Origin of the sequence: Anoxybacteroides rupiense, assembly GCF_014196195.1 — a bacterium.
GTDB lineage: Bacteria > Bacillota > Bacilli > Bacillales > Anoxybacillaceae > Anoxybacteroides > Anoxybacteroides rupiense.
Genome location: NZ_JACIDF010000015.1, coordinates 1 through 53,231 on the forward strand (window position 1 = coordinate 1; position 53,231 = coordinate 53,231).

Sequence of the window (53,231 nt, forward strand, 5' to 3'; positions counted from 1 at the left end):
TAGGCACGCCGCCAGCGTTCGTCCTGAGCCAGGATCAAACTCTCCAAAAGAAAGTTGATTGGCTATTATTTAAATTTCGGTTGACCATACCGAAATTTTTCGATTAACGCTTCGTTTTGTTCAGTTTTCAAAGAACATTTATCTTATCGCTCACAGGCGACTTTATCAATATAACATTTGTCTTTTAGCTTGTCAACTACTTTTTTAACTATTCATTACTGTTTTTGATCGACTAAAAGCGACGTTTTTTAATATATCACTTGCACGAAAATAAATCAATAGTTTTTATTAAAAAAATAAATTAAAATCCCCCATGAATTCCTTTCACAGGGGATTTTTTAGTATAACTTTTATCTATTACGCATTTGCGGAAATAGTAATACATCACGAATCGATGGTGAATTAGTCAACAACATAACTAATCTGTCGATTCCTATTCCTAATCCACCTGTTGGTGGCATCCCATATTCTAGAGCCTCAATAAAATCTTCATCCATCTCGTGTGCTTCATCGTTGCCTTGCTCACGCTCTTTAAGCTGTGCCTCGAATCTCTCTCTTTGATCGATTGGATCGTTTAATTCTGTGAATGCATTAGCATGCTCACGCCCTACAATAAACAGCTCAAAACGATCAGTGAATCGAGGATCTTCCGGATTTTTCTTCGCTAGCGGAGAAATCTCCACTGGATGACCATAAATAAAAGTCGGCTGAATGAGTTTATCTTCTACCTTTTGCTCGAAAAACTCATTGACAATATGACCAAATGTCATATGTGGCGCTACCTCCACGCCATGTTGTTTTGCCAATTCGCGAGCTTGCTCATCCGTCATTTGCCGCCAAAAATCTACTCCCACATATTCTTTAATAGCATCCACCATGTGAAGCCGTTTCCATTGTGGGGTTAAGTCTACTTCGTGCTCTCCGTATTGAATTTTTGTTGTACCTAGTACTTCTTGAGCGATATGGGCAATCATATTTTCCGTCAGGTTCATAATATCTTGATAATCCGCATACGCTTCATATAACTCAAGCATCGTGAATTCTGGATTATGTCGTGTAGAAACTCCTTCATTGCGGAATACACGGCCAATTTCATATACTTTTTCTAATCCACCTACAATAAGCCGTTTCAAATGCAATTCAATGGCAATCCGCATATATAGCGGAATATCTAGAGCATTATGATGCGTAATAAACGGACGCGCCGCTGCTCCTCCAGCGATGGAATGCATCATCGGTGTCTCTACTTCCAAATATCCATGAGTATCTAAATAACGACGCATCGATTGAATAATTAAACTACGAGTAATAAATGTATTTTTGCTTTCTGGATTTACAATTAAATCCAGATAACGCTGACGATAACGCTGTTCAATATCCTTCAAGCCATGATATTTTTCTGGAAGAGGCCGCAAAGACTTTGTTAGCAACTCATAAGCGGATACTTTAATCGACAATTCGCCTACTTTAGTTTTAAAAACGGTTCCTTGAACACCAACGATATCTCCTAGATCGGAAGTATCAAATATTTCATATTGTTCTTCACCAACATCATCTTTTCGCACATAAATTTGAATTTGACCTGTCAAATCTTGAATATGGGCAAATCCAGCTTTTCCTTTTCCCCTTTTTGTCATAATGCGGCCTGCAATGGCTACCTGGATATTCTTTTCTTCCAATTCTTCTTTTGATAAACCTCCATATAATTCAAAAAGCTCTTCGGCTTTATGCGTGCGTTCAAATCGTTTTCCAAATGGGTCAATACCCTTCTGTCTTAGTTTGCTTAGTTTTTCTCGACGTACTCGTAATTGGTCATTCAATTCTTCGTGACTCATATTCCATTCACTCCATTTTTTAATTTATTAAAAATACTGTCAGCAAAGGCTGACAGTAAATAGTCATGACATATATTCCTTCACTTACACAGCCTGCGCATCACTCTGTTGTTTTGCTTCTACTTCTTCAACGAACTGTCTTAAAAGATTGACCAGCTCTTCCCGAGTATTGCATTCGTTAATGGCATTTCTTACCCTTGCATTTCCACGTACGCCTTTTAAATACCAAGCGGCGTGTTTGCGCATTTCTTTGACCGCAATATGCTCATTTTTTAAAGCAATGAGACGATCTAAATGCAAAATGCACACATCTATTTTTTCTCGGACAGATGGCTCTGGTATCAATTCTCCAGTTTCTAAATAGCGAACTGTTCGATAAATCATCCATGGATTTCCCAAAGCAGCACGACCGATCATAACGCCGTCAACGCCTATTTCATCAAGCATTGTTTTGGCATCTTGAGGAGTTTGTACGTCTCCATTTCCAATCACCGGAATATTAACAGCTTCTTTTACCTGTTTAATGATATTCCAATCTGCTTTTCCTTCGTACATTTGCACTCTTGTTCTCCCGTGAACAGCAACAGCCTTGCCGCCTGCGCGCTCTACTGCTTGGGCATTTTCCACTGCATAAATATGATCTTCGTCCCAGCCGATACGCATTTTTACTGTTACAGGTTTTTCAACCGCATCGACGACAGCACTTACGACATCATAAATTTTATTCGGATCTAGCAACCATTTAGCTCCAGCGTCGCATTTTGTGATTTTTGGAACAGGACATCCCATATTAATATCAATAATATCAGCATTTGTATTTTTATCGACAAATTTCGCTGCCTCGACAAGCGTTTCCTTCTCTCCGCCAAAAATTTGCAAACTTAGCGGCTTTTCACGTTCATCAATATAAAGCATATTTAATGTTTTTTCATTATTGAACAAAATTCCTTTATCACTGACCATTTCTGCACAGACCAACCCCGCACCAAATTCCTTCACCGTCAGGCGGAACGCAGAATTACACACTCCTGCCATTGGCGCTAGAACAACACGGTTATTGATCTGAACATCACCAATTTTAAACATTTCTTGCCCTCCTTTCTTCTCCCGCTATGATCTCTGGTGGCGAGAGCTCCTCAACCGTAATGTTTAAGCATTGAGCTACCATTTGTAAAAACTGTTCTGTCGGCAGGCGATTGCCTCGTTCAATTTCCCCTAAAACCGATACAGAAATGCCCAACTGTTTGGCAAATCTCTCTTGTGTGTAGCCTTTTAGCTTTCGAAAAGCGCGAATACGTCTCCCCCACTTTTCTGCTTCCATAAATATACCCCTTCTTTATTTAATAATTGATCTATACATAACGATAAATCACCATTCAAATTTGGAATGTATATTTTCTCATTAAGCTCAAACAACGGAACTAATACAAACGCTCTTTCTGCCATTCGCGGATGCGGAATGGTAAGTTGTTCTGTTTCAATATTTTCACGATTATATAATAAAATGTCAAGGTCTATCGTACGCGGTCCCCAACGAATCTCTCGTTTTCGCCCAAGCTCCTGCTCAATTTTTTGCGTTTCTTCCAATAGTTCAAAAGGAGATAGCGATGTTTGAATTTGCACAACCATATTTAAAAACTTGTTCTGTTGGATGTAGCCAACCGGATCCGTTTCATAAATAGAGGAAGTTTGAATAACAGAGATTTGCGGATGTTCCGCTAGTTTTTGAACAGCTTTGTATAAATAAAGAATACGTTGTCCAATATTAGATCCCAAGGCAATATATGCGCAGTTTTCCATTTAACGTCTCCTTACTATTTCTACCGCTACAGATTGGTAATGGCCTTTAATAGGCGGATTCGGCTTCACAACTTTGACCGTGCATTGCAGAATCGAAGAAAACGCAGATAAAACATGGCAAGCAATTTGTTCCGCCACCGCCTCAATCAGTTTAAAGCGCTGCTCCTCCACGATTTCACGGCATATTTCATATAGAGCGGCATAATTAATCGTATCATCTAAACAATCGCTTTCTCCTGCTTTTTTCAAGTCAGTCTCAATCACTAAATCAACTATAAATCGCTGCCCCAATCTATTTTCTTCTGGGATGGCCCCGTGATATCCATAAAACTCCATTGCGTTTAGATAAATTTTATCGATGGCCATCGCCCCCTTTCCCTATCATGGCATCCATCATTTTTGCCATTCTAGCGATCGGCTGAACATCGTGAATACGAACGATGTGAACCCCTTTCGCAATCCCTAAACAAATCGTGGCTCCCGTCCCTTCCATACGCTCATGGACTGGCAAATCAAGAACATGGCCGATAAATGATTTTCGCGATGTTCCTAATAACAATGGATAGCCTAATTGTACAAACTTGTCCAAATGTCTCATGACTTGCAGATTATGCTCAGCTGTTTTTGCAAATCCGATGCCCGGGTCTAAAATAATATTTTCGTCCTTCACCCCAGCTTTTTTGGCTAACTCCACACTTTCCAACAGATCAGAAATCATATCGTTAATTAAGTCTCTATAATCTACTTGATGGCGATTATGCATTAAAATAATCGGCACTTGATAATGAGCAGCTACTTCTGCCATTTTCGTATCGGCTTTAGCCCCCCATATATCGTTAATTATATGCGCTCCCGCCTCAATAGCTTGCTTCGCTACTTCTGCCTTGTAAGTGTCTACAGAAATAGGAACCTTTATTTCATTGGCCAACGCTTTTATTACAGGTATCACTCGTTTTAATTCTTCTTCTAGTGCTACTTTCTCAGCTCCGGGGCGCGTCGATTCCCCCCCAATATCAATAATATCTGCTCCAGCATCTACCAATTGCTTGGCATGTTCAACAGCGCGATCGATTGCATTAAATTTTCCTCCATCCGAAAATGAATCAGGTGTTACATTTAAAATTCCCATGATGATTGTTTTTTGCTTTATATCAAGTGTATACGGTCCACACTGAATCACATTCATTGTTCCATACTGATCCTTTCTGTTAATTGATATCTTGTCCATAAAGAATGTGTGAAGCAAGCATAATGGGCCTTCAAAGATTGAACAAAGACGCCGCGTTCACCCGGATAAACGAAATGATCGATTCGCGAAACGGGAACAATTTCTTGAATTGAGTTCGTTAAAAATACCTCTTCTGCTTGTTCTAAATCCTTTAAGGTGTAAAGTCCTTCTTCACAGCGAATTCCTGATGCGCCGAGCATAGCCATGATAAACTGTCGTGTAACTCCATTTAAAATTCCTGTTTCCAGCGCTGGAGTATATACAATTCCGTCTTTCACCCAAAACAGATTGGAGACAATTCCTTCAGCAAGAAAGCCATAATCATTCAGAAAAATCCCTTCCATGTGAGGATGGTTTCTCATCTCGCGCTTACCAAGCACATTATTAAAATAATGATGCGATTTAAGACGCGTTTCTCCCTCGGGACTATTTCTCCTTGTTTTTAAAATGGTACACATTTTTTCTTTTACAGCTATTTCCGGCAATGATTTCATATATACAATAACAGTCGGCTCAGTATATGCATCAGTTTGCAAACCAATATCGCCAATTCCCGCTGAGATATTTAAGCGAATATAAGCATCTTCTAAGCGATTAGCTGCTAATAGCTGCTGAATGATTGCGATTGTCTCTTCCCGGCTAACTGAAAAACGGATTTGCATATCCACTAAACTTTTATGAAGGCGTGCAAGATGGTCATCCAGCAAAAACGGATGACCATTATAAGTACGAAAGGTTTCAAAGACCCCCAATCCATACATAAAACCGTGATCAAATGGCGAAATACGGGCCTGTTCATTCGGAATAACTTCACCATTTATATATACATACATGGATTACCGATTCCTTTTATATGTTTGAATAAAATTGTTCAAAAGCTCCATCCCATATACAGTCATGATCGACTCAGGATGAAACTGAACCCCCTCTATAGGCAGCGTTTTATGACGAATTGCCATAATCTCGTCGTCTTCTGTCCACGCTGAAATGTCGAAGCATTCAGGCAATGTTTCCTTTTTTACAATTAATGAATGATAGCGGGTAGCTGTAAATGGATTTGGAACCCCCGAAAAAATCGTTTTTCCATCATGTAAGATTTGTGATGTTTTTCCATGCATCAGCTTTTCCGCACGAACCACTTCCCCGCCAAACACTTGTGCAATGGATTGATGGCCGAGACACACTCCGAAAATAGGAATTTTGCCAGCGAAGTGCTCAATGGCTGCCAAGCTGACCCCCGCTTCATTCGGACTGCATGGCCCAGGCGAGATCATTAGAAAATCAGGATTCAATTGTTGTATGCCCTGCACATCGATCTCATCATTTCGTTTGACAATTAACTCCTCACCTAATTCTCCTAAATATTGAACTAAATTGTACGTAAATGAATCATAGTTATCGATCATTAAAATCATCTTTTCTCACCTCGTCATAAATAATCGCTCTGCTTCGCTCATCTCTTTTGCTTGCCACAGGGCTCTTGCTTTTTTCAAACATTCTTTGTATTCATGCGGTGGCCGAGAATCAATGACAATCCCGGCGCCAGCTTGTACGTGCGCCATCCCGTCTTTGGCGATCATGGTTCGAATCGCAATATTAAACTCCATATCTCCATTAAAGCCGATCCAGCCAATTGATCCGGTATAGATTCCACGTCGCACTGGCTCTAATTCCTCAATGATTTCCATCGTGCGCACTTTTGGAGCGCCGGTAATCGTCCCGCCTGGAAACACGGCCTCTATCACATCAAAAACGTCTTTTTCCTTTTTCATTTCTCCTGATACATGCGATACAATATGCATGACATGAGAATATGTCTCAATGGTCATCCATTCATCTACTTTTACTGTACCATATTTGCATACTCTACCTAAATCATTGCGCTCTAAATCAACAAGCATGAGATGTTCTGCTCGCTCTTTCTCGTTTTCTAACAACTTATTAGCGATTTGTTGATCCTTCTCCGCTGTACTGCCTCGCGAACGTGTCCCCGCAATCGGTCTTGTACTCAAACGAGATTTTCGCTTTTTTATAAGCAATTCTGGTGAGCCGCTCACCACCTGAAATTCCGGAAAATGAAGATACCCCATATATGGAGAAGGATTTAACAGACGCAGCTTTTCATAAATGTGAAATGGATGTGTGAACAAAGGCTTGGATTGCCGCACTGACAGGTTGACTTGAAACACATCTCCTTGCCCGATATATTGCCGAACTTTTTCAACCGCCTCCATAAACTCCGTTTCTGTCATGGAAACAGATTCGCTTTGCGCCTTTGGAGTAAAAAACCACCCATTCGGCTGCTTGCTCTCCTGTAACCATAAGAATTCATAAAGCGAAAGACGCTTTTGTGCATCTTCGTGTTCTTCCTCTACATAATGAACAATGAGATGCAGAGCTTGTTCCTCATGATCATAAACAACAATATCGTCAAAAATTAAAAAATAAAGATCTGGAACTTTAAGATCATCCTCTGCTTGGGAAGGAAGGCGTTCGATATAGCGGACACAATCATAGCTAAAATAGCCCATCAATCCCCCTTGAAAATCGGGACCATCATCATCAAAATCCGTCTTCCATTGCGAAAACCATCGCTTTAGCAAATGTAACGGATTTCCTTGTAGCTTCAGTTCTTCTCCTCGATAGCGAAGCAAAAGCTCCTGTCCGCTTCCTTGTACCATTCCGGCTGGGCGCAAGCCGATAATGCTGTAACGCCCTGAACGTCCACTTTCTAGCAAAATATGATAAGGCTCATCTTGTGCGAGCCATTGATATTGTTTGAACCACTCCTTATGCTGATAAGCAATCTTTTTTTTGAGTATTCGCCTCAGTCTCATAAAAGGTCCATACCTCCCTTCCTTTGTTGCACCATACTTATTGTACTATAAAAAAATTTCGACAGGGAGTATTCCCTGCCGAGATATGCGACTTTTCATTATTCTTCGAATTGATATAGCGCTGTACTTAAGTAACGCTCTCCATTACTTGGAACAATTGCCAATACTTTTTTTCCTTTTCCGAGCTGCTTGGCTACCTTTAGAGCTGCATGGATAGCTGCCCCTGATGAAATGCCTCCTAAAATCCCTTCTTCGCGGGCAGCGCGGCGAGCAGTCTCAAATGCTTCCTCTGTCTTTACAGCAATGACTTCGTCGTAAATATCTGTATTTAAAATATCTGGGACAAATCCAGCGCCAATGCCTTGGATTTTATGCGGTCCCGGTTTTCCTCCTGATAACACAGGAGAATCTGCAGGCTCTACTGCATAAATTTTAATATTTGGGTAGGCTTCACGCAGTACCTCGCCAGCTCCTGTAATCGTTCCACCAGTACCGATTCCAGCAATAAACGCATCCAGCTGATCGCCCATTTGTTCTACAATTTCTTTTCCTGTCGTAATTCGATGGATTTCCGGGTTCGCTTCGTTTTTAAATTGCTGTGGCATAAAATAGCCGTGTTCTTTAGCCAACTCTTCCGCTTTGTTGATCGCTCCTCGCATTCCTTCACTGCCTGGTGTCAATATAAGCTCCGCACCATATGCCCGCAATAGATTACGCCGTTCCAAGCTCATTGTATCAGGCATGACCAGAATGGCTTTATATCCTTTCGCAGCCGCTACCATCGCTAAGCCAATTCCAGTATTGCCGCTTGTCGGCTCAATAAGTGTATCTCCTGGCTTTAGCTTTCCTTCTTTTTCAGCGGCTTCAATCATTGCTAAAGCAATACGGTCTTTCACGCTGCTGCCTGGATTCATAAATTCCAGCTTTACGTATACATCTGCGCTGTCTTCGTCCACGATGCGATTTAATTTTACTGCTGGTGTGTCTCCGATTAATTCTGTAATAGAGTTTACTGCACGTGCCATTTTTTATCCACCCCTAATCCCGAGTAATTTTATAGAATTTGTTTAAAATTTATCAACTATTTTCTCAATTGTCAATTATTTAATTTTTTACTCGGTCGACGATTCAGCCATTTTCTTTAATTCATATAGCTCCCGTGTTGTAAAATGATACGCCTCATTGCAAAAATGGCACATTGCCTCAGCCTGCCCTTCTTCATCAATAATCGCTTGAATCTCTTCGGGGCCTAAGCTGATAAGGGCATTTGCAATTCTTTCTCGTGAACAGCTGCATACAAAAGCAACAGGAAGAGTTTCAAGAATTTTTACATTTCCTTTGCCTAACAATTCTTCTAAAATCTCTTCAGGAGTCGCTCCTTTTTCAATCATTTTTGAAACCGGAGGAATGGCTTGAAGCCTTCGTTCAATTTCATGAATCGTTTGTTCTTCTGTATTAGGCATCAGCTGAATAATAAATCCGCCGGCTGCTAGGATTGTATGATCAGGGTTTACAAGCACCCCAACTCCAACAGAGGAAGGCACCTGCTCAGACGAAACAAAATAGTATGTGAAATCCTCTCCAAGCTCTCCAGACACAAGAGGAACTTGACCTGTGAAAAAATCACGCAGCCCTAAATCTTTCACAATCGTCAACGTTCCGTTTGTCCCTACTGCTCTGGCTACATCTAATTTGCCGTACTGATTTAAGTCAAAATGGACTTGCGGATTGGTCACATACCCTCTGACTTCTCCCTGGGCATTGCTGTCAACCATAATGGCGCCAAGTGGGCCCCCTCCCTCGATTTTAATGGTGAGCTTGCTATTTCCTTTTAGCATCGCTCCCATCATAACACCGGCTGTCATAGCGCGGCCAAGAGCGGCAGAAGCCGTTGGCCATGTCTGATGACGTCGCTGTGCCTCTCCAACGGTCGTTGTGGTTCGTACTGCATACGCCCTTACTTGTCCATCATAAGCCAAAGCTTTTACTAAGTAGTCTGACATTTCATTCACCTTTTCTTATTTTTTATCTGCATTTTTTATATAAAGGAGTTGCAGTCCTTTTAATGTTAAAAATGGATCAACGATATCAATTACGTTCGATTCGTTGGCAATCAAAGAAGCCAACCCTCCAGTTGCAATCACCTTCGGAGGAATGGCACTTTTTTCTTTCATCCGTGATACAATGCCTTCGACCTGTCCAACATAACCATATAGTATACCAGCCTGCATCGCACTGACGGTATTTTTCCCAATAATATCATCTGGACGCGCAATTTCAATCCTTGGCAATTTAGCAGCACGAGAATACAAAGCTTCTGTTGAAATCGTGATTCCCGGAGCAATCGCTCCTCCCATATATTGTTTATGTTCATTGATATAGCAATATGTTGTGGCAGTTCCAAAGTCAACGATAATTAACGGGCTCCCATAAAGGTGGATACCCGCAACAGCATTGACAATGCGGTCTGCCCCTACTTCTTTCGGATTATCATATTTAATATTGAGTCCTGTCTTAATTCCTGGTCCAACAATGAGTGGTTTAATATGAAAATATTTGTGACACATTCGTTCAAGCGCAAACATGATCGGCGGCACAACAGAAGAAATAATAATTCCATCAATATCAGAAAAATGAAGATCGACATGATTAAGGAGTGCTTTAATCGTCATTCCATATTCATCTTCTGTTTTTCCCCTGCTTGTTTCAATACGCCAATGATGCTTTAGCTCATCTCCATCATATACCCCTAATACAGTATTAGTATTTCCGACATCTAACACAAAAATCATCGCTTCATCCCCACTTTTCACACATTCTTGCCTTTCCATCATACCATAAGAATAGAAAAATTGCCTGCAAGGTAAGAAGCACGCAAAGTGTCCATCGATGGCGCTTGAAGCTAGACAGCGCCTTACTTCTAAAAAAAGAACGAGCGGTAATTTCTGATATGATGAAAAAAGATGCCTCTGTAAAAAGAGACATCTTATTCTTCTTCTTTCTTTGTATGAATATTTACTTTTACGTCTTCTTGTTGCTCTCCATTTCCCGTACGATTCGGAAGCGTTCCATGCTCAAAAAGATGTTTAATTTGCTCTGCATCTAACGTTTCCACTTGGAGTAATGTTTGGGCAATAAGCTCTAGTTTATCCCGTTGCTCTGTTAGGATATTTTTGGCTTTATCATAGCATTCCTTAATAATTCGCTGGATTTCTAAGTCAATTTCATATGCGATTTGATCGCTATAGTTTTGCTCACTATGCAAATCGCGGCCTAAAAACACTTGGCTATGAGACTGGCCGAACTGCATTGGGCCAAGCTTATCGCTCATTCCGAACTCTGTTACCATCCGACGAGCAATGTTTGTCGCACGCTGAAAATCGTTATGGGCTCCTGTGCTCACTTCATCAAAGACGATTTCTTCAGCGACACGGCCGCCCAGCAAGCCAGTAATTTTATCTAACAACTCTGGCTTGGTCATAAAGTAACGATCTTCTTTTGGCAACATTACCGCATAGCCACCTGCTTGCCCGCGTGGCACAATGGTTACTTTATGAACCATTTCCGCATCAGCTAATACCATGCCGATAACCGTATGTCCCGCTTCATGGTAAGCAACAATGCGACGCTCTTTCTCAGAAATCACGCGGCTCTTTTTCGCCGGCCCGGCGATGACGCGATCGGTAGCTTCGTCAATATCGCTCATATCAATTTTCTTTTTGTTTTGCCGCGCAGCTACGAGAGCTGCTTCATTGAGCAAATTCTCTAAATCAGCGCCAGAAAATCCTGGAGTGCGCATAGCAATGGCTTTTAAATCAACAGATTCATCCAATGGTTTGTTGCGGGCATGGACTCGCAACACCGCTTCACGCCCTTTCACATCCGGGCGATCTACCGTGATTTGACGGTCAAAGCGGCCCGGGCGCAGCAATGCTGGATCAAGAATGTCTGGACGGTTCGTTGCCGCAATAATAATAATGCCTTCATTGCCGCTAAATCCATCCATTTCCACAAGCAATTGGTTCAGCGTTTGCTCGCGTTCATCATGTCCACCGCCAAGCCCCGCACCACGCTGACGACCGACCGCATCGATTTCATCAATAAAAATAATACAAGGCGCATTCTTTTTCGCAGTTTCAAACAAATCACGCACGCGTGATGCACCGACACCTACAAACATTTCTACAAAGTCCGAACCGCTGATGGAGAAAAACGGAACTCCTGCTTCTCCAGCTACCGCACGAGCTAACAACGTCTTCCCTGTACCAGGAGGTCCAACAAGCAGCACTCCCTTTGGAATGCGAGCACCCAACTCGGCAAATTTTCTCGGGTCTTTTAAAAATTCCACAATCTCTACAAGTTCCTGCTTCTCTTCATCTGCGCCAGCCACATCGCGGAAGCGCACTTTTTTCTTTTCTTCGTTATAAAGTCTTGCGCGGCTTTTTCCGAAATTCATTACTCGGCTGCCGCCGCCTTGCGCTTGATTCAGCAAGAAGAAAAATAAAATGAAAATGATAACAAACGGAATAATCGACGTAAAGAACGTCACCCAACCGCTTGTTTCATCCGCCGGCATCACTTCTACTCTCGTCCGTTTAGCCGCCGCGTCAATACGGTTTAAAACAGGATCACTGTTCATTACATACGTAGAAAAATACTGGCCTTCACGATAGTCTTTTAGCTGACCTCTAATCTCGTATACGCCACGTTCCGGCTTCATGGAAAACGTTTTGACATCACCGTTTTCTAGATGGGTAATAAAAGCATCGTATGTCATCGGTTCAGTCCGCTGGTTGCTCCCATTAAAGAAGCTGACAACGCCAATGACCACGAGAAAAATTAGTAAATAAAATATCGTATTACGGAAGATCCGATTCATTTCTTGCCTCCTCCCATATGAAACACGCTATATTCAATAGTACCATAGAAAATCATTCCAACACAACCAATTCACCGTATGGACTGCCGCTTTATTTGCTGTATACTTCAGGCTTTAACACACCGATATAAGGAAGGTTGCGATATTTTTCACAATAGTCTAGCCCATACCCCACCACAAACTCATCCGGAACGACAAAGCCAACATAATCTGCTTCAATATCTGCTTTTCGTCCAGCTGGTTTATCTAAAAGCGTCACAATCTTGATCGATTTTGCTTTGCGGTAGCGGAACAGCTCTACCAAGTAACTCAGGGTCAGACCGCTGTCAATAATGTCCTCGATAATTAAGATGTCACGTCCTTCAACAGACGTATTCAAATCTTTTAAGATTTTGACTTCTCCAGATGACACCGTCGCATTTCCATAGCTAGACACATCCATAAAATCCATTTCTAAGTATGTATCAATATGCTTTAGCAAATCCGACATGAAAGGCATTGCCCCCTTTAACACGCCCACAGCCAGCGGAAACCGTCCGTCATATTCCTCTGTAAGCAGTTTACCTAGCTCCTTTACCTTTTCCTGTATTTGTTCCTGTGTCACTAAAACTTTTTGAATATCTTGATTCATCCCCATTTTCTTTTTTCCTCCTAGATGTTCATTGCTCTTTATAGTGTAATACAAGATATCGCATTTTTGTAACATCAGTTGCTTCAAAAGCGGATTTTTTTAGCTTTGGAAGCCACAAAATTCTCCCTTGTCCATCTTCAAGTACAGGCCAGCTATCTCGTTCATGCAAAGGGATTTTTTTTTCAATAAAAATATCCTTGATTTTTTTTGTTCCCTTCATCCCTTTTAATGTCATGCGATCACCCTTGCGCCTTGTTCGCACACGCAGAGGAAGTTCAAGCGTTTCTGGATCTAGAACCAGTATGGCATTTCCTTTTCGCTCCCTCGGATAGTGTTCCCAAAATTCGCTTATGATTGCACATCCATTTGGCAAATACAACGTTGTTGGTATGGCTGCATCAAATTCGACCATATAAGCCCCTGTTTTCTTTTCTTGGAACGTGAAGGTACAGCTATCATAAGAACGAATGATTTTTAGACCATTTGGAAAATCCAGCCTGCCTGAAGGATGGTTATTGTTTAAAATGGCTAACACATTTTTTATATGTAACGAGGACAAAGAGGAAGGCTTTCCATCATAAAGACAGTTCAATATTAGTTGAATCCCTCTTCTTTGTAAAGGCTTAGGCATCGCTTGAAACGGCTGAATCCGCAAAGTAATTTCGTCAGATTGCTTTTCCATTACCTTATTCATCGCTTGCTCCGTTAATTCCTCTAAAAAGGCTTCATCCTCCATCATCGTTTCACTATAATATTGAAACCGTTCATGGACACGCGGATTTTCTTTTTTCAAAAAAGGAAGGAGCACGTGGCGAAATCGGTTTCTTGTATAGCTATCTTTCGTATTGCTTTCATCGTAGCGAGGCTGAAGGCCATGATCATAACAGTATGCTTCAATATCATCCCGACTGATGCATAAAAATGGACGGATGATATAACCATCGTGAAATGGCCGCTTAACCGGAATCCCGGCATATCCCTTCTGGCTACTTCCACGAACAAGCCTCATTAAAATTGTTTCAATTTGGTCGTCACCATGATGCGCCAACGCTACATAAGAAGCAGAATGCTTCTCCATGATTTCCTGAAAAAAACGGTAACGGCATATGCGAGCTGCCTCCTGTACACCTATCTTGGTCTGACGTTGGAAAGAAGGAACGTCAATTTGTGTTGCCTCACATATAATACCGAACTGAGCGCAAAAATGTTTCACAAAATTCATATCTTCTTCTGATTGTAGACCGCGAAACATATGATCTACATGAGCAGCAACAAGCTTGATTTTCCATTCATGTCGAATAGTATAAAAAAAATGTAGCAAAGCAAGAGAATCAGGTCCACCTGATACACCAACTACAACAGTCGAATTCGGCTCAAGCAGCTGATGCGTCTGAATAAAGGAACGGACGGTCGAAAGCATATAGCAAAAACCCTCTTCTATCAATTTTCTTCATTATTTATCGTATCATTAATGAAATATTTTCTCAAAAAAGAAGGTTTGTCAATTTAAAGAACTTGTCCATATAAGTATAGTACGTATACGAATAATAAAATGGCAGCAATAAATGCCGTTTCAATCACTCCTCCTCGCCGCTTTTTTGCTTTCCGCCGTTTTTTCCTGCTTCTTGATGAAGGAATTGTTTGGGGAGGAACATGCTTTTCTTTTGGCGGGAGATCAGAATGATGAATAGCTGCTACCAGATCTCGTTTCATTTCAATCGCTTGCTTATAGGTTCCATCAATCGCTTTCATAAGGGCTTTGCGATATTTTCGCAATGTCGCATCCGCTTCAATCATAGATAGTAACTGCTGACGCGCATTTTCCTTTTTGGTAAATTGTGTAGGATAGCAAACATGAATCATCATCATTGCGACTGCGAATAGATCATAAGCAGGGTCTGCTTTTCGTGAACCAAGTCCCCAATATCCCCGATCATAAAATTCAGTAAATTCTTTAATTGCTCTTCCTTGCAAAGTCGTACCGCCAACATCAAGTAGCCGAATAGTTGGTGGCATTCCTGCCACTAGCAAATTCTCTGGTTTTAAATCTCCAAATACCCAGCCTTCTTTATGCAGCTTATCTAATGCAGATAGCAATTGCAAAATTAAAATGATCATCCATTCTTTTCCTCTTTTTTTAATAAAGGAAAAGAACTCCTCTCCTTTAATATATTCCATTACATAAAAAGGAGTCAGGCGATTGGTAGAGGGATCAAGCCAGTCATCCACGTCTAGCAAAGAAGGCCCAAGGGCGGCTCCTTGGACCTTGGAAAAACGTTTTAATACATTTACTTCAGATAAAATGGTGGTGTTATTATCACTTAATTTAATCGCCACAAGCCCCTTTTGGCTTTCCGCCAAATAAACAACCCCATTTGCTCCGTTGCCGAGCAGCTTAATCATTTTGTATGCTTTGCGATGCCATTTTCCCGTAATAATCGTTCCAGTCGGCAGCTTACATAGATGATTCTTCAAAGTATGATTCATCACCAGAGATCAAACTCCTTAAGGAACGTTTTTTATTGAAGTAGTAGGAAACCGCTTCACGTAATGCAGGACCTGTCGGTGTAAGTCCTCCAGACGTTAATTTCGGAAATACGGACGATAGTGCCTCCAGATTAGGTGTCCAGTCCATCACTTTTTCTACATTTCCTTGTTTCCCAGGAAATACGAAAACAGAGAATTGGTTATCTCCGGTACGGGCATTTAAGCTCAACGATAAATCAAATAATGCTTCTTTGACTGTTGGCAGCTTGGTTTTCATGCTTCCGCTTGTGTCTATTAATATTAAAACTTCCAATTCAATCGTTTCGCCGAGTTCATCGACAACTTCCATGACTTCTCCGCGCTTTTCTGGAGGCAGATCCTCTAACGATGTATCGGAACCTAAAATCTGCTTTAGCTCTTTATTAACCACTCCTTGCAATGTTTGTGTCATCGCTTTTCGTGTGACCATTTGCACGGTTTGTGATAGCTGTTTAGCATAAACAACCTGACTAACTCCACCTCCCGCCATTGCAATTCCTTCTATTTCACGCAAGCCGTTTTCATCAATCGTATCTTGATCAAGCACACCAATGACATTGACTGTAATTCCCTGCTCCTTAGCTAGAGAAGCCATTGCGATCGGATCTTCTCCGTGGTTGGAGCAACCATCCGTAATTAATAAAATTTGCCGTAATGTTCCTTTTCGCACCTTTCATTCCCCTCCTCAAATGATGTATTACCATCATCGACGGAATGAAAGAATTTTATACTTATTGAGCTTTTTTCGCATACATATAAGCCGGAATCGTTGCCCATTTTGGCGTATTATGCTTAATCTTAGCTACGATTACGGTCATATCATCCTCGATTTTTCCAGAACGAGTTCGAATCACCTCTTCCATGATTAAATCCGCTACTTCTTGTGGATCATTGGTTTGCAATTCGGTAATTTTTCGTTTCATCCATAGCTCATGATTCTCGACATGGGAAGGCCCTTCAAATACTCCATCGCTCATCATAATTAATAGATCGCCCGCTTTTAATTGCTCGCTAACCATTTCAAATTCGAATTCTTTAATAATTCCTATTGGTAAATTGCTTGATTCAATTTTTATCACTTTATTTCCTCTTTTAACAAAACTAGGAATAGAGCCGATTTTCAAAAATTTCGTGGCCGCATTTTGCAGATCAATAATCGCTAAATCAAGTGTTGAAAAAATTTCATCCGTCGTTCTCAGTGAAAGAATCGAATTAATCGACTTAATGGCTACTGTTTCATCAATACCTGTTTGTAAAATTTTTTGCAATAACCGAAGCGTTTCATTGCTTTCATTATGCGCTCTTTCTCCATTCCCCATCCCATCGCTGATTGCAATCGCATATTTTCCTGCGCCAAGCTCAATCATGGAATAACTATCACCAGAAACAAATCCCCCTCCTTTTGCTGCAAACGCTACCCCTGTTTCGACAACAAAAGCTTTCGTTGATCCGAATGCAACACGGCAATATCCATTTGGATAGGCGGCACACTCCTCTCTTTTGACAACAATGGTTTCATCTAAAATATCAGAAAGCATCGGCGCGATTAATTTTTCACATTCCCCTCGCCCCTCGCAATATGGAATGCTCATCTCAATATCAATATTTCCTTTTTCCAAACTATAAATATCAACATGCCCCACCTCGATGCCAAACTCCTGCAACGCGTGGAAAATTTGTTCCTCCTGTAAATAATGATTTTCGCGCTCCCGTTGAATCTCTTTAGCGAAATCTTCCATAACTTGCGAAACTCCCATAAGTTGTTCAGCCACAAGCTTGCGGCTCTCTTGAATTTGCTTTCGCAGTTTTTGATTAGCTTGATAAATCGCAACATCCTTTTCCATCACTTCAACCATTTTTTTGGCCTTCATGCAGTAGCGATCCCATTCACGCAAAAGTTTATGGTTTTGCATGAGATTTCCTGTCTCAGCCTCTGTCATAATCTGTTTCATATAATCATATGTTGTATCAAACTGCTGAGACCAGCATTGTTCTTTCCTAAAGCATGTTTGGCATGTTTTCTCAGCAATATTGCTAAGGAAATAGTCAACCTCTCTTTCGCTATATTCATGATCTGAAAGAAGCCGATCGCTAGAAAAGCTGTTAGCCAATGCCTGAAACACACGGGAAAATTGCGAAACTCTCTGAGCAGTCACATCGCGCACTTTCCGTACATATTGCTGTTGTTCATTCATATACTCGACAGTGCCAGGTACATACTTGGCTACCTTTTCTATTAACGAGCTAGGAGTAAGCAGAAACAACAATGTCGCAACGCAAGATTCCAATATGGTTGGAACGACATCCATTTTTCCGTTTCCATACAATCCGATCAATAAAGTAGCAACAAGCATTCCAAAAGCCGCACCAATTTTCTTGCCTTCTTTCAATAAGCCGCCTAAAAGCCCAGCAAATGCAAGCAATCCCATTTCATATAAATTGTCCACATTCGCTAAGCTTAAAATCAGTCCTGTTACTACTCCTACTGTCGAACCAACTGTTGTACCTGCCACAAAAGCAAATAGTAATACGAGATAACGGGATAAAATATACTCAGCAGATAAATCAGATAGCTGCCAGCCAATCGTACCTGTTAGCATCGAAGCAAGTAAAATAACGAGAGAAATAATTTCCTCAGACCTTAATGATTGCTTATATTTTTGCATTGTTAACAGAGGAATGCTTTGCAGAAAAATCAGAGTAAGGACAAACCCAAGACCAGCTTCAATCAAAGCCATGATATTTTCGTACATTGTCGGTGTACCCGATAAAAGGTAAATAACCGCCAATTTTGTAGAAAAAGAGAGACAAAATACAACAACAGGGAGCGTTTTCAGTGATTCATCAAAAAATTTCTTAATGAATGGATAGAGCAGCAAAAAGCTAACCATCCCTCCCAAAACAAACAGCGCCGTTTCAAACGATACCGTTAGTGATCCTGCTACTAAAGCAATAAATGCTAACCCTGCTTTTTCACGGCGCATCATATAAACAGACACAAAAAATGGCAAAGCAAATGGAATCAGCTTTGATAAAATGAGCGCGCGCCCAAGCAAAAAACCAATGACTAATAATAGAAATCCTTTATGAATAAACAAATGCCCTAACCTTAATTTCAAATGCTTCGTCCAACGTGAGAAAATAGCTGGTGTGTTGTTAAGCGGCACCTCTGAAATTTGGTTGATTAAACGACTTTCAATTCTTTCCACTTCCGAACCACTCCTTTGTTTTTTCTATTAGCCCTATTATATCTCCTGAATTATCAAAAATTTGTCAAAAAAGGAACGCTGTATAAAAAACTGTTCGACGAATTTCATGCTCACTTGCCATAATGATACAGGCTCTGCCTTGTTTGAAAAAAATAAAAAAGGATGCTTCCTATTGCTAGGAAGCATCCTCCTGTAGTGACCCGTACGGGATTCGAACCCGTGTTACCGCCGTGAAAGGGCGGTGTCTTAACCACTTGACCAACGGGCCTTATTTTTATGATAGCGGCGGAGGGAATCGAACCCCCGACCTCACGGGTATGAACCGTACGCTCTAGCCAGCTGAGCTACGCCGCCATATAACGACAATTATAATTTTAATTTTCTATTTTTCTTTTGTCAACATTTTTTTATCTATTTTTGAATGTAAAAAGGAATATGGCCACCGTTCTGCCTTGCCTGTACTTACATAACAAGCATCGCTGTCTATCGCATGACGATCCCTGTATTCTTTGACAAAACGAGCGACATTTACACACGTCAGCCACTTGAGTTTGTATGACCATCATCAGATGCGACATAGAAAAAGCATCCATCAGCTGGATGCTTCTATACGTTCACCATTTACTTATCTGCCCGATTATTATGGTAATTCAGCAGCAAGTCAACCGCGTCTCGCGCCACGACCTCCTCGTTTTGATTCAGTATGACGTTTTAGAGAGGCTAAACGATCTTCGCTTTCTTTTAAAAAGCGGCTGATTTTTTGTTCGAAACTCTCTTTTGTGGCACGATCATTCACTTTCGTACGCGGGCGCTGTGAAGACTGCGATTCTTTTGCCTTTTTAATCGACAAGCCGATTTTTCCGTCTTTTTCAACATTAATGACTCTGACATCTACCACATCGCCGACTTTAAGATGGTCATTAATATCTTTTACATAATTATCGGCTACTTCGCTAATATGCACCAAGCCTGTTACGCCGTCTGGCAGCTCCACAAACGCTCCGAATTTTGTAATTCCCGTTACTTTGCCTTGTAACTTGCTGCCTACTTCAATTGACATAAAAAAAGTGCTCCTCCTTAATCATTAAAAAAGTAAAAATTATTTTCTTTATTATAACGAATGCGAAAAACAGGTGTCAATAAGCTCAATGCCCATGTCTTGAGGGATTCGCTGATTATTTTTTCGGAACAGCAAATATGATTTCCCCTTCTTTTGATAAATAATACTTTTTTCTGGCCAGTTCCGCAATATAGTCATCGTCATGAAGCTTTTTAATTTCGTCCTCCAATTGCTTTTGCTGCTTCTCCAACGCTTTTAATTGTTTCTCGAGCTTCTGCTGCTCTTTTACCTTCGCCTCAATATCGGCGGACTGAGAGTGGAGAGAATATAAAAATACAGTGGACAGCGCCATGAGCACCGCACATAAAAAAGCAAAACGAATAACAACCATACGCCGTCTTTTTGCCGTTTTCCTTTCTTTTTCTTCGTGTGCTAGAGCATATGAAGAATGAAGCTTTGTCACATTGTTTTTATGTAAAGCACTCACATTTTATACCTCCACTCCTATTTTCGGAATTTAGAGCTCCTTTTTATGATGATATTCTTGACTCTTTGCACAACTCCTGCCGCCCAATCAAAAAATTTAGCTATTGTCTCTCTTTGCTTAAGCGGAACCATCATCCAAAGCCATTTTATCAGCCAAAAAACAGGCATTAGCAAAAAAATAACACAACGATAGAGCAGTTTACATGTCGAAAGAATCAATTTCCATATCACAAGCAAAAGCAGCAGTAATAGATGCAGAAGCCCTTGTATAGGGCGAACCACTATATAATAGCATGTCCTGACAAAAAAGCGGAACAATGCTGTAAAAAAGCGAATTAACATTTCTAATAGCCGCAAATATAGGCTGCGCAACAAGCTTTGATAAGCGGCATAACCACATAAAATAGCTAAAAAAATATAAACTCGCAGTTCCCCTTCATTAACAAGCAGCAATACATAAAAAATAATGAGACCTTGGAGGAGCCAGAATAAAACATCATTAATAAAAACGATGAAACGAGCCCGCTTCCGGCGTTGTAAAAAGCGGCTATATGTGTCGATCGACAGGCCGAGCCAGCCGCCCATTCCAATCATAGCAAGCATCGTTTCGAGTTGAGTGGTTACACTCATTTGAACAACTTGCTAAAGAATCCTTTAGCTTTCTCCTGATGATGTTCATCTAAATAAATCAAATCGAAAATTTTCCCCTTGATGGAAACAATTCCTTTATCAACATCTAAGTTTTTCATTTGCAAGTTTTGTCCCCGAATAGACAAAAATCCCATCACTGTTTCCAACAAAAACTCTTCGCTGTCAAAGCTTTCTACCTGCTTGACACCCGTAATATCTAAAAGCCGGCGCCCCCGCATCACCACATCATGCTCTTGCACAGCTCCTTTATTGTTCATTCCTTCGTAATGTTGGCTCATATTCATCCCCCGCAATCATCTCACATTTGTACCATATGTATGAATGCGAGGGACATTTTAGAACAAGCTATCATCATTCATTTTGTGGGAGTTCCTCTTCGATACGCTCTTCCTTTATAATTTCATAAAGCTGCGACGCTTCTTCTTTTTTTGTCGTTTCTTTTAAATCAGTAATTTTAACAGTCAATTTTTTCTGTCCAAATTGAATCGTCACTTCATCCCCTATTTTCACTGTTGAGCTAGCCTTTGCAATGGTATCGTTGATCGCGATACGCCCTTGCTCTGCCACTTCTTTCGCTAATGTCCGCCTTTTAATAAGGCGTGATACCTTCAAAAACTTATCAAGCCGCATTAGCCGTCCTCCTTTTATAGACCTTTCTCCTTTGCTTCCTCCCACCATTGATCAAGCTCTTGTAGAGATAGTGCCTCCATGCGCAAGCCGCGCGTCTTCACCTGCTCTTCAATATAAGAAAAACGACGGTAAAATTTCATATTTGTTGCCTGTAACGCCTCTTCCGGATTGATCTTATAATAACGAGCGATGTTGACAAGAGCAAACAATAGATCTCCGAACTCATTCATTTGCTTTTTCACATCTTGGTGTCCTTGCAAAAGCTCCTGTTTAAATTCTTGCATTTCTTCTTCTACTTTCTCCCACATCGGTTTTACGTCATCCCAATCAAAGCCGACTTTTGCTGCTTTTACTTGAAATTCATAAGCCTTTAGAAGACTTGATAAACTTTTCGGCACTTGGTCAAGCAACGATACAGAACGGTCTTGTTTTTCTTTTTCCTTAATCAGCTGCCAATTTTGCAAAACTTCCTCTGCATTTTGTACCTCTATGTCTCCAAATACATGGGGATGGCGGCGAATCATTTTCTCCGTAATTCCTTTGATGACATCAAATATGGAAAAAAGACCCTCATCCTCACCAATTTGCGCATGCAGCATCACTTGCAATAAAACATCTCCCAATTCTTCAATGATGCCGGCATCGTCCTGCATATCAATAGCATCAAACAGTTCATATGCTTCTTCTAGCAAATATTTTTTTAATGATTCGTGCGTCTGCTTACGATCCCATGGACAGCCATTTGGTCCGCGGAGTGTAGCAATGACATGACGCAATTTCTCAAAACGATGATACAGCCACTTTTCTTCCTTCACAGGCGGAACGTAGACGCTCGTTAAATTGTTCAGCTCCGTAACACGATCCAGCTCATATAAAGGAACTTGAATCACTTTTTCTGCTACCGTCCCTGCCGCTGTCACCACATAAACAGGATAATCATCTGGCAGTTGTTCCATTAATGTGAGTTTCACTTCAGAAGCAATGAATGAATCATATACTTGACAAAAAACAACGTGATTCGTTAACTGCCACTCCTCTTGCTGAAACGATGTTGCATCCAGAAGCTGAAAGCCTTCAATTGGATCGATTTTCACAGCGGCAAACAGCGGATCCAAAAAGCTTTGGCCCCCTGAAACCACCACCCGGCATTGCTGCTTTTGTTCAGCCTCTAATAAAAGCTGTACCGTTTTTTCTGCTACGAGAGGGTGTCCAGGTACCGCATAATATACATCGCTCGTTTGCGCTTTGTCCAACAGTACACGAACAATCGCTTCATATACTTCTTCAAACGTTTCATATGTTTGATATAACTCATCAAAAGAGGTGGCCGGGACCCCTTCATCAATAAGTGCTTGTACAACCGGATGCTCTTTTGTGCGCAAAAAAAGTGGAGAAGCCGTTTTTAATTGACGGTAAATGCCAAGCGGCAATTGATCTATATCTCCCGCACCCAAGCCAAAAATAAAAATCGTATTCACTTTTCATCACCTATTTTGCCAAGAAATATGCATAATTTTTCTCCAAAAGGAAATAAAGCAATCTCTTTTGGAGAGAAAAGCTTTCCTCTTAAAATCATTATAATATAAACGCTTCCTCCAAGCAGCACGCCAAGCAATGCTTGACCTGTCGCTCCCAGCCGGCTTCCTCCCCACAGCTGCGTTCCCCACATATATAGTTTTAATGATACCACCATTATAAGCGCCGCTTTCATTACAGCATATACATCTTTCTTCCTAATAAACCAAACACCTATCTTCTTTCGTAATACTTGATACAGAAACAAAAACATCACGATGTATGAAAGCCAGGTAGCCCATGACGCTCCGGCAATTCCAAACATAGGGACAAACCAAAGATTGCCCAACCACTTACTAATAAACGCAATGAGTACGCCAATGACGGCAAATTGCTCATATCCAATCCCTTGTAAAAGGGCGGAAGCTGTAAGAGACATCGTGGTAAAAAAAATAGATAGCGATAAAATAGCTAATGGCCAAGAGCCGGCATCATTTTTGAACAGCATGATGTTGACCGGACGGATTAACGCAGCCAAGCCAAAAGCCGCACCGATACCGACAACAAGAGCAACCCGCAAGGTGACGTCTATTTTTTCTAAAATAAATGTCTCGTCCCCGCGTTTTTTCGCTCCTGCAATGAGCGGCACAAGCGTTAATGAGAACGACGTCGCAACAACGGTTCCTAGCTGCACAAGCGGCTGACCGCGATCATATACTCCTTTAAATGCTTTCGCAGCCTGCTCCTCTATTCCTTTTTCCATTAACAATGATAATAACGACATCGCATCAGCAAGTTGAGTAAGCGTTAGTGCCATATTGGCTATACAGATCGTCAATCCTTGTACAAATAAATACCGAATAACACTTTGAGCAGACAGCCTCGAAGCTTCGTAGAAATACAGTGAACGTGCGCTGCGCAGCCAATACGCACTTAAAAGCAAAAGCGCTGCAAACCCTCCCGTCAACGATCCAAAAATAGCACCTGTTCCAGCTTCATACATGGTATGTCCCGTTTTCACTAAAAGATATGAACAGATGATAATCGTGGCTACTCGCACGGATTGCTCTGCTACTTGTGACAGAGCCGTTGGCATCATCTCATTTTTTCCTTGGAAATAACCGCGTAATACGGAAAGAAAGGGCAGAAGTAAAAATGAGAAAGAAATGGTACGAATCAGCGGTGTCAGCTTTTCATCTCCCATCCATCGCGCAATCCACCCTCCCCCTACGTACAACACACCGAAGCAAAGCAGGCCCATAACAGCTAAAAACCAGAATGAGACTTGCAAAACATAGCGAATTCCCGCTTCATTTTTTTCTTCTGCTTGCTCCGCTACAAGTTTAGAGATGACAACGGGATAGCCGTATGTAGCTAAAGCTATAACCATTGCATAAATCGGATAAACCTGCTGATAAATGTAGAAACCGATATCGCCTACAATATTTTGATAAGGGATACGGTAAAAAGCGCTCAATATTTTCGTTACAACGGCTGCAATAGCCAAAACAGTAGCTCCGCGCCATATGCTTGCATTTCGCGATTCACCATTTATAGCCATTTCGCTTCACCTTCCAACACTCTAAAAGCTAGCCCTTGCCATTATAACGCAAAAAGAAAAAGACAGCATAGCAGCTGCCTTTCTGAAGGAATAGAATGCTGTTTATTCAAAACAGCCCGCTCGCCTCAAAGCTCGTTGCATAAAGTACAAACATTCCTTAAGGGGATAACATTTTATTAGGCGTCCATTCTGTTTTAAAATCTCAGGCGCTCTTTTTAGCATACCCCGTAAACGATAACCCAATAGCAAGCAGGTCGACATTGATAGCCGTTATAACATTTGCCTGCTTTAGACATGCGAGCGGAGGCCATTCACGTGTTACCGCTCAAAATATAGCGATATCGTTTGTTAAGTAATCCACTTTATTTCATTATTGCTCCATTTGCCGCGCTAAAAAGCTTGCAGCAGTTTCCGCTGATTTGTGCTCTACTTCGCCAATCGTTTTGTCTTTTGATAAAATGACAACAGCTCCAATTGGATCCCCGTTCGCCACAATCGGTCCGATTGTATATGATTTCAATCGTTCCTCATGGCCATCGACAAGCTCCACTTCACTCTCTTCTGTATGGATCACAGACTGGCGCTCCTCCATTGCTTTCTCAATAAGAGAGCTTACACCTTTATTGAGAAATTCTTTTTTCGACACACCAGCTACGGCGATAAAGGTATCTCGGTCACAAATTAAAACCGGATGACCTAAGCTGTCAAACAATGCCTCTGCATATTCTTTCGCAAAATCACCAAGCTCGCTAATAGGCGAATATTTTTTTAATATAACCTCACCATCACGATCAACGAATATTTCGAGCGGATCTCCTTCTCGAATACGCAACGTTCTGCGAATTTCTTTTGGAATGACAACGCGTCCTAAATCATCAATTCGACGAACAATACCAGTTGCTTTCATCTATTGCTGCCTCACTTTCATCTAAATTTAAAAATTACATCGATGAATCCTTCGTTGAAGAATTCACCATTGTTGTGATTAGTATCCTTCACAACCCAACTTCTATACACGATGAAAGTGATTTTTTCAATTTTAGATAAAATTCCCCAACCTCCATGATCGACAACATTCCTAAAAAATAAACATGAGATCCCCATGATGCTAGGTAAGCATTATGCTCAACTACTATTATAGATACATCTTGATACATCAACATTTGTCCCATGCGAACAAGGGATGATCCGATTGGAATGATCGGACAACCCAATAAAACCGCTTCCAGATAAATTCATTTATCTGGAAGCGGCTTGTTGGTTGGTTTTGGCGTCCCCGAGGCAGGTCGGTGACTTTTCTTCCGGCTTCGGATTTTTGTAGATAACGTTCGTTGATATTTATACAGCACAAGGACAACAAATAAACCAATTGTATCTGACACCACGGGTAAACATGGGATGCTTAAGCTGTCACCGATTTTCCGTCTTTCTCATATACTAACTCTTTTAAGGTTTCATATAAGATGACAAGCCATTCCTGAGGCTTTAGCCCCTTTACATACAGCACAATTTTTAGCTTTGGACCTTCCATGCCAAATCCAAATATTCGTCCATATCTGTTTCCTATTTTCGATAAACGTTGGATTTGTACATCCTTAGAAGCCTGATCATTAAATAGTAAATCAATTTGTTGCTTATGCTGTTTAATGGACTCGACTCCATTTTGTTTTGCATATACCTTCATTTCAGCAATTTGGAATAAATAATCTACCTCATCTGGATATTCTCCAAAACGATCCAACATTTCTTCGCGAAGCTCCTCCAACTCTTCTAGGGTGCTGATCGCTTTAAAGCGTTTATACATATCAATTTTTTGCAAGCCATCAGAAATATACGTATCAGGAATATAAGCATCAATTTCGATATCGATTTCCACATCAGCTGGCTTTTCTTCTTGCTGCACTCCTCTTCGTTTTTCAATCGCTTCTTTCAGCATTTGTGAATACAAGTCAAAACCAACCGAGTCAATAAATCCATGCTGCTCAGCTCCCAGTATATTTCCGGCTCCACGAATGGATAAATCACGCATGGCAATTTTAAATCCCGATCCGAGCTCTGTAAATTCTTTAATTGCCTGCAGCCGTTTCTCAGCAACCTCATTTAATACTTTATCCTTTCGATACGTAAAATAGGCATACGCTACCCGATTTGAACGGCCAACGCGCCCTCTTAACTGATAAAGCTGGGATAGCCCCATTTTATCTGCCTCATATACAATCAATGTATTAACGCTTGGTATATCAACGCCTGTTTCAATAATTGTCGTCGTCACTAGCACATCGTATTGTCCCTCTAAAAATGCAAGAAGCACAGATTCCAGTTCGTTCTCGCTCATTCTCCCGTGCGCATATGTGACACGAGCGTCGGGTACAAGCATCGAGATCTCTTCCGCTCTTATATCAATATCTTCAATGCGGTTGTACAAGACAAATACTTGCCCATCTCTGGCAAGCTCTCGCTCAATGGCCTCGCGAATTAGCTCTGGCGTATGTTCCATCACATACGTCTGTACAGGAAAACGATTTTCCGGCGGAGTCTCAATAATGGATAAATCACGCACGCCAATCATGGACATATGCAATGTTCTAGGAATCGGCGTTGCAGTCAATGTTAGCACATCAATATTCGCTTTTAGCTGTTTAATTTTCTCTTTATGGCTTACACCAAACCGCTGCTCTTCATCAATAATGAGCAGCCCTAAGTCTTTAAAGGCTACATCCCTCGATAATAATCGATGGGTGCCAATCACAATGTCAACTGTGCCATTTTTCAATCCTTGGATCGTCTCTGATTGCTGCTTCCTTGTCCGAAAACGATTAAGCAGGCCAATTTCAATCGGATATCCTTGAAACCGCTCTCGAATCGTTTCATAATGCTGCTGGGCCAAAATAGTGGTTGGAACTAAAAAAGCTACTTGCTTTCCATCCATAATCGCTTTAAAGGCTGCGCGAAGGGCCACTTCTGTTTTTCCGTAGCCGACATCGCCGCATAATAAACGATCCATCGGCTTTTCGCTTTCCATATCCCGTTTAATTTCCTCAATAGAACGCAGCTGATCATCTGTTTCTTGATAAGGAAAGGCTGCTTCAAATTCGCGCTGCATTTCCGTATCTGGAGAAAACGCATATCCCTTGCTTGCTTCCCGCTCTGCATAAAGTTTAATTAAGTCTTCCGCAATATCTTGAACAGACGACTCAACCTTTTTCTTTACCTTTTTCCATTCCGAACCGCCCAATTTATAAATTTTCGGTTCTTTTCCCTCTGAGCCTACATATTTTTGCACCTGATCGATTTGATCGACAGGAACATAGAGCGTATCGCTACCTTGATATTGAATATGAATATAGTCTTTATGAATCCCATTGATTTCTAACGTCTCGATGCCTAAGTATTTACCAATCCCATGATTGACATGGACTACATAATCTCCTACTTGCAGCTCTGAATAGCTTTTAATTCGCTCTGCATTTGATAATTTCTGTCGGCGAGCTGGTTTTTTTACCCGCTTTTTAAATAGTTCTTCTTCAGTAATGACCGCCAGTTTTTGCATCGGCAACTCAAAACCAGTGCCCAAGTCTCCTTGAATAATCTGGATCTTGCCATGCATCGGCAACGCTCCTCCAGGCAAAGGAGAAGCATCCATCTCATAATCTTCCAAAACAGATTGTAATTTTCGCATTCGTTCTGCATTCGCAGCTAAAAAAACGATGGCGTATTTCGCCTTTTTCCATCTTTCTAGCTCCGCCTTTAGCAACGGCATTTGTCCATGAAAATTTTGCATTTGCTTGCAGGAAATATTGACGATATTTTGCGGATGGGTGTGCGGAACATGCCGTAAAAAGAGCGATAAATATAAAATCGGCCTTTTGTTTTTCTGCAATAGATCAGAAAATGAGTGAGAAACAAAAGCAGTATGAATCGTTTTACCCTCTGCAAGTAAACTTGTCTGCCACTCTGCTTCCTCTTCATCTAAATTTTCTGACGTTTCTTGCAGCCGGCTCACCTCATCAAGCAACAACAAACCGTTTTCTGGCAGATAATCTAGCAAACTAGCAGGTTGCTCATAAAAAAGTGCCGAATATTTATATGGCTGCTCAATTTCTTGCCCTTGCTTCAAGCGCTCGAGCTCATATGAAATATGCTGCAATAGCAGCTGCTTCGTTTTTTCATCTTTGACCTTTTGAATACTTTCTTTTAATCCCATCTCAATGCGCTTGATTCCTTGCTGCAGTGCATCCCCATATACAAGTGTCTCATTTACAGGTCCGATTAAAACTTGCTGCACTTCCTCATGAGAGCGTTGATCGTCAACCGTAAATGTTCGAATCGATTCTACCTCTGTATCAAATAATTCCATTCGGTATGGCAATTCAGCTGTTAACGGATAAATATCAATAATACCACCGCGGATGCTAAATTCTCCCGGGGTTGATACAACGGATACACGCTTATATCCCATTTGAACAAAACGATGTTTATAAGCTTCAATATCGAATTCTTGCTCCACAGTAATTTTCAGTAAATTTTCTTTCCATAACGACTTTGGCGGCAATAAACGCCGCACCCCAGCAACAGGAGCAATCACAATTCCTCTTTTTTGCTCTGACCAATAATTCATGACCTCTAAACGCTGAGCCTTTAGTTCCGGGCTAGCAATGGCCATTTCTGCGGCAATCATTTCATTAACTGGATACAGAAACACTTCCTCTGATCCTAAAATTTGAACAAGATCATCATATATTTTTTGCGCTTGAAATAGGTTATGAGCAACAATAAGAAGCGGTCTTGCTGTTTCTTTATAAAGAGCAGATAAAAATACGGATCGAGCAGAGCCAGATAATCCTGTTATAAGCTGCTCTTTTAACCCCGCCTCAATTCCTTTCATGATCGATTGAATATCTTGGTTTTCGATAAAATAATGATGCAACGAACGCACCTTGCTCTCCCTCCTCTCGCAAAGCAATAAATGCAAAAATGCTTTGGTCACCCAAAGCGATCTACTGAATAAATTTTTCGCATTGATGCAGTTCCGGATTTCTCTCAAGCGCCTCATAGCAATCTTCACAAATCGTTTTTACATGAATTTCCCCGTTTGGAAGATAGGAGATCATATCTAATCGCTCTTCTTCTGTTAAATGGTGAAAGCCCAGTTGTTCACTATATATCGGCACTTGACTGATCGTTCCTATTTTTACTCCACAATGCCGACAATAATAGTGTAATGCCATATGGATAACCTCCTAACGGTCTCTTGCTCACATTCATTTTTTACCATTTAGGAGGATTTTATTCATGCATTAAATTCATTCATCACTTGCAAAAAAGGTTCGGTCATAAATTTTTCGCAAGCGTCAGCCGCACGCATGATAGCATGCTGAATATCCGGTTGTTCCTCGCTTATAAACCGTCCTAATACGTAATCGGTTACTTTTTGACCGTTTTGTGGACGGCCAATACCAATGCGGATCCGTTTAAATTGATCTGTGCCTAAATGATGGATTAACGATTTAATCCCGTTATGACCTCCGGCGCTTCCTTTTACCCGTAAACGAATTTTTCCTACTGGCAGATCTAAATCATCATAGATAACCAATAAATCATCTATATCCATTTTAAAATAATCCATCAACGGGCGAACACACTCACCTGATAAATTCATATATGTTAGCGGCTTACATAATATGACTTTTTCTGTTCCTACCATGTGTGATGAAAACAGCCCATTAAATTTAGTTTGATTGTATGAAAGATTCCATCTTTTCGCAAGCTCATCGATGACCATAAATCCGACATTATGTCTTGTCTGTTCATATTCTCTCCCCGGATTTCCTAGACCGACCAGTAACTTCAATGCCTTTATCTCCTCTCTATATGACACGTTCTTTCGATCTTTTCATTTTCTTGGTGTAATCCCTTGTCACGATATCGTTCTCATGGAATGTGTCAACGCTACCCCAGCATCTGGACACACGAACACAAAGCCCGTGACGGCTGTCATCGGGATGGCGAACGTAAAATTTTCACTTTTTGCTGCGGATATCATAACAGGAAAACCAACAGCCAAAAGTGCAGATCAACATTCGGCCGCAAAACAGACACACAACCCTACGTCAAATATTATCACAAAAGACGTAACCGAAATACGGTTACGTCTGTCATCATGATTCAGGCGTAGTTTCTCTTCCCTCTTCAGCTTCCGGGTGACCTGGTTCCTGTTGTTCGCCGCTATGAATTTCCTCTTCCTGCTTAGGCGGTAAAATCGAGGCAATCACTTCTTCCGACTCATGATTGATTTCGTACATCCCACCTGTTTGCACATCGCCCACTGTAATGGTTTCACCAACCTGTAATGAGGAAATGTCAATATCAATTGAGGAAGGGATGTTGGCTGGCAACGCCCGAATCGACAGCTGATGTAAAGACTGCTGTAATACACCGCCATCTTTCACGCCAGCTGCATTACCAACTAAATGTACATTAACAGCCACATCAACCTCTGTTGACATATCAACGACTTGAAAATCGACGTGAATAATCTCATTGCGAATCGGATCTTTTTGAATATCACGTAACAACGCAGAATGACTTTCACCATTTACCTTTAACGTGATTAAGCCATTTCGTCCTGCTTCGCGAACGGTTTTCAAAAAATCTGCCGCATTCATATAAACGACACGATTTTTCACATTTTTTCCGTAAAGTACTCCAGGAATATTTCCTTGTAATCGGATTTTGCGCAATCCAAAGCCTTGCCCTTCTGTACGCTCTTTCGCTTCGAGCACAGCCATGCGTCATCCTCCTCCTGTTTAAAGACTCTACGAATTACTTTGTCCTAAAACAGGAAGATTTAAACATCTATTTTTCTCAATCAAACAAGGCACTAATCGATTGCATTTCATAAATACGAATAATCGCTTCGGCAATCAACGGGGCTACTGATAGTTCTACAATTTTATCAATTTTCTTTTCTTCTGGAAGAGCAATCGAATTTGTCACAACAAGCTCTTTAATTTTTGAATTTTGAATTCTCTCAATCGCTGGACCTGAAAGTACCGGATGCGTACAACACGCATATACTTCACTAGCTCCATTTTCTACAAGTGCATTGGCCGCTAATGTTATCGTTCCAGCGGTATCAATAATATCGTCAATGAGAATGGCCGTTTTGCCTTCCACTTGTCCGACGATATTCATAACTTCAGCAACGTTTGGTTTAGGGCGGCGTTTATCAATAATCGCAATCGGAGCTTTTAACCGATCAGCTAACCGACGGGCCCGTGTTACTCCTCCATGGTCTGGGGATACGATCACGATGTCTTGAAGATTTTTGTTTTTAAAATAGTCCGCTAAAATTGGCACACCCATTAAATGGTCGATTGGAACATCGAAAAATCCTTGAATTTGTGGAGCATGGAGATCAAGCGTAATCACGCGAGAAGCCCCCGCCGTTTCTAGCAGATTCGCAACCAGCTTAGCTGTAATCGGCTCGCGAGAACGCGCTTTACGATCTTGTCTAGCATATCCATAGTAAGGCATAACGATATTAATCGTTTTGGCTGACGCCCGCTTCAGTGCATCAATCATAATTAACAGCTCCATTAAATGTTCATTGACAGGGGCGCTGGTCGATTGGATAACAAATACATCTCCGCCGCGAATGCTCTCCTCAATGTTGATTTGAATTTCTCCATCACTGAATCGGGATACAGAGCATTTTCCCAATTGTACCCCAATCACTTGAGCAATTTCCTCTGCCAGCTTCATATTCGAATTTAACGAAAATAATTTTAGACTGGAATCAAGATATTGAGACATGATAAACCTCCATCAGGAATTTTTCTTAAAGTTAAGGCGATCCACATAATTTTCTTTATTAACCTGGCGGGCGCGAGCAATCGATAAAGCATTTCCCGGGACATCGTCTGTAATGGTAGAGCCAGCAGCTACATAAGCGCCTTTTCCAATGGTCACTGGAGCAATCAAGTTAGCATTACAGCCGATAAATGCGCCATCTTCAATTTTGGTTAAATATTTATGCTTTCCATCATAGTTCACTGTGATAGAACCGCAGCCTAAATTGACATCTTCCCCGACCTCAGCGTCGCCAATGTAGCTTAAATGCGAAGCTTTGCTGCCTTTGCCAAAGGTGGATTTTTTAATTTCAACAAAATTGCCAATCCGAACATCATCGCCGATTTGAGACGATGGACGAATATGAGCAAAGGGACCAATCGTTACTTGATGTCCAATTTCACTGTCATGGGCAACAGAGTGACGAACCGTCGTGCCGTCACCAATCGAACAATCTTTAATTTCAGAATGAGGGCCAATGATACACTCTTTTCCAATCGTTGTTTTTCCTTCAATGATCGTACCAGGATAAATGATGGTGTCACGTCCAATTTCCGCTTCTGGTGATATATAGGTATGCTCTGGATCAATAATTGTCACGCCATTGGTCATATGCGCATAGTTAATCCGTTTGCGCATAATCGCCTCAGCTTGAGAAAGGGCAATGCGGTCGTTGATCCCTATTGTTTCCTCAAACGAAGGGGACTGATAAGCAGAAATGATTTCGCCTTTTTTTCTTAAAATTTCAATCACATCAGTTAAATAATACTCGCCTTGAACATTCTGATTCGATACATTTGTAAGCGCTTCAAACAATGCTTTGTTATCGAAACAATACGTTCCTGTATTAATCTCTTGAATAGACCGTTCCTCTTCTGTAGCATCTTTATGCTCTACAATTTTTTCTACGCTTCCTTCATCATTTCGGACAATTCGGCCATATCCGCTAGGATTTTCTGCAATTGCCGTTAAAATCGTCGCTTTAGCCTTGGTTGAAAGATGATGCTCTAATAGCGCTTTCATCGTTTCAGCCGTGATGAGTGGGGTATCACCGCACACAACAAGTGTTACACCTTCCAGTCCTTTCAAGTAAGGAGAAGCTTGCATAACAGCATGAGCAGTCCCTAGCTGCTTTTCTTGGAGAGCAAATTCGCTTTTATCACTGATTTGTTTTTTTACTTGTTCCGCACCAAATCCAACTACGGTAATTAACTTCTCAAGATCAAGCCGCGATACTTGATCGACTACATGCTGAACCATTGGCTTGCCGCAGACAGGATGTAAGACTTTATATAGGTTTGATTTCATTCTTGTTCCCTGTCCCGCCGCCAATATTATCGCGTATCGTTTTACCATAAACAGGGCCTCCAATTACCTTTTTATCCATAATTGAATATATCCTAATTAGCTATGTATTTCAAGGAAACATTCCATTTTACCAGAAAATAAAAAAAGCCTGTTGCACAGAACAGGCTTTTTTTATTTAAGAAGCACCGGCTTCTTCTAACTCTTCTTCAAGTTCCCCTAAACGGTGATACTCAGCTAATACTGCTTCTTGAATTTTCCCACGAGTTGTGGAATTAATTGGATGTGCGATGTCGCGAAACTCCCCGTCAGGAGTACGCTTGCTTGGCATAGCCACAAACAAGCCGTTATTGCCATCAATTACGCGAATATCATGCACCACAAATTCGTTATCCAGCGTAATAGAAGCAATCGCTCTCATACGTCCTTCGGTATTCACGCGGCGTAATCTAACGTCGGTTACTTCCATTCTGCTCACCACCTTTTCCCTATATAAGAACTTGGTTAATTTATTCCACATTCATCTCGCATTTCCTTCTTTTAATTTAAAAAATTTCATAAAAAATAGATAAAATGACCTGTTTTTGTCAAAATAAGTGTTTATTCTAGCCGATGCTGTCGAATGAAGATATGCGGGAAAATCTAATAAGGGAAAAGGGGAGTAGAAAAGCTATCATTCACTCGTGGGGCCTAATAAAATGGATTTGCTTGTTATTCTTGCGCCTCATAAATGATGAACGGACCGTATCTATATCTGTAAAAAGCCTCGAACGGAAGGCAAGTGGGTGCACGGTCACGCCAAAGCGTGACCGTGCACCCGCCAACAAGTATCTTATAGTTGGGATATCGCTAAACTTATTTCACTAAAGCAATCACTTCAATTTCAACAAGTGCGTCTTTTGGCAGCTGAGCCACTGCTACGCAAGAACGCGCTGGTTTATGCTCATTAAAATACTGGCCATATACTTCATTCACAGCTGCAAAATCGTCCATGCTTTTTAAGAAAACGGTTGTTTTTACAACTGTTTCAAGTGATGCTCCTGCTGCTTCCAGAACGGCCTTCAAATTTTTGAACACTTGATGAGTTTGCTCTTTGACATCTCCCTGCACCATTTCTCCTTCTGGTGTCAAGGCAATTTGACCTGAGCTGTAGAACATATTATTAACAATGATTCCTTGGGAGTATGGGCCAATCGCCTGAGGCGCTTTCGATGTTTGTACTTTTTCCATCTTTGTATGACTCCTTTCTTTTATTCGAGAAAATTTAAATAGTTTCCTTCTTTTACAGCAATGTGCTTCTCTTTTATATCAACAGAAGAAAGCTTCACTAAGGAAACGTATTCATCCACAAGCCGTTCACTTATATCTTCTGACTCGACAAGCACTCCGATTCCAGCCAAACGAGCGTTAAACTCATTTAATAAACTGGTCATACCATGTATCGTGCCGCCCGCTTTCATAAAATCATCGATAATTAATACGTTCGTTCCCTCTGCTAAACTGCGTTTTGCCAATACCATTGTTTGAATGCGTTTAGACGAGCCAGATACGTAATTAATGCTAACCATCGATCCTTCTGTCACTTTATTATCATGACGCACGATCACCACAGGCACATTCAAAAAATGGGCTACAGCATAAGCTAACGGAATCCCCTTTGTCGCAATGGTCATAACGACATCAATAGTCCGTTCGGCAAAAAGAGACGCATATAATTGGCCGATTTTATTGACAATTCGCGGATCTCCAAGAATATCCGTCATATAAAGATACCCACCGGGCAGCAATCGATCCGGATTTGCCAGCTGCTCACATAAGTAATGAACCGTCTCTTTGGCTTCATCAACAGAGATTTTAGGAATATATTGAACTCCGCCTGCCGCGCCTGAAAGTGTTTTCAATGTTCCGATCCCTTGCTGTTCAAATGTTTGCTTAATAATCGCTAAATCCTCACTAATGGAAGATTTGGCCGACTGATAGCGTTCAGCAAAAAAAGTGAGCGGGACCAGCTGATGGGGATGTTCTAGGAGATAGTGCGTCATATCGACTAAGCGGCTACTGCGCCTTAATTTCATAAACGAACCCCCTAAAAACCGAATGTTATATGGTAAATATAACATTAATGTACGTATTTAATCAAGCGTATTCCGCTCTCCTAATAACCTCACTGTAAAGACTTGGTCACAAAAACCTCTTAAACCGTTATAAATGCGCTGCAATCGTGAATCATACTGGACGAGTCCAAAAACCGTCGGGCCGCTTCCGCTCATTAATACCGCATCAGCCCCGAAACGCTTCATTTGCTCTTTAATATGGGCTACCTCTGGATATTTTTTTAACGTCACATCTTCCAATACATTTCCAACAAGAGAACAAATTCCTTCGTAATCTTGGTGTTTAATGGCTTGTACCATTCCATCGACATCAGGGTGCTCAATCGTGTTGACATTTAAACTTCGATACACTTCGGCTGTTGAAACCCCGATGGCTGGTTTTGCTAGAATGACCCAGCACGGTGGAGGAGCAGGAATATGTTCAATTTTTTCTCCTCGTCCGGTGGCAATGGCTGTTCCGCCATAGACGCAAAACGATACGTCAGAACCTATTTTTGCACCAAGCTCGGCTAATTCATCGAGAGTAAGTCCCAGTCTCCAAAGTTTATTTAGTCCTCGCAGTGTAGCTGCTGCATCACTGCTTCCTCCAGCCAAACCAGCAGCGACCGGAATCGCTTTCGCAATTGAAATAGCGACCCCCTTGCGAATTCCAAACGTTTCTTTCAGCAATTTTGCTGCTTGGTAAGCTAAATTCCGATGATCGTCAGGAACAAATCGATTATGTGAGACAATTTTAATTGTATCGCTGGCTAATGGGACTAGTTCGATTCGGTCAGCAAGATCAATCGTCGTCATCACCATTTTGACTTCGTGATATCCGTCTGGCCGTTTATGTAGCACATCTAACGATAAATTGATTTTAGCCGGAGCTTTTACCAATAGTCTCAAACTTTCCACCTACTTTATCCACTTCAAACTTATACGAACATTTTACCACAAACCAACGAACTCCATTATGCAATCTTTCAAGAGCCTTGTCAAAGAAAAACCGAAGCCATTAAGCTTCGGCTGCCGCGGTTATAATTTTTAGTGATTTTGATTACTTTGTCCTCTCAGCCAAATGACGTTCCGCCATTTGTATCGCTAATTTCACCATATTTCCCGCATCTTTCGCGCGAATAGCTCCCCAGCCTTCTTTTTGAACGACATCGTAAAATCCCAACTCTTTGGCCAGCTCTTCCTTAAACTGCTGTGACATCATTCCTCGACGTCTGCTCAATTGCAAGCAGCTCCTTTCAAAAACCGCGACAATTTTATTATTTAAAAACAGACGCATCTTTATGTTTCCTTTATAAAGAAAAGTACAATATAAAGAAAAGTACAAAACAAAAAGCAGCAAACAAATGTCTACTGCCCGCCCATTACCATATGATCGTCATCTAAAAAGGTTAATTTTACTGTTTCTGTTAACACGTCAGCATAGCTATAAGATACACGCTCGAATGCGTTTTCCGCTTGATCAAGCTCAATGACAAAGACAGATGGATACGTTTCTGCAAGAATCCCGCAGCGTTCAATGGTTTTTCTTCGCCCACCGTTCGCTTTTAATGTTAGGCGTTTACCGATGTTAGAGTCTAACGCCTTCTTAATATCGGATAAAGTTTTTGCCATCATTCGCCCTCCACCTCACTGATTTAATTATAACAAATTATTACTCAAAAATCAAAAATAAAAATTATACCAACCATTTTTTATTTATGTCAATGTGTATTTTTCTACATTTTTCTCATTTCTGTGCATATTATATACTGTTTATGAAAAATTATGTATCAAACATAGAAAAGATCGCCCGACTATCTCCCGTCGTAGCGACCTTCCTGATTTTCTTTTTCAATTAGACGAAATGGCATTCCTGTGCGCAGGACTCCTTTCGTTTCTATGCCTCCGAGCCCTTTTTCACCAGTCAATGTATTTCGTAATACATCCCAAACATGAACCGTTTCAATAAAAGGAGTAAAGCTAATCCTAGAAACAATATAGACAGGGTCAAGGGCATGAATATTGACCCGAGCTGGAGAACTAGCGAAGTTGGCGCCTGCGCGAATAAGCGATTCAAAATACGATTGACAAGCTCCTGCGAAAATGACGAGCTGGTCGAGATGAGGTATTCTTTTGCGCGCTTCTTTCACAGTCTGCACAAAATATCGCGAGTGACGATATGCCTTTAAATCCGTCGCTTTTCCTTTCGATTTCGAATAAGAGTCATGTCCTGTGATCACTAAAATATCAGGACGAATTCGGTCGATAAGCTCCCCAACCCTTTCTGGCATTTCCTTTTCTTCGCAATATATTCCATGTACCGGGACGCCAATTCGCTCATACATGCTTAAGCATTTTCGTAAATACACAGGGTCACCGTCCATGTGCAGAACGCGCCCCGGGATTTGAAAAAAATCTTCCTCTGTTTGATAGCCTCCTGTTGCTCGGTACTCTGATTTTTGCTTTAATAAGTGATAATCTTGCCTTAACAATTTATACGACTGCTCGATTAATTCACTTTCTTTTTTCTGTCTCATTTGCTGCTCTTGCTCATCAATAATGATTAAATCATCGAATGGAGCATCAGCTATTAATCGCACATCTTCTCCATGCAAAATGACTTCTTTTTCTCCGTCATTCCTCACCTTAATGTCAATGACTCGGAATAGCAAATCGCATTCATATGACTTCCTAGCGACAATATCGCCGATTTTGATATCCATTGCCTCTTCACTCCAAAAATATACGATTTATTAAGTACAATATGCATAGATTTTCAAGAGGTGAAGCGAAAAGAAAAAAAGGTCTAGAGCTAGACCTTTTTTTCAAAAATATCCACTAAGCGATTACTAAGAGCAGCAAATTCTTGAATGGTCAGCGTCTCACCTCTTCTTTTTGAATCAATGCCACTATCCGCTAACCCGCGCTCAATATTTTCTTTTTGCTGTTTTCCGTTGGGCAGATGGCTTATTAGATTATTTAAAATCGTTTTGCGCCTTTGTCCGAAGCTAGCCCGAACCACCTGAAAGAAAAATGATTCATCAACGACTTCAACCGCTGGCTTTTCTCTTTTTGTTAAACGAATCACAGCAGAATCAACATTTGGCTGAGGCATAAAAACCGTTCTAGGCACATTCATCACGGTTTCAGCTTTTGTATAGTATTGGATAGCAATGGATAAAGAGCCATAATCTTTAGTACCAGGAGAAGCAGAAATGCGGTCTGCCACTTCTTTTTGCAACATGACCACAATGCCACGGATCGGCAAACGATCTGTAAGCAGCTTCATAATAATAGGTGTCGTTACATAATAAGGCAAATTGGCCACAACCATAATATCATGAATTTCTGCCAATTCTTCATCAATAATGTGCTGAATATTAGCCTTAAGTACATCTTGATGAATAATACGAATATTGGAATATAAGGAGAGGGTATCCGCTAAAATAGGCAAAAGGCGCTGATCGATTTCAAAGGAAATCACTTTTTTGGCCTGGCGCGCCAGCTGCTCAGTAAGGGCCCCAATCCCTGGGCCAATTTCAATTACGCCTGTTTCGTTAGACAATTCTGCAAAATCGACAATGCGACGCAAAATGTTCGTGTCAATGAGAAAATTTTGTCCTAAACTTTTCTTAAATGAAAAACCATATTTATTTAAAATTTCACGCGTACGTGCCGGTGTAGCAATATCCTTATTCATTGTTTTTTTCCTCCTGAAGCACTTGCTCAAGCGCATGATAAAACGCTTCTTTAGAAATTTGAAACATGAGCAGCCGTTTATAGAGCTGCTTTCCATTTGTATAGCCAATTTTTAATATTTGCCCTAAACGCTGCCGCCGAGCTTTAGCTAATGCTCCGCCAATCAATCCAGCAGCTATGAGGTCATCCAGCGTAATATCTTCTCGCCATTCTGCCGCTTCCTCATATACGTGCCTTAGTGCTTGCTGAATCGCTTCCACAGAAGCATATTCAACGCCAACTCCCCTTCCTTTTTTAGAAAGCGCCTCCTGCTTTGGTAAAAACGCATGTTTACAACCAGGTACGCGTTCAGCAATTGTTTTTCGAATCTTTTCACCAGGGAAGTCTGGATCAGTAAAAATAATAACGCCACGCTTTTCATTTGCCAGCTTGATCCGTTCAATCGTTTCTTCTGTAATGGCCGAACCATTCGTTTCAATCGTATCTGCTGTAACCGCGCGCTGAATGGCTACTGTATCATCTCGTCCTTCAACAACAATAATTTCTTTAATTTTCAATCCTTCTGCGCAGAAATATGGTTCCGCGCTTCCCCCTTTCTTTCACAAAAAATGTTCCATGATGATCCCATAAAACCGAATGAACAATTGTGTCCCAGACTTTATTTAATATTTTTTATCATTACTACATAAAAAACGCGAAACTTTTTGCCCATTTCTTCGTCTAATAATGTAGAAAATCACTTCCCATTATAACGAAAAAAAAGAGGGGAGAAAAACCCCTCTCTTGCGTTTTGCCTATTGTATAATTCTTACCTTTACGCGTTTCGTTCCCCAACGAAATGCAGCGGACTTATTTGGAAAGAAAACATCAATTTTATACCCATTAATGCTGCCTCCTGTATCAGCAGCAATTGCATAGCCATAGCCTTCTACGTATACTTTAGAGCCGAGAGGAATAACGCGAGGATCCACAGCAATGACTTTCATATGCGGATTCGCCCGCAGGTTGATTCCTGTACTCGTTCTTCCCGAACAGCCGCCGCAATAGGCTGTATACGCTGTCGCATTAACATAAAGTTCTCTAGATGATGCTGACGAGCCGCGCGATGTCATCGCTGGCCTTTCTTTCGTACCCACAGCGATCACTCGATTTTGGCTTTGCTTCACGGTTTCAGTTTTTAATAGCTTCCTAGATATTTCCTTTCCGTTTTCTAGCACAACCTCATAATGCTTTGATAAAAGCCCTTTTTGACCTGGATTAATGACTCGTTGCTCACCTTTAGGCAAGCTAGCATCCTTCTGAGTAACGACTGCGAAATTTACCGGTTCTTCCACTACATCGGTGACTTTTTGAACTTTCGTAACCTTCACAACCATATTCGCTTTTATTTGATCTTGTAATGCTGGCTCTACACGGTCGAGTTCATTTAACGTGATATGGTGCTGCTTTAAAAAGTCAGCGACAGTAGTCGAAGTTGCCCACACTTGCTGTTGCTTACCGCCGACATTCAACTGAACAGGAAACGCTTTTTGCAGCGAAATGCTCATCCCTTTTTGGATCGGTGCATCCAGTGATGGAGATACTCGATCATATGGTCCGACGGTAATATGCTGGCTCGCTAATAACTCTCTTACACTTTCAGCAGTCGTCCATAGTTCCTTTTGCTTTCCATCTATTTTGACGGTAACTTGTTTGCTCGCTTCCCAGACAATATTCAAATCGTCTGTAACAACCGTATCAAGAGAAGGGTACACATGATCCTCTGGACGAAGGTCAATATGCTGCTCCTTTAACACTTCTTTCACTGTGTTAGCGTGTGTGCGAATCTCTTGCCTCTCTCCATTTTTAGTAAGAACCACATGATCCTTTGTTGCTTCATATCCTGCAAATCCAGTCGTCGCTGAAAAAGCTATTAAACTACTAGCTGTTACTGTAAAGTTTTTCCTTAATGAATCAGAAAGCAGACTCCTCATGCTAGTCAACACGGTCTAAACCGCCTCCTTCATTTGCCTATATTTCCCCTTTCCCTAACCTTTACGCATAAGCACACTCTATTATGCAAAAAATAAAGGTAAAAGGGAAGGAAGACTTGTCGACATGTCTATACTATGCATCGTTCTAAATTTGTAGAACTCTTTTTTATTTCTCGATGATTAGACAAGCCTTCTCAAAAAACGACACATTTTGTTAGCGATTAATGCCGAATAATTTTTTCGCATTTTCGGTTGTTTTCATCGCTACTTCCTCAAAAGAAACCCCTTTCAGCTCAGCAATCGCTTCGGCAACATACTTCACATAGCTCGGTTCATTGCGCTTGCCTCGAAAAGGATGCGGGGTTAAATAAGGACAGTCCGTTTCTATAAGCAAATGTTCAAGAGGGATTTCTTTCGCAACTTCTTTAGGCTTCTTCGCATTTTTGAATGTCACAGGTCCGCCAAACGAAAGGTAAAAATTCATATGGATGCACTGCTTTGCCACCTCAACACTGCCGGTAAAACAATGCATGACCCCGCCGACTTCTTGTGCGTTTTCCGATTGTAAAACTTCCAAAATATCCGCTGTCGCCTCGCGATTATGTATAATAATCGGCAGCTTCACCTTTTTCGCCAGTTCAATTTGCTGCCGAAATACTTCTTTTTGTATTTCCTTCGGTGATTTATCCCAGTAATAATCTAGTCCCATCTCTCCTAATGCCACTACTTTAGGATGCGATGCTAGTTCTTCAATCATTTGCAAATCTTTGTCCGTCATATCAATCGCATCGACAGGATGCCAGCCAACCGCAGCATAAATAAACTCATATTGCTCTGCCAGTTCCATCGCACCGGCAATCGTCGGACGATCAAATCCCACGACTACAATATGAGATACTCCTTCATCCCGGGCTCGCTGAATGACCTCTGTCACATCCTCGCTATATTGCATCGCATTTAGATGTGCATGCGTATCAAATAACATAAGCAATGACCCCTTTTCTAACCTGTTGTTAAGTGTAGCATACAAAGCGATTACATATATCACATATCCTTAACATTTATATTACAAAATGACAACAAAGAGGTGTCGTGTGTTTCATTCACGTCCACCTCTCTGATTGATGCTACTTAATTTTGGTTCCGTTCGGCAGATTCTCATCAACAGTTGCTAAAGAAAGCATTCCATTTGTCTCGCCAGCCAAAATCATTCCTTGAGATAGTTCTCCTCGCAACTTAACTGGCTTCAAATTCGTTACACAAATCACTTTTTTGCCAATTAATTGTTCAGGTTGATAAAATTCAGCAATTCCTGACACGACTTGACGCTTTTCATAGCCAAGGTCGAGCTGTAGTTTAAGAAGCTTGTTGGCTTTTTTTACCAGTTCAACATGGAGAATTTGCGCCACTCGCAAATCTACTTTCATAAAATCATCAATTGTAATTTCCGCCGCCGTTTCTTTGGATGGATCGTTTGCTGAAGGATTTTGTGCCGCTTGATCTCCTTGCATGTGCGATTTAATATACGCCACTTCCGTTTCCATCTCCAATCTCGGAAATAAAGGCTCTCCTTTTTCAACCTTTGTTCCTTCTTTTAAAAGGCCAAATTGATATAAGCTTTCCCATTCTTTTAATTCTTGTTGTTTGATGCCGAGCTGCTGAAAGATTTTGTCTGGAGTGCGAGTTAAAAATGGCTGAAGCAAAATCGCCATGTGACGGAGCGATTCTGCCAAGTGCGTCATGACGGACGCCAATTTTTCCTTATTTGCTTCCTCTTTCGCTAATATCCACGGTTGTGTCTCGTCAATATATTTATTAGCTCGGCTGATGAATTGCCACAACGCTGTCAGAGCAACAGAAAACTCCATTTTTTCCATTGCCTCTTCATAATGCTTTACCGTTTCCTTCGATGTTTCAACAAGCTGATTATCGAACGCGGTTTTCGGTCCATCATAAACCGGAATCACACCATCAAAATATTTTTGAATCATCGCAATCGTACGATTTAGTAAATTTCCTAAATCATTGGCTAAATCATAATTAATTCGTTCGACAAACCCTTCCGGAGTAAATACCCCATCTGAACCAAATGGAACTTCGCGGAGTAAATAATAGCGAAGCGCATCTAAACCATAACGGTCAATTAATGTCACAGGATCGACGACATTTCCTTTAGATTTCGACATTTTCCCATCTTTCATTAGCAGCCAGCCATGGGCAAATACCTTCTTCGGCAACGGTAAATCCAGTGCCATTAGCATAATCGGCCAGTAAATCGTATGGAAGCGAACAATTTCTTTCCCTACCAGATGAACATCTGCCGGCCAATATTTCAAAAACTTCTCATCATTTTCCGTACCATAGCCCAATGCTGTAATATAATTAGATAACGCATCAATCCATACATAAATCACATGTTTCGGATCTCCCGGCACTTTAATGCCCCAGTCAAAGGTTGTTCGCGACACAGCTAAATCTTCCAAGCCAGGCTTAATAAAGTTGTTAATCATTTCATTTTTGCGAGATTCTGGCTGGATAAATTCCGGATTTTCTTCGTAATATTGAAGAAGACGATCGACATATTTGCTCATATTAAAGAAATACGATTCTTCTTTTACCTTTTCAACCGGACGCCCGCAATCTGGACAATTACCATCTACCAACTGTCTTTCTGTATAAAATGATTCACAAGGTGTACAATACCAGCCTTCATATTGATCTAAATAAATATCTCCTTGTTCTACTAGGCGGGCAAAAATCTTTTCAACCACCTCTTTGTGGCGATCCTCTGTCGTACGAATGAAATCATCATAAGAAATATCGAGCTTTTTCCATAGCTCTTGAATCCCAGCAACGATTTCATCTACATATGCTTGAGGTGTAACTCCTTTTTCTTCCGCTTTTCGCTGAATTTTTTGTCCGTGTTCGTCCGTTCCTGTCAAATACATCACATCGTATCCGCGAAGCCGCTTATATCGAGCCATCGCATCTCCAGCCACCGTCGTATAAGCATGGCCAATATGTAACTTGCCGCTTGGATAGTAAATCGGTGTCGTCAGATAAAAGGTTTTCTTCTCCATTTTATACCCTCCTCGATATGCAAAAACCCTCGTCCAAAGACGAGAGCAATTATCGCTTATTATATATTTTATATGATTTTGATGGTATATAAAAACATCTATTTCTCTCATCTTGGAAAAATATACATAAACACTTGAACAAATGTCAACAAATACGGTTGATTTTTGTCGAATATTCTTTATGGGTTTATATTTATAAAAAAAGAAGTGGAAAAAATAGAAAAGCATGCTTATTTTTTGATAAATTTATATATTTTATTACTTTCTTAATATATAAATAAAAAGATATAAACTCTTAATTGAAAGCATGCGATATTAAATAAAATTTTTCTGAAATAACAAAATACATTTTTTTTAAATTTTACATATAAAAGGATTGACGTATAATGGAAACATTGATATGATTAGGTTGTAGGAATTTTGTCGAATATTGACGAATAAACAAACAGGCACATAGAATTTATGATGGAGAGGAGATTATTTCAATGAAATCTACAGGTATCGTTCGTAAAGTGGATGAATTAGGCCGCGTTGTTATTCCAATTGAGTTACGCCGTACATTAGATATCGCGGAAAAAGATGCGTTAGAAATTTATGTTGACGATGAGCGCATCATCCTCAAAAAATATAAACCAAATATGACATGTGTCGTAACAGGTGAAGTTTCTGACGATAACTTCAAGCTTGCTGGCGGCAAAATCATTTTAAGCCGTGAAGGTGCTGAAATCCTTCTTAAAGAAATTCAAGAACAATTAGAAACATCAAAATAAAAGTTTCTCTAGATTTTCTAGAGAAACTTTTTTATTGGTGATATTCTTGATAGATTTCCCGTTTCGGCACCTTTCGATCTTTTGCTACTTCTTTTATTGCATCCTTGACGCTCAAATGTTTTTCATCAATATAATAATCAACATGTTCGCTGACTGAAAGCGAATGCCACCAATCGCTCACCTGTTCCTCGTTTTCCTTTGCCCCTTCCACAATGATACAAAATTCGCCGCGAATCTCCCCGTTCTTTGTCCATTCGATTACCTCGCTTATAGTACCGCGAATAAATTCTTCAAACCGCTTAGTTAATTCGCGGCCTATCGCAATTTTCCGCTCTCCCATGACTTCATGCATCACCGCCAGTGTATCGGCCAATCGGTGCGGCGATTCATAGAAAATCATGGTGTCACGTATATTCTTTAATGCTTCAAGCTGTTGTTTCTTCTCTTTTTTCGCCCGATCAAGGAAACCAAAAAAATAAAAATGTTCAGTTGGCAGCCCAGAAGCAACAAGGGAGGTGAGCGCCGCATTCGCTCCGGGCAATGGTACAACAGGGCAACGCTCTTCCAAAGCGGCGGCAACGAGATCATAGCCCGGATCAGAAATAGCAGGCATTCCAGCATCGCTCACCAATGCAATCGTTTTTCCTTCTTGCAGCCATTCGACAATTTTTTTGCCAGCTGTATATTTATTATGTTCATGATAACTGATGATTGGTGTCGTAATTTCAAAATGGTTAAGCAACTTTTTCGTTTGTCTCGTATCTTCTGCTGCTATCATATCTGCTTCCTTTAACACCCGCAATGCCCGAAATGTTATATCCTCTAAATTGCCAATCGGGGTCGGCACAATATATAAAGTTCCTTGATGAGTTTGCTCTGCAAAGCTTTTCTGCTGCCAAACCATAATTTTTTCTCCTTTTTATCACATTCCATATAATATTTGTCTTACTTCTTCTGTATACTCATTATGATCATTATACACAATTAACGGTGGCAAAATTTTTAAATCAGGATTCCCATCTTTTATCCCTTCGATCAAAAGCGTATTGGCTTCCTTCCCCAGTTTGGGGTATACGAAACGTAACCGCTTTGGCTCTAAACGATATTTCCGCATCAGGGTCACAATATCTAATAAGCGACCCGGCCGATGAACAAATGCCGCTTTTCCTCCTTGCTTAAGCAGCTGGCTGCTAACCTTCATGACATCCTCTAGCGTACAATAAATCTCATGACGCGCAATCGCTAAATGCCTATTTTTATTCATTTCCTCCTCACTTACAGTCGGAAAATATGGCGGATTGCATGTCACCACATCATATTTGCTGTAACCGAGCTTCTGAGGCATGTCCTTAATATCTCCATGAATCATCTCAATTTGCTCTGTCAGCCCATTATATTGCACACTTCTTCTAGCCATATCATAAATTCGTTCTTGAATTTCAACACCGATAATTTTTCCTTTCGTCCTTTTGCTGAGCAAAAGTGGAATCACACCATTACCTGTACATAAATCAACAATATGGCCTTTTTGAATGGGCAAATATGCGAATTTCGCCAACAACACTGCATCTAATGAAAAGGCAAAAACAGATGGACTCTGAACAATGCGCATATCTTCATTTAAGAGATAATCGAGTCTTTCATCGTGCTGCAATTCAATCATCGTTCTAATCCCTCTTTCATGTTCTTTCAAGAAAAGAGCCTCTCCTTGTTGGAAAGGCTCCGTTATTACTTTTTATTTAAAAAAGACAAGCAAAATAAGCAATCTTCCGTACGAACGCTGCCATAATGAACATTGCAAATATGAAACCCTTCTTGATAAAGCCGCGCCAAATTGTCATATCCTTCACCAATATCAATCGGCTTGCGTTCATTTTTTACCTTATGGCTTTTTTCTTTTCGTTTTATGCTGACCGCATCTTCAGTAAGTTGCTCGAGACGCATGCGCAAATGGCTGTTCTCCATTTGCAACTGCCGGTTCTCCTCAAGTAATTGAGCAAGATGTTCCTTCAGTTCAACAAGCTGACTATACAAATGGCTGATTTGTTCTTCCATACTTGTTACTGATTGAAAAATCTCTTTCTTATCCACGCAAATCCACCTCAATTAATCTGTGGCCTGAATCGACAAAACTCCTTCTTTTACTAGCTCATCAATGGTATATTCGACTACTCGTTCGTGCTCTGGCAATTCCACTTGCAGCACTCTTTCCAAAATATTTAAGCCAACTACTCTGCCGAGGCCATGCGGGGTTTCAATATATTCCCCTAAATCAGGCAACTGCTCTTTTGCTGTTTCATATTCGTCGTTTTCATATTTTAAGCAGCACATTAGCCGTCCGCAAAGACCAGAAATTTTGGTAGGGTTTAAAGATAAATTTTGATCCTTCGCCATTTTAATGGATACAGGATCAAAATCCCCTAAAAAAGTAGAGCAACAAAGCATTCTTCCGCAAGGCCCGATTCCTCCAAGCATTTTTGCTTCATCGCGAACACCTATTTGTCTTAGCTCGATGCGAGTGCGAAAAATAGCTGCTAGATCTTTCACAAGCTCACGGAAATCAACTCGTCCATCAGCTGTAAAATAGAAAATCACTTTATTGCGATCAAACGTGTACTCCACATCAACAAGCTTCATTTCAAGCCCGTGCTCTTCAACCTTTTTTAAACAAATTTGATACGCTTCCTGCGCTGCTTTTTTGTTTTCTTCAACGACCATTTTGTCTTTCGAATCTGCTATGCGAATCACCTTTTTTAAAGGCAAAACGATATCATTCTCATCCACTTGTTTATTTCCAATAACGACCTTACCGAATTCAATGCCACGAACAGTTTCTACAATGACAAACTCTCCGGTTGGAATCGTTAATTCTCCAGGATCAAAATAATAAATTTTTCCTGCTTTTTTAAAACGGACGCCTACTACATTATACAAACGGTCTTCCCTCCTTTAAGTTGAGGATAAGCTGCTCCATTAAAAGCTGGGTATTCATATTTGTATTTAAACGTGCTTTTGCTTGTAAAATCGTCGACATATTTTGGATCATTCGTTTTTGCGAACAGGCAAGAGCCCATTGCTGCAAGCTATCTAATCGATCGCAGTAAACAATGTTTTCAAGCTGATCGAGTTGCAAATACATTAGATCCTTATATAAATACAACAATAAATCCAGTCCTATATCCATTTGCTGCTTCTCTTGAAAATGGGGCATCCATTTTTCATGTATCATGAAAAGTGCATATGAGGGCTTTCCCTGTAATGCTTCATATAATTGTAACACTATTTTTCGGGCATCTGCAAACCAATCATCTCGACTTAATTCGAGAGCTTCTTCGCGATTGTTCGTAACATGTGCCGCAAGAAGGGCAAGATGGGGAGGAATTTGTTGTTCTCTTAAATAATCAGCGATGGCAGTAGGCGGCAACGTCCGAAATGATAAAACTTGGCAACGGGAAATGATGGTTGGTAACATGCGATGATATTGCTCTGTTAACAAAACCGCCGTTGTGCCTCGGTGAGGCTCCTCCAAAAACTTCAGCAAACTATTAGCCGCATTGTTTGTCATTTTATCTGCATGCCTAATGATGTAAAGCTTTTGGTTTGATTCGACTCCCGTTTTAGAAAATTCCTCTTGCAATGCTTCAATTTGCCCTTTTTTGATCGATTGACCATCCGGTTCAATCCAGTGTACATCCGGATGGTTTCCTGAATCGATCCTTCGACAATTTCTACATTCATTACAAGGTCTATACGTTAAACGGTTGAGACAAAATAAACTTTTGGCCAGCAATAAACTGACTTCTCTTTTGCCTGTTCCACGTTGTCCTTCAAATAAATAAGCATGTGCCACACGCTCTTTTTCAATGCTGCGAGCGAGCATCTTCATCACAATCGGTTGATACTGCTCAAGCTGGTCCCAAAGAACAGCCACATCCATCACTCACTTATCTATGATCTAAAATCGAAAAACGCTCCCATTTTGCATTGATCCTGCTGCTTATTCAGGATGATGAGACAGACATCGTCTTCGTTCAACTGCATCATATTTATTATGAAGCAATAGCCGCAAAACGGGAGACCTTATTTTTATTCTAACATGTCTTATGAATTTCATCATTTTATGTTTCATGGTCGAACGATTTTTCCTGTTCACCAAGCTTCTTTAAGATAATATGGGCCGTGTCAGCCAACACCTCATCAACTGGTTTTGAAGCATCAATTTGTACAATACGTTCAGGAAAACGTTGGGCTAACTGCAAATATCCTTGCCGTACTTTATGATGAAACGACAAGCTTTCCATATCCAGTCGATTAATTTCACGCTGCTGGCTTTTACGAATTCGCTCTAAGCCTACCTCCGGTTCTAAATCAAAATAAAACGTCAACGATGGAAAGTATCCATCAATGGCAAATTGATTAATACTTAATATCTCATCCATTCCCAGCCCTCTTGCAAAGCCTTGATAAGCAAGGGAGCTATCAATAAAACGATCACACAATACAATTTTCCCGCTTGTCATGGCAGGAATAATTTTTTCTACAAGATGCTGTCTTCTTGCTGCAGCATATAATAAAGCCTCGGTTCGTCCATCCATTTTTATATATGCTGGATTTAAAATAATGGAACGAATTTCCTCGGCAATTTCAATTCCTCCTGGTTCTCTTGTCGCCACAACCTCCCAGCCCCGCTCTGTCAAAAAGTCCTTCAGCATAGCAATAATCGTCGTTTTTCCTGCTCCTTCTGGTCCTTCAAATGAGAAAAATGGTCCTACCACATCTGTCACCCTTTTCATTTTCTTTTTTATTATTCGAACACCTCAATTTGATGAAAATCGAGTCGTTTTCCTCCTTGGAAATGAGAACCGTATTGTCGTAATTCAAGAAGCGAGGCAATATGTTCTCCGTTAATGATTTCTCCAATAATCAATAAAGGAATCCCTGGGGGATACGGTATAATGGTTTCTGCTGCTATGAGCCCCTCTGCTTGTTCCACATGAACAAATTTTCTGTTTCGCTTCTTTAATGATGAATATGGAATGACCTCTGATGCTGCCGCAAACGAAATGGGCGAGACAGAATCAAGGGAACGGTCACAACGGTGAAGACCAGAAAATGCCTTTTTTATTTTTTCAATAATCTCCTCCAGATTTTCAAATAATGCTAAGGGATAAACAAAAAGAACATTCAATGGATCAGCCAATTCAGTAAAAATCCCTGCTTGCTCTAAACAGCGCTGCAATTCATAACCTGATAACGAGCTTCTTGTTTGAACCGTAATTTTTAATAAATCGGTCATCACACATGGATCAGTAGATTCCACTACCGCTATTCCTTCTATTCCATTTAATGCTTTTTTAAATAAAGATACTTGAGCTTGTATATGACCGATCTCTTCTATAGATAAATGAGCTAAATAGCTTCGAGCTAAATCAAGTGAAGCCATAATTGGATAAGATGGGCTGCTCGATTGAAATATTCGCAAAAAGTGATGCAGTTTTTCTATGTCGACTAACGAGCTGTTTACATGTAAATACGACCCCATTGTCATAGCCGGCAATGTTTTGTGAGCGGATTGTACAACCACATCAGCACCATATGTTATCGCTGTTGAAGGAAAAGGATCTCCTAATATAAAATGAGCGCCATGAGCTTCGTCAACAAGCACAGGGATGCCATAGCGATGGGCCATACTCACCGCTTCTTTTAGATCAACTGCCATGCCATAATAATTGGGGTTTGTCAAAATCAGAGCTTTAGCGTTAGGATAAGCTTCAATAGCCTGTTTAATTGCCTCGTTAGAAACATAAGAAGCCACTTTTACCTCATCATCAAACTGAGGAGAAAGAAATACAGGCACTGCTCCTACTAGCTGCAAAGCATGGATAATCGATTTATGGCAATTTCTTTGCACAATTACCGGCTCGTTTTCTTCACACGTAGCAAAAATCATGGCTAAATTGCCAACAGTTGAACCATTGATCAAAAAAAAGGTTTCATCCACTCCATACAACTCAGCTGTTAATCGTTGTGCAGCTGCAATCACAGACTCCGGTTGATGGAGATCATCCAGTCCATTCAATTCAGTAACGTCAATCCTTAATAAATGCTTATAATGGTTTTTTGATTCGTTTAAAAATACATTTCCATATTTATGTCCTGGTACATGGAAAGAAATTGGATGTGCAGAGAAATGCTTTTTTAAAGCCGTATATAAAGGTGTTTCTTGTTGTTGATAACTCATACGAAATCATTCCTTTTTTATTCTATCAATTAAATATATTAAAATAAAATAGGTCCTATTAATAGGACCTTAAACTATGAATATATTTCTCGATTGATAATTTTTTTTAGTTGCTGTAAATAAAATTGGTATTTGGGATCATCTATCTCTGTATGAACGATTTCTTGTTCACAATCGATACAAAGGAATTTTGTATAGATTCGGATGCCTTGATGCTTTAGTTGCTCACAAACAATACACGTATCACCTACTGTATGATTGGTCGTAGACTGGTTCAACTTCTCCACCTCCCATTTGTCAGGATTGCCATCTTTATGAGTTTCTATACTTACAAGATATGTATTTTTAGTTTGTTTGTATTAAGATGAAATAAAAAAACCTGACTAAACTGATGTTTGAATTGACCTCATAAAGTTAGACAGGTTATTTTGTTAGGCGGCTGTTTGGGCATGAGTTCGGAATTGTACCGGGCTCATGCCTTTTAATTTTGCCTTCATTCGTTTGTGATTGTAATACTCGATATATTTTGCTAATTCTTCTTTAAAATGGACCACACTTTCAAATTCTTTTAGATATAAGAATTCGGATTTCGTCATACCCAAAGAAATTCTCAATGACTGCATGATCGTAACAGTTACCTTTTCATGACATACTTTGTGTAATCCCTCGTTCTTTGAGGATATCCCGATACTGGCGCATTTGGTAGTGTCAACCTTGGTCTGAGTGTAAGAGGAGGGCGTCACCATCTGTCAACTGTTCAAAGGCCTGCTCTAACAATTTCAATTCTGTAATATCTGTTACCCACTTTTCATTTGGTTTTTCTGCCTTGAAATTACGTTCTAAAATGTTTGGCGCAATCTTGCCGACTTTACCTTTGTCTGAACGATAGTTCTTTATACGAACAATACTTTTTAATTCCCATTTTTTTCATGATACGTTGCACCTTTTTGTGTCCACGATTTGTCAGTTCATCACGAATACGGCGGTAGCCATAACGACCTTCATGTTCATCATCAATCGCTTGAATGATTCCTTTCAGTTCTGCATCTGGATCGGGCCGACCAAAGTTTTTCACCCAATAATAATATGTGCTACGCGGAATATCTGCGAGTGATAGAAGTGCTTTCACCGGAAATGCATGCCTTAGTTCATAGACTACTTGCGCTTGGTCTTGTGTAAACTTCTCCATAACAAAACTGCACCTCCAATTGTTAGACACAACTAACAATTGGAGGTGCAGTTCAAACTGATGTTTAGTCCGGCTTTTAGTTTGTTTGCCTAGCAACGTCCTACTCTTGCAGGGGCGTTAGCCCCAACTACCATCGGCGCTGGAGAGCTTAACTTCCGTGTTCGGGATGGGAACGGGTGTGA

53 protein-coding genes, 2 tRNA genes, 1 rRNA gene and 1 pseudogene are annotated in these 53,231 nt (G+C 40.7%); 1 reads left to right on the plus strand and 56 read right to left on the minus strand.

Annotated elements, in window-relative coordinates; translation table 11 throughout:
• Positions 1 to 350: 350 nt before the first annotated feature.
• The 46 genes from lysS to metG all read right to left on the minus strand — a co-directional run bounded on the left by lysS (position 351) and on the right by metG (position 45,077).
• Positions 351 to 1,835 carry a lysine--tRNA ligase gene (gene lysS, locus GGQ95_RS16805; RefSeq protein ID WP_080859996.1) on the minus strand — a complete coding sequence of 495 codons (1,485 nt, stop codon included), beginning with the start codon at positions 1,833 to 1,835 and terminating at the stop codon, positions 351 to 353.
• Positions 1,836 to 1,919: 84 nt separating this feature from the next.
• Positions 1,920 to 2,921: a tRNA dihydrouridine synthase DusB gene (dusB, locus tag GGQ95_RS16810; RefSeq protein ID WP_183187192.1), complete on the minus strand. Its 1,002-nt coding sequence runs from the start codon at positions 2,919 to 2,921 to the stop codon at positions 1,920 to 1,922.
• On the minus strand, positions 2,914 to 3,156 hold the full coding sequence (locus GGQ95_RS16815) for a helix-turn-helix domain-containing protein (protein ID WP_066151163.1): 243 nt from the start codon (positions 3,154 to 3,156) through the stop codon (positions 2,914 to 2,916). Before GGQ95_RS16815 ends, dusB begins: the two co-directional genes overlap by 8 nt.
• Complete coding sequence (gene folK, locus GGQ95_RS16820) at positions 3,108 to 3,635, minus strand: 2-amino-4-hydroxy-6-hydroxymethyldihydropteridine diphosphokinase (protein WP_066151165.1); 528 nt, start codon at positions 3,633 to 3,635, stop codon at positions 3,108 to 3,110. Before folK ends, GGQ95_RS16815 begins: the two co-directional genes overlap by 49 nt.
• A complete protein-coding gene (gene folB / locus GGQ95_RS16825; RefSeq protein ID WP_066151252.1) occupies positions 3,636 to 3,995 on the minus strand; it encodes a dihydroneopterin aldolase in 360 nt (119 codons plus the stop codon).
• Entirely contained in the window at positions 3,988 to 4,821 is an 834-nt protein-coding gene (folP, locus tag GGQ95_RS16830) for a dihydropteroate synthase (RefSeq protein WP_159719166.1), read from the minus strand. Before folP ends, folB begins: the two co-directional genes overlap by 8 nt.
• Complete coding sequence (pabC, locus tag GGQ95_RS16835) at positions 4,818 to 5,696, minus strand: aminodeoxychorismate lyase (RefSeq protein ID WP_183187193.1); 879 nt, start codon at positions 5,694 to 5,696, stop codon at positions 4,818 to 4,820. The genes folP and pabC overlap by 4 nt, the downstream gene beginning before the upstream one ends.
• Positions 5,697 to 5,699: 3 nt before the next feature.
• A complete protein-coding gene (gene pabA / locus GGQ95_RS16840) occupies positions 5,700 to 6,278 on the minus strand; it encodes an aminodeoxychorismate/anthranilate synthase component II (RefSeq protein ID WP_183187194.1) in 579 nt (192 codons plus the stop codon).
• 6 nt (positions 6,279 to 6,284) lie between these two features.
• Positions 6,285 to 7,700, minus strand: coding sequence for an anthranilate synthase component I (gene trpE / locus GGQ95_RS16845; RefSeq protein ID WP_183187195.1), 1,416 nt, complete (start codon positions 7,698 to 7,700; stop codon positions 6,285 to 6,287).
• 98 nt (positions 7,701 to 7,798) lie between these two features.
• Positions 7,799 to 8,725: a cysteine synthase A gene (cysK, locus tag GGQ95_RS16850; RefSeq protein WP_066151178.1), complete on the minus strand. Its 927-nt coding sequence runs from the start codon at positions 8,723 to 8,725 to the stop codon at positions 7,799 to 7,801.
• Between the two features lie 87 nt (positions 8,726 to 8,812).
• Complete coding sequence (gene hslO, locus GGQ95_RS16855) at positions 8,813 to 9,703, minus strand: Hsp33 family molecular chaperone HslO (RefSeq protein WP_183187196.1); 891 nt, start codon at positions 9,701 to 9,703, stop codon at positions 8,813 to 8,815.
• 15 nt (positions 9,704 to 9,718) lie between these two features.
• Positions 9,719 to 10,492, minus strand: coding sequence for a type III pantothenate kinase (locus GGQ95_RS16860; protein ID WP_183187197.1), 774 nt, complete (start codon positions 10,490 to 10,492; stop codon positions 9,719 to 9,721).
• A 194-nt stretch (positions 10,493 to 10,686) separates the two neighbouring features.
• Complete coding sequence (gene ftsH, locus GGQ95_RS16865; RefSeq protein ID WP_044743283.1) at positions 10,687 to 12,579, minus strand: ATP-dependent zinc metalloprotease FtsH; 1,893 nt, start codon at positions 12,577 to 12,579, stop codon at positions 10,687 to 10,689.
• A 91-nt stretch (positions 12,580 to 12,670) separates the two neighbouring features.
• Positions 12,671 to 13,216 carry a hypoxanthine phosphoribosyltransferase gene (hpt, locus tag GGQ95_RS16870; protein ID WP_044743282.1) on the minus strand — a complete coding sequence of 182 codons (546 nt, stop codon included), beginning with the start codon at positions 13,214 to 13,216 and terminating at the stop codon, positions 12,671 to 12,673.
• A gap of 22 nt (positions 13,217 to 13,238) precedes the next feature.
• Positions 13,239 to 14,630, minus strand: a complete 1,392-nt coding sequence (gene tilS / locus GGQ95_RS16875; protein WP_066151185.1) for a tRNA lysidine(34) synthetase TilS — start codon at positions 14,628 to 14,630, stop codon at positions 13,239 to 13,241.
• Between the two features lie 86 nt (positions 14,631 to 14,716).
• Positions 14,717 to 15,700, minus strand: a complete 984-nt coding sequence (gene prkT / locus GGQ95_RS16880; RefSeq protein ID WP_082063646.1) for a serine/threonine protein kinase PrkT — start codon at positions 15,698 to 15,700, stop codon at positions 14,717 to 14,719.
• Positions 15,666 to 16,406, minus strand: a complete 741-nt coding sequence (locus GGQ95_RS16885; RefSeq protein ID WP_044743279.1) for a VWA domain-containing protein — start codon at positions 16,404 to 16,406, stop codon at positions 15,666 to 15,668. The genes prkT and GGQ95_RS16885 overlap by 35 nt, the downstream gene beginning before the upstream one ends.
• 61 nt (positions 16,407 to 16,467) lie before the next feature.
• A complete protein-coding gene (spoIIE, locus tag GGQ95_RS16890; RefSeq protein ID WP_183187198.1) occupies positions 16,468 to 18,945 on the minus strand; it encodes a stage II sporulation protein E in 2,478 nt (825 codons plus the stop codon).
• 196 nt (positions 18,946 to 19,141) lie between these two features.
• Positions 19,142 to 19,213 (minus strand) — tRNA-Glu (locus GGQ95_RS16895).
• Positions 19,214 to 19,225: 12 nt separating this feature from the next.
• Positions 19,226 to 19,299: transfer RNA gene (locus GGQ95_RS16900), tRNA-Met, on the minus strand.
• A gap of 307 nt (positions 19,300 to 19,606) precedes the next feature.
• Positions 19,607 to 20,005, minus strand: a complete 399-nt coding sequence (locus GGQ95_RS16905) for a S1 domain-containing RNA-binding protein (protein ID WP_066151188.1) — start codon at positions 20,003 to 20,005, stop codon at positions 19,607 to 19,609.
• 115 nt (positions 20,006 to 20,120) lie between these two features.
• Positions 20,121 to 20,492 carry an FtsB family cell division protein gene (locus GGQ95_RS18740; protein ID WP_080859981.1) on the minus strand — a complete coding sequence of 124 codons (372 nt, stop codon included), beginning with the start codon at positions 20,490 to 20,492 and terminating at the stop codon, positions 20,121 to 20,123.
• A gap of 17 nt (positions 20,493 to 20,509) precedes the next feature.
• Entirely contained in the window at positions 20,510 to 21,121 is a 612-nt protein-coding gene (yabQ, locus tag GGQ95_RS16915) for a spore cortex biosynthesis protein YabQ (protein WP_080859979.1), read from the minus strand.
• On the minus strand, positions 21,118 to 21,420 hold the full coding sequence (gene yabP, locus GGQ95_RS16920; protein ID WP_044742018.1) for a sporulation protein YabP: 303 nt from the start codon (positions 21,418 to 21,420) through the stop codon (positions 21,118 to 21,120). Before yabP ends, yabQ begins: the two co-directional genes overlap by 4 nt.
• 73 nt (positions 21,421 to 21,493) lie before the next feature.
• A complete protein-coding gene (locus GGQ95_RS16925; RefSeq protein WP_066151198.1) occupies positions 21,494 to 21,772 on the minus strand; it encodes an RNA-binding S4 domain-containing protein in 279 nt (92 codons plus the stop codon).
• 14 nt (positions 21,773 to 21,786) lie between these two features.
• On the minus strand, positions 21,787 to 23,250 hold the full coding sequence (yabN, locus tag GGQ95_RS16930) for a bifunctional methyltransferase/pyrophosphohydrolase YabN (RefSeq protein ID WP_183187199.1): 1,464 nt from the start codon (positions 23,248 to 23,250) through the stop codon (positions 21,787 to 21,789).
• The gene (locus GGQ95_RS16935) at positions 23,247 to 24,848 is read right to left on the minus strand and encodes a putative polysaccharide biosynthesis protein (protein WP_044742021.1); all 1,602 of its coding nucleotides are present in this window, start codon (positions 24,846 to 24,848) and stop codon (positions 23,247 to 23,249) included. The genes yabN and GGQ95_RS16935 overlap by 4 nt, the downstream gene beginning before the upstream one ends.
• Before the next feature lie 370 nt (positions 24,849 to 25,218).
• Complete coding sequence (spoVT, locus tag GGQ95_RS16940; RefSeq protein ID WP_044742022.1) at positions 25,219 to 25,755, minus strand: stage V sporulation protein T; 537 nt, start codon at positions 25,753 to 25,755, stop codon at positions 25,219 to 25,221.
• A gap of 495 nt (positions 25,756 to 26,250) precedes the next feature.
• On the minus strand, positions 26,251 to 29,784 hold the full coding sequence (gene mfd, locus GGQ95_RS16945) for a transcription-repair coupling factor (protein WP_183187200.1): 3,534 nt from the start codon (positions 29,782 to 29,784) through the stop codon (positions 26,251 to 26,253).
• 61 nt (positions 29,785 to 29,845) lie between these two features.
• A complete protein-coding gene (gene fin / locus GGQ95_RS16950; protein ID WP_044742024.1) occupies positions 29,846 to 30,076 on the minus strand; it encodes an anti-sigma-F factor Fin in 231 nt (76 codons plus the stop codon).
• A 62-nt stretch (positions 30,077 to 30,138) separates the two neighbouring features.
• Positions 30,139 to 30,699 (minus strand): aminoacyl-tRNA hydrolase, encoded by a 561-nt coding sequence (pth, locus tag GGQ95_RS16955; RefSeq protein ID WP_066151212.1) that lies wholly within the window; start codon positions 30,697 to 30,699, stop codon positions 30,139 to 30,141.
• Positions 30,700 to 31,006: 307 nt separating this feature from the next.
• Positions 31,007 to 31,636, minus strand: coding sequence for a 50S ribosomal protein L25/general stress protein Ctc (locus tag GGQ95_RS16960; protein ID WP_066151215.1), 630 nt, complete (start codon positions 31,634 to 31,636; stop codon positions 31,007 to 31,009).
• A 76-nt stretch (positions 31,637 to 31,712) separates the two neighbouring features.
• Positions 31,713 to 32,666 (minus strand): ribose-phosphate diphosphokinase, encoded by a 954-nt coding sequence (locus tag GGQ95_RS16965; RefSeq protein ID WP_156450564.1) that lies wholly within the window; start codon positions 32,664 to 32,666, stop codon positions 31,713 to 31,715.
• Positions 32,667 to 32,675: 9 nt separating this feature from the next.
• A complete protein-coding gene (glmU, locus tag GGQ95_RS16970) occupies positions 32,676 to 34,055 on the minus strand; it encodes a bifunctional UDP-N-acetylglucosamine diphosphorylase/glucosamine-1-phosphate N-acetyltransferase GlmU (RefSeq protein WP_066151217.1) in 1,380 nt (459 codons plus the stop codon).
• A gap of 127 nt (positions 34,056 to 34,182) precedes the next feature.
• Positions 34,183 to 34,473, minus strand: coding sequence for a septation regulator SpoVG (gene spoVG / locus GGQ95_RS16975; RefSeq protein WP_044742029.1), 291 nt, complete (start codon positions 34,471 to 34,473; stop codon positions 34,183 to 34,185).
• A gap of 386 nt (positions 34,474 to 34,859) precedes the next feature.
• Positions 34,860 to 35,234, minus strand: coding sequence for a 2-iminobutanoate/2-iminopropanoate deaminase (gene ridA, locus GGQ95_RS16980; protein ID WP_066151220.1), 375 nt, complete (start codon positions 35,232 to 35,234; stop codon positions 34,860 to 34,862).
• A 20-nt stretch (positions 35,235 to 35,254) separates the two neighbouring features.
• Positions 35,255 to 36,079: a pur operon repressor gene (gene purR, locus GGQ95_RS16985; RefSeq protein WP_183187201.1), complete on the minus strand. Its 825-nt coding sequence runs from the start codon at positions 36,077 to 36,079 to the stop codon at positions 35,255 to 35,257.
• Between the two features lie 57 nt (positions 36,080 to 36,136).
• Entirely contained in the window at positions 36,137 to 37,006 is an 870-nt protein-coding gene (ispE, locus tag GGQ95_RS16990; protein WP_066151223.1) for a 4-(cytidine 5'-diphospho)-2-C-methyl-D-erythritol kinase, read from the minus strand.
• A gap of 151 nt (positions 37,007 to 37,157) precedes the next feature.
• Entirely contained in the window at positions 37,158 to 37,337 is a 180-nt protein-coding gene (locus GGQ95_RS16995; RefSeq protein WP_066151258.1) for a small, acid-soluble spore protein, alpha/beta type, read from the minus strand.
• 128 nt (positions 37,338 to 37,465) lie between these two features.
• Positions 37,466 to 37,729 (minus strand): biofilm formation stimulator Veg, encoded by a 264-nt coding sequence (veg, locus tag GGQ95_RS17000; RefSeq protein WP_044742047.1) that lies wholly within the window; start codon positions 37,727 to 37,729, stop codon positions 37,466 to 37,468.
• 182 nt (positions 37,730 to 37,911) lie between these two features.
• A complete protein-coding gene (gene yabG, locus GGQ95_RS17005; protein WP_066151227.1) occupies positions 37,912 to 38,820 on the minus strand; it encodes a sporulation peptidase YabG in 909 nt (302 codons plus the stop codon).
• Positions 38,821 to 38,909: 89 nt separating this feature from the next.
• On the minus strand, positions 38,910 to 39,797 hold the full coding sequence (gene rsmA / locus GGQ95_RS17010) for a 16S rRNA (adenine(1518)-N(6)/adenine(1519)-N(6))-dimethyltransferase RsmA (RefSeq protein ID WP_066151231.1): 888 nt from the start codon (positions 39,795 to 39,797) through the stop codon (positions 38,910 to 38,912).
• Positions 39,790 to 40,353 carry a ribonuclease M5 gene (gene rnmV / locus GGQ95_RS17015; RefSeq protein ID WP_044742035.1) on the minus strand — a complete coding sequence of 188 codons (564 nt, stop codon included), beginning with the start codon at positions 40,351 to 40,353 and terminating at the stop codon, positions 39,790 to 39,792. The genes rsmA and rnmV overlap by 8 nt, the downstream gene beginning before the upstream one ends.
• 237 nt (positions 40,354 to 40,590) lie before the next feature.
• Positions 40,591 to 41,781: a G5 and 3D domain-containing protein gene (locus GGQ95_RS17020; RefSeq protein ID WP_066151234.1), complete on the minus strand. Its 1,191-nt coding sequence runs from the start codon at positions 41,779 to 41,781 to the stop codon at positions 40,591 to 40,593.
• A gap of 202 nt (positions 41,782 to 41,983) precedes the next feature.
• The gene (locus tag GGQ95_RS17025; protein WP_066151237.1) at positions 41,984 to 42,754 is read right to left on the minus strand and encodes a TatD family hydrolase; all 771 of its coding nucleotides are present in this window, start codon (positions 42,752 to 42,754) and stop codon (positions 41,984 to 41,986) included.
• 142 nt (positions 42,755 to 42,896) lie between these two features.
• Positions 42,897 to 45,077, minus strand: a complete 2,181-nt coding sequence (gene metG / locus GGQ95_RS17030) for a methionine--tRNA ligase (RefSeq protein ID WP_312856954.1) — start codon at positions 45,075 to 45,077, stop codon at positions 42,897 to 42,899.
• 257 nt (positions 45,078 to 45,334) lie between these two features.
• On the opposite strand from metG, the gene abrB reads away from it, so the two are divergent.
• Positions 45,335 to 45,619, plus strand: coding sequence for a transition state genes transcriptional regulator AbrB (gene abrB, locus GGQ95_RS17035; protein ID WP_044742039.1), 285 nt, complete (start codon positions 45,335 to 45,337; stop codon positions 45,617 to 45,619).
• Between the two features lie 31 nt (positions 45,620 to 45,650).
• Here abrB and rsmI read toward each other — a convergent pair whose 3' ends face one another.
• The 10 genes and pseudogenes from rsmI to rrf form a co-directional block, all read right to left on the minus strand.
• Entirely contained in the window at positions 45,651 to 46,523 is an 873-nt protein-coding gene (gene rsmI, locus GGQ95_RS17040) for a 16S rRNA (cytidine(1402)-2'-O)-methyltransferase (RefSeq protein ID WP_080862605.1), read from the minus strand.
• Between the two features lie 18 nt (positions 46,524 to 46,541).
• Positions 46,542 to 47,282 carry a tRNA1(Val) (adenine(37)-N6)-methyltransferase gene (locus GGQ95_RS17045; RefSeq protein WP_066151261.1) on the minus strand — a complete coding sequence of 247 codons (741 nt, stop codon included), beginning with the start codon at positions 47,280 to 47,282 and terminating at the stop codon, positions 46,542 to 46,544.
• Between the two features lie 65 nt (positions 47,283 to 47,347).
• The gene (gene yabA / locus GGQ95_RS17050; RefSeq protein ID WP_044742041.1) at positions 47,348 to 47,710 is read right to left on the minus strand and encodes a DNA replication initiation control protein YabA; all 363 of its coding nucleotides are present in this window, start codon (positions 47,708 to 47,710) and stop codon (positions 47,348 to 47,350) included.
• Positions 47,711 to 47,725: 15 nt separating this feature from the next.
• Complete coding sequence (locus GGQ95_RS17055; RefSeq protein WP_044742042.1) at positions 47,726 to 48,553, minus strand: PSP1 domain-containing protein; 828 nt, start codon at positions 48,551 to 48,553, stop codon at positions 47,726 to 47,728.
• Entirely contained in the window at positions 48,546 to 49,550 is a 1,005-nt protein-coding gene (holB, locus tag GGQ95_RS17060) for a DNA polymerase III subunit delta' (protein WP_066151263.1), read from the minus strand. The genes GGQ95_RS17055 and holB overlap by 8 nt, the downstream gene beginning before the upstream one ends.
• A 187-nt stretch (positions 49,551 to 49,737) precedes the next feature.
• A complete protein-coding gene (gene tmk, locus GGQ95_RS17065; protein ID WP_066151247.1) occupies positions 49,738 to 50,394 on the minus strand; it encodes a dTMP kinase in 657 nt (218 codons plus the stop codon).
• A 29-nt stretch (positions 50,395 to 50,423) separates the two neighbouring features.
• Positions 50,424 to 51,860 carry an aminotransferase class I/II-fold pyridoxal phosphate-dependent enzyme gene (locus tag GGQ95_RS17070; protein WP_080862606.1) on the minus strand — a complete coding sequence of 479 codons (1,437 nt, stop codon included), beginning with the start codon at positions 51,858 to 51,860 and terminating at the stop codon, positions 50,424 to 50,426.
• 74 nt (positions 51,861 to 51,934) lie between these two features.
• A complete protein-coding gene (locus tag GGQ95_RS17075) occupies positions 51,935 to 52,138 on the minus strand; it encodes a sigma factor G inhibitor Gin (protein WP_044742045.1) in 204 nt (67 codons plus the stop codon).
• A gap of 153 nt (positions 52,139 to 52,291) precedes the next feature.
• Positions 52,292 to 53,034 (minus strand): annotated as a pseudogene (locus tag GGQ95_RS17080) (IS3 family transposase); the annotation flags it as partial.
• Between the two features lie 102 nt (positions 53,035 to 53,136).
• Positions 53,137 to 53,231 (minus strand): 5S ribosomal RNA (gene rrf, locus GGQ95_RS17085); the annotation flags it as partial.

What these genes read in the sequence shown, in the direction of transcription:
- ridA (WP_066151220.1), bottom strand. Translation starts at nt 35,234, where the DNA reads ATGGAAAAAGTACAAACATCGAAAGCGCCTCAGGCGATTGGCCCATAC.
- metG (WP_312856954.1), bottom strand. Translation starts at nt 45,077, where the DNA reads ATGCTTTTCTATTTTTTCCACTTCTTTTTTTATAAATATAAACCCATA.
- GGQ95_RS16815 (WP_066151163.1), bottom strand. Translation starts at nt 3,156, where the DNA reads ATGGAAGCAGAAAAGTGGGGGAGACGTATTCGCGCTTTTCGAAAGCTA.
- spoVT (WP_044742022.1), bottom strand. Translation starts at nt 25,755, where the DNA reads ATGAAAGCAACTGGTATTGTTCGTCGAATTGATGATTTAGGACGCGTT.
- GGQ95_RS16960 (WP_066151215.1), bottom strand. Translation starts at nt 31,636, where the DNA reads ATGGCTGTGCTCGAAGCGAAAGAGCGTACAGAAGGGCAAGGCTTTGGA.
- folK (WP_066151165.1), bottom strand. Translation starts at nt 3,635, where the DNA reads ATGGAAAACTGCGCATATATTGCCTTGGGATCTAATATTGGACAACGT.
- veg (WP_044742047.1), bottom strand. Translation starts at nt 37,729, where the DNA reads ATGGCAAAAACTTTATCCGATATTAAGAAGGCGTTAGACTCTAACATC.
- GGQ95_RS17070 (WP_080862606.1), bottom strand. Translation starts at nt 51,860, where the DNA reads ATGAGTTATCAACAACAAGAAACACCTTTATATACGGCTTTAAAAAAG.
- hslO (WP_183187196.1), bottom strand. Translation starts at nt 9,703, where the DNA reads ATGTCAGACTACTTAGTAAAAGCTTTGGCTTATGATGGACAAGTAAGG.
- cysK (WP_066151178.1), bottom strand. Translation starts at nt 8,725, where the DNA reads ATGGCACGTGCAGTAAACTCTATTACAGAATTAATCGGAGACACACCA.
- rsmA (WP_066151231.1), bottom strand. Translation starts at nt 39,797, where the DNA reads ATGAATAAGGATATTGCTACACCGGCACGTACGCGTGAAATTTTAAAT.
- folP (WP_159719166.1), bottom strand. Translation starts at nt 4,821, where the DNA reads ATGAATGTGATTCAGTGTGGACCGTATACACTTGATATAAAGCAAAAA.
- trpE (WP_183187195.1), bottom strand. Translation starts at nt 7,700, where the DNA reads ATGAGACTGAGGCGAATACTCAAAAAAAAGATTGCTTATCAGCATAAG.
- pabA (WP_183187194.1), bottom strand. Translation starts at nt 6,278, where the DNA reads ATGATTTTAATGATCGATAACTATGATTCATTTACGTACAATTTAGTT.
- GGQ95_RS16925 (WP_066151198.1), bottom strand. Translation starts at nt 21,772, where the DNA reads ATGCGGCTTGATAAGTTTTTGAAGGTATCACGCCTTATTAAAAGGCGG.
- rsmI (WP_080862605.1), bottom strand. Translation starts at nt 46,523, where the DNA reads ATGGTTTGGCAGCAGAAAAGCTTTGCAGAGCAAACTCATCAAGGAACT.
- glmU (WP_066151217.1), bottom strand. Translation starts at nt 34,055, where the DNA reads ATGGTAAAACGATACGCGATAATATTGGCGGCGGGACAGGGAACAAGA.
- yabQ (WP_080859979.1), bottom strand. Translation starts at nt 21,121, where the DNA reads ATGAGTGTAACCACTCAACTCGAAACGATGCTTGCTATGATTGGAATG.
- GGQ95_RS17045 (WP_066151261.1), bottom strand. Translation starts at nt 47,282, where the DNA reads ATGATTGAATTGCAGCACGATGAAAGACTCGATTATCTCTTAAATGAA.
- lysS (WP_080859996.1), bottom strand. Translation starts at nt 1,835, where the DNA reads ATGAGTCACGAAGAATTGAATGACCAATTACGAGTACGTCGAGAAAAA.
- fin (WP_044742024.1), bottom strand. Translation starts at nt 30,076, where the DNA reads ATGGCATTACACTATTATTGTCGGCATTGTGGAGTAAAAATAGGAACG.
- hpt (WP_044743282.1), bottom strand. Translation starts at nt 13,216, where the DNA reads ATGGGGATGAATCAAGATATTCAAAAAGTTTTAGTGACACAGGAACAA.
- pabC (WP_183187193.1), bottom strand. Translation starts at nt 5,696, where the DNA reads ATGTATGTATATATAAATGGTGAAGTTATTCCGAATGAACAGGCCCGT.
- GGQ95_RS17025 (WP_066151237.1), bottom strand. Translation starts at nt 42,754, where the DNA reads ATGTTATTTGATACGCATGCACATCTAAATGCGATGCAATATAGCGAG.
- dusB (WP_183187192.1), bottom strand. Translation starts at nt 2,921, where the DNA reads ATGTTTAAAATTGGTGATGTTCAGATCAATAACCGTGTTGTTCTAGCG.
- tilS (WP_066151185.1), bottom strand. Translation starts at nt 14,630, where the DNA reads ATGCTTTCGACCGTCCGTTCCTTTATTCAGACGCATCAGCTGCTTGAG.
- GGQ95_RS16905 (WP_066151188.1), bottom strand. Translation starts at nt 20,005, where the DNA reads ATGTCAATTGAAGTAGGCAGCAAGTTACAAGGCAAAGTAACGGGAATT.
- purR (WP_183187201.1), bottom strand. Translation starts at nt 36,079, where the DNA reads ATGAAATTAAGGCGCAGTAGCCGCTTAGTCGATATGACGCACTATCTC.
- yabP (WP_044742018.1), bottom strand. Translation starts at nt 21,420, where the DNA reads ATGAGCCAACATTACGAAGGAATGAACAATAAAGGAGCTGTGCAAGAG.
- spoVG (WP_044742029.1), bottom strand. Translation starts at nt 34,473, where the DNA reads ATGGAAGTAACCGACGTTAGATTACGCCGCGTGAATACCGAAGGACGT.
- ftsH (WP_044743283.1), bottom strand. Translation starts at nt 12,579, where the DNA reads ATGAATCGGATCTTCCGTAATACGATATTTTATTTACTAATTTTTCTC.
- yabG (WP_066151227.1), bottom strand. Translation starts at nt 38,820, where the DNA reads ATGGATATCAAAATCGGCGATATTGTCGCTAGGAAGTCATATGAATGC.
- GGQ95_RS16860 (WP_183187197.1), bottom strand. Translation starts at nt 10,492, where the DNA reads ATGATTTTTGTGTTAGATGTCGGAAATACTAATACTGTATTAGGGGTA.
- abrB (WP_044742039.1), top strand. Translation starts at nt 45,335, where the DNA reads ATGAAATCTACAGGTATCGTTCGTAAAGTGGATGAATTAGGCCGCGTT.
- GGQ95_RS16935 (WP_044742021.1), bottom strand. Translation starts at nt 24,848, where the DNA reads ATGGCTATAAATGGTGAATCGCGAAATGCAAGCATATGGCGCGGAGCT.